The organism is Streptomyces sp. NPDC033178 (assembly GCF_055577685.1).
This window is the reverse complement of record NZ_JBVIPT010000005.1, coordinates 1-55311: the sequence shown is the minus strand read 5'-3', so window position 1 is coordinate 55311 and position 55311 is coordinate 1. Positions and strand designations below refer to the sequence as shown.

Genomic DNA, 55311 nt, shown 5'->3' with positions numbered 1-55311 from the left:
CCCGGCGCGTGGCGGCCGGGTTTGGTGGGGGTCGGCCAGCAGGGGCCGGTGCAGAAGTAGTCCACGCCCTCCTGGACGGCGGCGGCCGCCGCCTCCGAATCGGCGTGCGTGGAGCGGCCGATCAGGACGTCGTCGCCGAGGATCGCCCTGGCCGCCGGTACCGGAAGGTCACCCTGGCCCAGGTGCAGCACGTCGGCGCCGATGGCGTGGGCGACGTCCGCCCGGTCGTTCACCGCGAGCAGTGTGCCGTGCCGACGGCAGGCGTCCGCGAGGACGGCGAGGTGCTCCAGCTCCTCGGCCGCCTCCATGCCCTTGTCCCGCAGCTGCACGATGTCCACGCCGTTCGCCAGGACCGCGTCCAGGAAGTCGGCGAGGTCGCCCTGGCGCTTGCGGGCGTCCGTGCAGAGGTACACCCGGGCGTCGGCGAGCCGGGCGCGTGCGGTGGATTCGGGCATGCGTGGGTCCCCCGTGTCGTGTCGGTGGCGTACGGGCCGTGAGGATCGCGGCCCGTACGCCGGGCGGCCTGATCAGGTCAGACGGCGAGCGCCTGGGCGCGACGCTTCACCTCCGTGCCACGATTCTCGCTCAGAGCCTGCGCGGGCGTACCGGGCAGGCTCTCGTCGGGGGTGAAGAGCCACTCGAGCATCTCTTCGTCGGTGAAGCCGTCGTCCCGCAGGAGCGTCAGGGTGCCGGTCAGGCCCTTGACGACCTTCTGTTCGGCCCCGTCGATGAAAGCGGCGGGGACGTGCAGCGCGCGGTTCTCACCACGGCGTACGGCGATGAGCTGGCCTTCCTTGACCAGCTGCCGGACGCGGGTCACCTCGACGCCGAGCTGTTCGGCGATGTCGGGGAGGGTGAGCCAGGCGGGGACGAGAGCATCGATCTTTGCGTCAATCTCGGTCACGGACACAAGCCTGCCATCTCGGACTGACAGTCGGTACCCAGGCCGGTGCGACCGTGTCACGCCCGCAGCCCCACGGCCCCCCTCACGCCTGGGCCGCGGCCCCGTCAAGGGGGCGGGGAACTGCGCGACCAGCCACGGACGGCCCGCAGCCATCGGACGGCCCTCCAACCGGGCGGCCCGGCGCAGGGCCACGGCGGAGCGCTCACGCGGTCGCACCCTTGAGCGGCAACGCGGAGTCGGACAGGAGCCCGGAGTCCATCGGTGTGCCCGCCTCGATCAGCCGCTTGCCCTGTGCCAGGTCCCGTGGCCGTCCCACCGCCAGGACCGCGACCAGGCGGCCCTCGCGGAGCCAGCACACCGACCAGGACGGTCCGGCCGGGTCACCGCGCCACACCAGGGCGTCGGCGGAAGCGTGATGGCCCGCGTACTGGACGAAGCGGCCGAACTGCTCGGACCAGAAGTACGGCACGGGGTCGTACGCGGCGGGCGTCTCGCCGACGATGTTCGCGGCGACCGTGCGCGGGCCCTGGAGGGCGTTGTCCCAGTGGTGGACCAGCAGGCGCTCGCCGTACCGGCCGGACGGGAACGAGGCGCAGTCGCCGACCGCGTACACGTCCGGGGCGGAGGTGCGCAGGTGGTCGTCCGCGACGATCTCGCGACGGGCGCCGAGCTCGATCCCCGAATCGGCCAGCCAGGCCGTGGCGGGCCGCGCCCCGATGCCCACGACGACGGCGCCCGCGGGCAGCCGCGAGCCGTCGTCGAGCACCACCTCGCCGTGCTCGACGCGCTCCACGCGCGCGTGGGTGCGCAACACCGCCCCGCTGTCCGCGTACCAGGCGGCCATCGGAGCGGCCACCTCCTCGGGCAGCACACCGGCGAGCGGCCGGTCGGCGGCCTCCACGACGGTCACCGCGCAGCCCGCCTCGCGCGCCGCCGTGGCGAACTCCGCGCCGATCCAGCCCGCGCCCACCACCACGATGTCGTGCTGCCGGGCGAGGACGGGCCGCAGCCGCTCGGCGTCGTCGAGCGTGCGCAGCAGATGGACGCCGGGTACGCCCTGGGCGCCCGGCAGTTGGATCGGCTCGGCGCCGGTGGCGATGACGAGGACGTCGTACGGAACCGGGCCGTCGACCGTGTCGAGTTCGTGCCGCGAGGGGTGCACGCCGGTCACTTCGAGCCCCAGCCGGAGTTCGACGTCGAGCGCTTCGAAGTCGACGTCGAAGGCGGAGCCCTCGGCCTTGCCGAGCAGTACGGCCTTGGACAGCGGGGGCCGGTCGTACGGCTGGTGGGGCTCCGCGCCGATCAGGGTCACACTTCCGGTGAAGCCCCGTTCCCGCAGGGCGACGGCGGTCTGTACGCCGGCCATGCCCGCCCCGACGATCACGGCGCTCCGTCGCGCCGCCGGGCTCCGTCCCTGCGTCTGCTCACTCACACGATCACCATAGACACTGGTGAAATCGTCGGTCAGGGGGCGCGATCCGTGACCTGTTGCACAGCGTCAGCCTTCGTTGACCTCTTCGACCACACTCGTCCCGCTGCCCTCCTGGGACTCCCACTCCCAGGTCTCCTCCAGGCGCACCCGCCCGTCGGGCAGTTCGACGACCAGGGAGACGCAGTGCCCGGACGAGGTGCTGGCGTCCACCTTCAGCTGCACGTACCGGAAGTCGAGCCGGTCGCCCTCGCGCGTACCCACGAGATGGCCGCGTACGACGTCGCCGCCCGCGTACTCGGCCCAGATCTCGCCGTCCTTCTCGTGATAGGCGAACCGGGTGCGGGTGCCCACCTGGCCCGGCGCCTGGTCGGCGACCGGAGAGAGGAGGAGACCGTCGAGCGAGCGGGCCATGCGTGAAGGCTCCCTTACAGGCTGTTGGGGCGAAGGGCTAGGGTGGCCAACGTAAAGCACTCGCGGGAGTCCGGGCGCACCGGGCTGAGAGGGAGGCTGGAACGGCCTCCGACCGTACGAACCTGATCCGGGTCATGCCGGCGAAGGGAGGGGCTGGACGCCCATGTCGCGTACACCGGAGACATCCGTCACACCCGACACAACCGATGCAGCCGACACAACCGATGCACGGCGCACGTCAGACGTCCTGGTCGTCGGGGGCGGGATCATCGGCCTGGTCACGGCCTGGCGGGCCGCGCAGCGCGGGTTCACGACCGCGCTCGTGGACCCGGAACCCGGCGGCGGCGCCGCGCAGGTGGCGGCCGGGATGCTGGCCGCCGTCACCGAACTCCACTACGGCGAGCAGACCCTGCTCGGCCTCAACCTGGCCTCGGCGCGCCGCTATCCGGACTTCGCGGCCGAGCTGACCGAGGCCGCCGGCCAGGACATCGGATACCGGCAGTGCGGCGCGCTGGCCGTCGCGCTCGACGCCGACGACCGCGCCCATCTGCGCGAAGTGCACGCCCTGCAACTCCGGTCCGGCCTGGAGTCGGAGTGGCTCAGCGGCCGTGAGTGCCGACGGCTGGAGCCGATGCTCGCGCCGGGCGTGCGCGGCGGACTGCGGGTCGACAGCGACCACCAGGTCGATCCGCGACGACTCTCCGCCGCCCTGGTCACGGCCTGCGAGCGGGCCGGAGTGACCTTCCACCGGACGTGGGCGGACCGCCTGACCGTCGTACGGGACCGGGCCGTCGGAGTCGTGACACCGGACGGCACCGGGCTTTCGGCGGGCCAGGTCGTACTCGCCGGGGGCAGCCTCAGCGGGCGTCTGACGGGCGTCCCCGACGACGTGCTGCCGCCCGTGCGTCCCGTGAAGGGACAGGTGCTGCGGCTGACCGTCCCGAAGCGGCTCGCGCCCTTCCTGAGCCGTAGCGTGCGGGCGGTCGTGCGCGGCAGCCACATCTACCTGGTGCCGCGGGAGAGCGGCGAACTGGTCGTCGGCGCGACCAGCGAGGAGCTGGGCTGGGACACCACGGTGACCGCCGGCGGGGTGTACGAGCTGCTGCGGGACGCCCACGAGCTCGTCCCCGGCATCACCGAGCTGCCGCTCACCGAGACGCGGGCCGGACTGCGCCCGGGCTCCCCCGACAACGCGCCCCTGCTCGGCCCGACCGGACTCCCCGGGCTGCTGCTGGCGACCGGCCACTACCGCAACGGCGTACTCCTCACGCCCGTCACCGGGGACGCCATGGCGCACGCCCTGACCACCGGTGAACTCCCGGACGTGGCCCGCCCGTTCACACCCAGGCGGTTCGGCGCCGCCGCACTCTCGGAGCAGCACGCATGAGCATGAGCATCTTCGTCAACGGGGAGCGGCGGCAGCTGGCCCCGGACACCGCCCTCGACACCCTCGTCGCCGCGCTCACCGCGGCTCCCTCCGGTGTCGCAGCCGCACTCAACGAAACCGTCGTCCCGCGCGCGCAGTGGTCGAAGACCCTCCTCTCCGAGGGAGACCGCGTCGAAGTCCTCACCGCCGTCCAAGGAGGCTGACCCATGGCCGACGATCCCTTCGTCCTCGGCGGTACGTCCTTCACGTCCCGTCTGATCATGGGCACCGGTGGCGCGCCCAGCCTCGACGTCCTGGAGCGCTCGCTCGTCGCGTCCGGCACCGAGCTGACGACGGTCGCGATGCGGCGCGTGAACCCCAAGGCCCACGGCTCGGTCCTGTCCGTGCTCGAACGGCTGGGCATACGCGTGCTGCCCAACACGGCGGGCTGCTTCACCGCCGGGGAGGCCGTGCTGACGGCCCGGCTCGCGCGTGAGGCGCTCGGCACGGACCTCGTGAAGCTGGAGGTCATCGCCGACGAACGCACGCTGCTGCCCGACCCGATCGAACTGCTCGACGCCGCCGAGACCCTGGTCGACGACGGCTTCACAGTCCTCCCGTACACGAACGACGACCCGGTGCTCGCCCGCAAGCTGGAGGACGTGGGGTGCGCCGCGGTCATGCCGCTCGGGTCGCCGATCGGATCCGGGCTCGGCATCCGCAACCCGCACAACTTCCAGCTGATCGTGGAGCACGCGCGCGTGCCGGTGATCCTGGACGCCGGTGCCGGTACGGCGTCGGACGCGGCGCTCGCCATGGAGCTGGGGTGCGCGGGTGTGATGCTCGCCTCGGCGGTGACCCGGGCGCAGGAGCCGGTGCTGATGGCCGAGGGTATGCGGCACGCGGTCGAGGCGGGCCGGCTCGCGTACCGCGCGGGGCGCATCCCCCGCCGTCACTTCGCCGAGGCGTCGTCTCCCGTGGAGGGTGTCGCCCGGTTGGACCCGGAAAGGCCCGCTTTCTGAGCTTTGGCCTGAACACCTGTCTGAATCCAGGCGCCGCAAGGTATCGGTCACCGTGCGACGTCCGTCACAGCTCGGCTGCAGTACCGCCCCGGAATCGCCCGTCCGGGCGGCGTTGACAGTGGCGGCTCGTACACTCACCTGCGTGGATACGACGCTTCAGGACCCGCTCGTCGGGCACGTGCTCGACGGCCGCTACCGCGTCGACGCGCGCATCGCGGTCGGCGGGATGGCCACGGTCTACCGGGCCGTGGACACCCGCCTGGACCGGGTGCTCGCGCTCAAGGTGATGCACCCGACGCTGGCGGCCGACGCCACGTTCGTCGACCGCTTCATCCGCGAGGCCAAGTCCGTGGCCAGGCTCGCCCACCCGAACGTGGTGCAGGTCTTCGACCAGGGGACGGACGGCAGTTTCGTCTACCTGGCGATGGAGTACGTGGCCGGATGCACCCTGCGCGACGTGCTGCGCGAGCGCGGGGCTCTGCAGCCCCGGGCCGCGCTCGACGTCCTGGAGCCGGTCCTCGCCGCGCTCGGCGCCGCGCACCGCGCCGGGTTCGTGCACCGCGACATGAAGCCGGAGAACGTCCTGATAGGGGACGACGGCCGGGTGAAGGTGGCGGACTTCGGTCTCGTACGGGCCGTGGACACGGTCACCAGCACGACGGGGGCCGTACTCGGCACGGTGTCGTATCTCGCGCCGGAGCAGATAGAGAACGGCACGACCGATCCCCGGGTCGACGTGTATGCCTGCGGCATCCTCCTCTTCGAGATGCTGACCGGCGACCGCCCGCACTACGGGGACTCACCCGCCACCGTGCTCTACAAGCACCTCCACGAGGACGTGCCCCAGCCGTCGGCGTCCGTGCCGGGCCTGGCCTACGAGCTCGACGAGCTCGTCACGACGGCCACCGCACGCAACCCCGACCTCCGTCCGTACGACGCCGTGGCGCTGCTCTCGCAGGTCCTGGACGCCCGGAACGCGCTGAGCGCCGACCAGCTGGACGCCGTCCCGCCGCAGGCGGTCGCCACGGACCACCAGAACGCGGACGACCGTACGAGCGTGATCCCGCTGTCGCTGTCGGTGCAGCGGCCGCTCCCGGTGAACGACGACGACGCCGAGCTGCACCGCACGAGCTACCTGCCGTCCCCGCCGCCCGAACCGCCGCGCCGCGGACGTGGCGGCCGGATGGCGGCGCCCCGCCGCGGTCTGATCGCGATCGTCGCCGCGGTGCTGCTGGCCCTCGGCCTGGGCGCGGGCGTCTGGTACATCAACTCCGGCCAGTTCACCAACGTCCCGGCGGTGCTCTCGAAGACCGAGGCGCAGGCCAGGAAGCAGCTCACGGACGCCGGTCTCGACGTGAAGGACGTCAAGCGCAGCTTCAGCGACACCGTCAAGCCCGGCCGGGTCATCAGCAGCGACCCGAAGCCGGGCGCCCGGATCCGGGACAACGACTCCGTGACGCTGACGGTCTCCAAGGGCCCGGAGATCGTGCGCGTGCCGGACCTGGAGGGCTACTCGCTGGACAAGGCCAGGCAGCGCCTGAAGAGCGAGGGCCTGGTGGCGGGCATGGTCACCAAGGGCTTCAGCGACGACGTACCGGTGGGCTTCGTGATCCGTACGGAACCGGGGGCGGGCACCGAGCGCCGCGGCGGTTCGGCGATCGCGCTCACCGTCAGCAAGGGCAGCCCGGTGGACGTGCCCGACGTCGTGGGTGACGACCTGGAGGACGCCAGGCAGGACCTGGAGGACGCGGGCCTGACCGTCGAGGTCGCCTCCGAGCAGGTCACGTCCGAGTACGAGGCCGGCCAGGTCGCCAAGCAGTCACCGGACCCCGGCACCAAGGCGGCCGGCGGCGACACCGTCACGCTTACGGTGTCCAAGGGCCCGGAGATGATCGAGGTCCCGGACGTCGTGGGCGACAGCGTCGACGACGCGAAGCAGGAGCTGGAAGCGGCCGGTTTCAAGGTCGAGGAGGACCGCGGTCTGCTCGGCCTCTTCGGCGACACGGTCAAGAGCCAGTCGGTGGACGGCGGCGACACGGCCCCCGAGGGGTCGACGATCACGATCGAGATCCGCTGACCCGGACGCAGACGCAGACGGGCACAACAGCACACGGGCGCGCAGGTACGCAGGTACGCAGGTACGCAGGTACGCAGGTACGCAGGTACGCAGACAGGCATGCCGGGCACCCGGGCACCCGCAGGGACATGGCCGCCGACGGGTCGACCGGGACCGCGTGACACCCTGAAGGGGTGAGCACTCAGCAGTCCCGCAACCCCGTCGGCGGCCATGTCCCCGTCGCCGGAGGCCTTGCCTCCGTCGGCCTCTCGTACGCGCGCGGGCTGGCCGCCGAGACCGTCCAGGTCTTCGTCGCCAACCCGCGCGGCTGGGCGACTCCGCCCGGAAACCCGCTCCAGGACGACGAGTTCCGCGCGGCCTGCGCCGCCGAGTCGATCCCCGCGTACGTCCACGCGCCCTATCTGATCAACTTCGGCTCGCACACCGAGGCGACCGTGGAGAAGTCGGTGGAGTCGCTGCGGCACTCGCTGCGGCGCGGGCGGGCGATCGGGGCGCTGGGCGTCGTCGTGCACACGGGGTCGGCGACCGGCGGCCGGGAGCGGTCGGTCGCGCTGAGGCAGGTCCGCGAGCACCTGCTGCCGCTGCTCGACGAGCTGACCCACGACGACGACCCGTTCCTGCTGCTGGAGTCGACCGCCGGACAGGGCGCCTCGCTCTGCTCACGGACCTGGGACTTCGGGCCGTACTTCGAGGCGCTCGACGCCCATCCGAAGCTGGGTGTCTGCCTGGACACCTGCCACATCTTCGCGGCGGGCCACGACCTCACCGGGCCCAGCGGGATGCACCAGACGCTCGACCTGCTGGTGGACACGGTCGGCGAGGGCCGGCTGAAGCTGATCCACGCCAACGACTCCAAGGACGTGGCCGGTGCCCACAAGGACCGCCACGAGAACATCGGTGCGGGGCACATCGGCGAGGACCCGTTCCGTGCGCTGATGACCCACCCCGCCACCGAGGGCGTACCGCTGATCATCGAGACGCCCGGCGGCAAGGAGGGGCACGCGGCGGACGTGGAGCGGCTGAAGAAGCTCCGCGACGGCTGAGCGAAGCCTCCAGAAGCTCAGCTCAGGAGGCCTCGACTCAGGAGGCTCGGCTCGGGAAGCTCAGGAAAGCGCGGGGCTCAGAGCTCGGGCCCGTCCCCGGGCTCCTCCTGGTACGAGTAGCGCTGCTCGCGCCAGGGATCGCCGACGTTGTGGTAGCCGCGCTCCTCCCAGAAGCCGCGGCGGTCGGCGGTCATGTACTCGACGCCGCGGACCCACTTGGGGCCCTTCCACGCGTACAGCTGCGGCACCACGAGGCGCAGCGGGAAGCCGTGTTCCGCGGTGAGCAGTTCACCGTCCTTGTGGGTGGCGAAGATCGAGCGGTCGGACGCGAAGTCGTCGAGGCGCAGATTCGAGCTGAAGCCGTACTCCGCCCAGACCATCACATGGGTGACGGTGGACGCGGGCGGGGCGATCTCCAGGATCGTACGGGCCGGGATGCCGCCCCACTCCGCACCGATCATGCTGAACTTGGTGACGCAGTGCAGATCGGCCACGACCGTGGCGTACGGCAGGGCGGTGAACTCCTCGTGGGTCCAGCAGTGCTTCTCGCTGTCCGCGGTGGCGCCGAAGACCCTGAACTCCCAGCGCTCGGGACGGAACTTCGGTACGGGCCCGTAGTGCGTGACCGGCCAGCCCCGCTGAAGTCGCTGCCCCGGCGGAAGCTCCGACTGCGCTGCTTCTCCAGATTCACGACCCACCGGCTGACCCATGACTCCATCCTGACAGACCCCGGACGATGGGCATGACCAGGTACGTACCGACTCTGACAACTCGGTACAACCAGGACTAAGCAAGTACTTACTTACTAAGCATGCACTTACTGGACGATCTTCTACGCCGGTGCAATCATGCGGCGCAACCTGCCAGTTCCCCCCGCTTGGAAGGAGCCTCTGCGATGCAGGGCGATCCCGAGGTCATCGAATTCCTCAACGAGCAGCTGACCGCCGAACTCACCGCGATCAACCAGTACTTCCTGCACGCGAAGATGCAGGAGAACTTCGGTTGGACGAAGCTCGCGAAGTACACGCGGCACGAGTCCATCGACGAGATGAAGCACGCGGAGATCCTGACCGACCGCATCCTCTTCCTGGACGGCCTGCCGAACTACCAGCGGCTGTTCCACGTCCGCGTCGGGCAGACGGTCACGGAGATGTTCCAGGCGGACCGGCAGGTCGAGGTCGAGGCGATCGACCGACTCAAGCGCGGTATCGAGGTGATGCGGACCAAGGGCGACATCACGTCCGCGAACATCTTCGAGTCGATCCTCGAGGACGAGGAGCACCACATCGACTATCTGGACACCCAGCTGGAGCTGGTGGAGAAGCTCGGCGAGGCGCTCTACATCGCGCAGCTCATCGAGCAGCCGGACAGCTGAGCGGCGAGCAGCCGGAACGGCTAGGCCGCCTCTTCCAGCTCCTCCACTTCGGAGAGCACGGGCATGCCCTGGTCGGCCAGCTCACGCCGGGGGCACTCACCCCTGCCCAGCAGTGCCTGAATGCGTCGTACGCACGAGCCGCAGTCGGTGCCCGCCTTGCAGGCCGACGCTATCTGCCGGGGGGTGCAGGCACCCTCGTCCGCGTGCTTCTTCACCTGCGCCTCGGTCACTCCGAAGCAGTTGCAGACGTACACGCGGATCACCTCCCGACGGGATTCGTTGGGTCGTCGTGCCATCCCGATAATCGGTGAGGCTAACCTAACCTTACCCGCCGGGCCTGAGCCGCAAAAGTGCGATGGGGCGCGGATCGTATGTGATCCGCGCCCCAATGCATGCTCCTGTAACAACCGAAACGGCTGCTGACCCACTACTGGTCCCGGTACATCTCCGCCACCAGGAACGCCAGGTCAAGGGACTGGCTGCGGTTCAGGCGCGGGTCGCAGGCCGTCTCGTAGCGCTGGTGCAGGTCGTCGACGAAGATCTCGTCGCCGCCGCCCACGCACTCGGTGACGTCGTCACCGGTGAGCTCGACGTGGATGCCGCCCGGGTGGGTGCCCAGGCCCTTGTGGACCTCGAAGAAGCCCTTGACCTCGTCGAGCACGTCGTCGAAGCGGCGGGTCTTGTGGCCGGAGGCCGCCTCGTACGTGTTGCCGTGCATCGGGTCGGTGATCCAGGCGACGGTCGCGCCCGAGGCGGTGACCTTCTCGACCAGCTCGGGCAGCTTGTCGCGGACCTTGTCGGCGCCCATGCGGACGATGAAGGTCAGCCGGCCCGGCTCACGGTCCGGGTCGAGGCGCTCGATGTACTGCAGCGCGTCCTCGGCCGTCGTCGTCGGGCCCAGCTTGATGCCGATCGGGTTGCGGATCTTCGAGGCGAACTCGATGTGCGCGCCGTCCAGCTGACGGGTGCGCTCACCGATCCACACCATGTGCCCGGAGACGTCGTACAGGTGGCCCGTACGGGAGTCGACCCTGGTCAGCGCCGATTCGTAGTCGAGGAGCAGCGCCTCGTGGGAGGCGTAGAACTCGACGGTCTTGAACTCCTCCGGGTCGGCCCCGCAGGCGTGCATGAAGTTCAGCGCCTGGTCGATCTCGCGCGCCAGCTGCTCGTAGCGCTGGCCCGACGGCGAGGTCTTCACGAAGTCCTGGTTCCAGGCGTGCACCTGGCGCAGGTCGGCGTACCCGCCGGTGGTGAAGGCGCGCACCAGGTTGAGCGTGGAGGCGGAGGCGTTGTACATCCGCTTCAGGCGCTCGGGGTCCGGGATGCGGGCCTTCTCGTTGAACTCGAAGCCGTTGACCGAGTCGCCGCGGTAGGTCGGCAGGGTCACGCCGTCACGGGTCTCGGTGCCCTTGGAACGCGGCTTGGAGTACTGGCCGGCGATGCGGCCGACCTTCACGACCGGCACGGACGCCGCATACGTGAGGACGGCGCCCATCTGGAGCAGGGTCTTGAGCTTGTTGCGGATGTGGTCGGCGGACACGGCGTCGAAGGCCTCGGCGCAGTCGCCGCCCTGAAGCAGGAACGCCTCGCCCTTGGCGACGGCTCCCAGCCGGGCACGCAGCTGGTCGCACTCGCCGGCGAAGACGAGCGGCGGATACGACTCGAGGTCCGCGATCACATCGCGCAGAGCCTCGGCATCGGGGTACTCGGGCTGCTGCGCCGCGGGCAGGTCTCGCCAGGTGTTGCCAGCGCTTGCGCTGGACTTAGCGTTCACGGTCACGACCTCAACATTACGGGGTCGTGTCGGGCGTCCATCCCCGTGCTCATCAATTGAGACGGGGCGCGCTCGATCGAAAGCCCTGATATGTGCGCCGGCACGCGCCCATATATACGTCGTCACACGGGGTGTCGCATGGGCTAGGCTGTGGCGCATGTTCGCGCACTCGATCCAGAACTGGTGGTGGACCGCTCATCCGGCGGCCCACTGACTGCGCGTACGCAAGACTTCGCGAAGGCCGCCCGAGGGGCGGCCTTCGGTGTTTTCGCGACCGGGACCGTCCCTCTCCACTCCTCTCCCACGAGACGCCGAGAAGGAACCCGGACCCATGAATCTGCTCGACCTGCTGGACGATCCCCGCCCGTTCGCCCTGCTGCGCCGCCGCACGCCGGGCCATGCCGTCGAAAAGGGTGACACCGTCGAGCTGCTGCTCGGCCCGGTCACCGAGTACGAGCGGCTGGCCGACATCCCCGAGGGGCTCGCCCTGATCCCGTACCGCCAGATCCGGGAGCGCGGCTTCGACGTCCGCGACGACGGCACCCCGCTCGCCGTGCTCACCCCCGAGGAGTCGTACGAACTCCCCCTGGAGCAGGCCCTGTCGGAGCTGCCCGCGCACGACGTGCGGGTCGAGGGCGGTGGCTTCGACGTCGCGGACGAGGAGTACGCGGAGATCGTCGGGCGGGTGCTGCGTGAGGAGATCGGGCGGGGCGAGGGCGCGAACTTCGTCATCCGGCGGACGTACGAGGGCGGGATCCCGGGGTTCGGACGGGCCGACGCGCTGGCTCTCTTCCGGCGGCTGCTGGTCGGCGAGCGGGGCGCGTACTGGACGTTCGTCGTGCACACGGGAGAGCGGACTCTGGTCGGGGCGAGCCCGGAGGTGCACGTCCGGATGTCCGGCGGGACGGTCGTGATGAACCCGATCAGCGGAACGTACCGCTATCCCGCCGAGGGGCCGACGCCCGAGGACCTGCTGGAGTTCCTGGCCGACGGCAAGGAGATCGAGGAGCTCTCGATGGTCGTCGACGAGGAGCTCAAGATGATGTGCACGGTCGGCGACATGGGCGGTGTCGTGATCGGACCGCGGCTGAAGGAGATGGCCCATCTCGCGCACACCGAGTACGAGTTGCGGGGCAAGTCGTCGCTGGATGTGCGGGAGGTGCTCAAGGAGACCATGTTCGCGGCGACGGTCACCGGGTCGCCGGTGCAGAACGCCTGCCGGGTCATCGAGCGGCACGAGGTGGGTGGGCGTGGGTACTACGCGGGGGCCCTGGCACTGATCGGGCGCGATTCCGGCGGGGCCCAGACCCTCGACTCCCCCATCCTCATCCGGACCGCCGACATCGACGGGGGCGGCCGGCTGCGGGTCCCGGTCGGCGCGACGCTCGTACGGGGGTCGGACCCGGCGAGCGAGGTCGCCGAGACGCATGCGAAGGCTGCCGGGGTGCTGGCTGCGCTGGGGGTACGCCCCGGCCGGCCGCGGGACACGGACGTACGGGCGAGTCTCGCGGACGACCCGCGGGTGCGGGCGGCGCTGGACGGGCGACGGGCGGCGCTTGCGCCGTTCTGGCTGCGGATGCAGGAGCGGTCGGCCGAGCTGGAGGGCCATGCGCTGGTCGTGGACGGGGAGGACACCTTCACGGCGATGCTCGCGCATCTGCTGCGCTCGTCGGGGCTTGAGGTGACCGTCCGGCGGTACGACGAGCCGGGACTGCGGGAGGCGGTGCTCGCGCACGAGGGTCCGCTGGTGCTGGGGCCCGGCCCGGGCGACCCCTCGGACATGACGGACCCGAAGATGGCCTTCCTGCGCGGCCTGACCGCGGAGGTGATCCGGAGCCACCGGCACGGCGTGCTGGGGGTCTGCCTCGGGCATGAGCTGATCGCGGCGGAGCTGGGCCTGGAGACCGTCCGCAAGGAGGTCCCCTACCAGGGCGCCCAGACGGACATCGACCTCTTCGGGCGGGCCGAGACCGTCGGTTTCTACAACAGCTTCGTGGCGCGGTGCGACGACGAGGAGGCGGTGGAGCTGGCGGCCCACGGGGTCGAGGTCAGCCGCAGCGGGGCGGGCGAGGTGCACGCGCTGCGCGGGCCCGGTTTCGCCGGGGTCCAGTTCCACCCTGAGTCGGTGCTGACGCTGCGCGGCACGGACGTCGTACGGGAACTGGTGGCTCAGGTCGGTGCCGGGGCGGGCACCAGCACGTTCTCGGAGCGGCGGCCCGCGATGTAGTCCGGAGGTTTTCGGCTACCGGCGCATATATGAAGGCCGGGGGTGGTCCGCGTGGCGGGGCTTTTTTTCGCCCCCGCCGCCCCTACCCATTCCCGTCACTTCCTCGGGGGCCAGCCCCCGAACCCCCGCTCCTCAAACGCCGGAGGGGCTAAAATCTCAGCCCGTCCGGCGTTTGAGGACGAGGCCGTTCAGGCCGATCAGCGGGGGTCTGGGGGCGGCAGCCCCCAGGGGACGGGACGGGTAGGGGCGGCGGGGGCGAGGAAGCTCCGGGTCAGCCGAAGAAGACTCCTACCTCCTCGTAGAGGCGGGGGTCGACCGTCTTCAGGCGGGCCGTGGCCTCGGCGATGGGGACGCGGACGATGTCGGTGCCCTGGAGGGCGACCATCTTGCCGAAGTCGCCGTCACGGACGGCGTCGATGGCGTGCAGGCCGAAGCGCGTGGCCAGCCAGCGGTCGAAGGCGCTGGGAGTGCCTCCGCGCTGGACGTGGCCGAGGACCGTCGTGCGGGCCTCCTTGCCCGTGCGGCGCTCGATCTCCTTGGACAGCCACTCGCCCACTCCGGAGAGGCGGACGTGACCGAAGGAGTCCAGCGACCCGTCCTTGAGGACCATGTCTCCGTCCTTCGGCATCGCCCCCTCCGCGACGACCACGATCGGCGCGTACGAGGCCTTGAAGCGCGAGGTCACCCACGCACAGACCTGGTCGACGTCGAACCGCTGCTCGGGGATGAGGATGACGTTCGCACCGCCCGCGAGCCCCGAGTGGAGCGCGATCCAGCCCGCGTGCCGCCCCATCACCTCGCAGACGAGCACCCGCATGTGCGACTCGGCGGTGGTGTGCAGCCGGTCGATCGCCTCGGTCGCGATACCGACGGCGGTGTCGAAGCCGAAGGTGTAGTCGGTGGCGGAGAGGTCGTTGTCGATGGTCTTCGGGACGCCGACCACCGGGACGCCGTACTCGTCCGTCAGCCGGGCGGCGACGCCCAGCGTGTCCTCGCCGCCGATCGCGATGAGCGCGTCGACCTCCAGCTTGGCGAGGTTCTCCTTGATCCGGCGGATGCCGTTCTCGACCTTGAGGGGGTTGGTGCGCGAGGAGCCGATGATGGTGCCGCCACGGGGCAGGATGCCGCGCACGGCGGGAATGTCGAGCCGGACGGCGTCGCCCTCCAGGGGCCCCCGCCAGCCGTCCCGGAAGCCGGTGAAGTCGTAGCCGTACTCCTGAACGCCCTTGCGGACGATGCCCCGGATGACGGCGTTGAGCCCGGGGCAGTCGCCGCCTCCGGTCAGTACTCCGACCCGCATGGAAAAGTCCCTTCGCCGCGGTTGGCTGATGGGACTCACGCTAATAGTGATCCAGGTCACTTCAGCAGAGGGCGGAAGGTCAATTCCGGTGAATTGTGCGGGGGTTGATCATGCGTCTTCACTCTTTGGTGGGACGCGGACGGTTTACGCGTCGTCGAGGCCCCGCTCTATGGCATAGCGCACCAGCTCCACACGGTTGTGGAGCTGGAGCTTGCCCAGAGTGTTCTGCACGTGGTTCTGGACCGTGCGGTGGGAGATCACGAGGCGCTCGGCGATCTGCTTGTAGCTCAGGCCCTTGGCGACCAGCCGGAGCACCTCGGTCTCACGGTCGGTGAGCTGCGGCGCCTTGGGCTCGTCGCCGCCCGTGGCGGGCCCGGGGTCGGAGGCGAGCCTGCGGTACTCGCCGAGGACCAGGCCCGCGAGCCCGGGCGTGAAGACGGGGTCGCCGACGGCCGTGCGGCGCACCGCGTCGATCAGCTCGTCCGTGGACGCCGACTTGAGCAGATAGCCGGTGGCCCCCGACTTGACCGCCTCCAGGACGTCCGCGTGCTCGCCGCTCGCGGAGAGGACCAGGACGCGCAGGGCGGGATTGGCCCCGACCAGTTCCTTGCAGACCTGCACCCCGGGCTTGGCCGGCAGGTTCAGGTCGAGGACGAGGACGTCGGGGGCGGCGGCCTGCGCACGGCGCACCGCCTGCTCCCCGTCGCCCGCCGTGGCGACCACGTCGAACCCCGACTCGGCCAGGTCGCGCGCGACCGCGTCGCGCCACATGGGGTGGTCGTCCACCACCATGACCCTGATCGGGCCCTGTCCGTCACTCATCGCCGCCCTGCCTTCGTCGCCATGGCCTCCGTGGTCTTCCTCGTGGTCGTCCTCATCGGCTCCCCCGTCGTCTTCCCCGGCGGCTTCCCCGTCGTCCTTGTCATCGCTGTTCCGCCTTCCCCCGTGGACCCGTCGGGTCCTTCACATCCGTCACGTCCGACTTCGGGACCTTCAGCTCGACCTCCGTGCCCTGGCCCGGCACCGAGATCAGCTCGGCCGTGCCCCCGATCTCGCGCAGCCGTCCGCGGATCGACAGGGCCACGCCGAGGCGGCCCTCCCCCTCGGCCTGGGCGAGCCGCCCCTCGGGGATGCCGGGACCGTCGTCCCGTACGGTCACGATCACCTCGTCCGGCTCGTCCTCGACCAGGATCCACGCGCGGGCGTCCGCGCCCGCGTGCCGGTGGACGTTGTCCAGGGCAGCCCCGACGGCGGCGGCCAGTTCCTTCGCGGCGGCCGGGCCGAGCGGCACCGGGGTGCCCGGCGCGGAGAAGGTCACCTTCGAGGTGGCGTAAGGGGCGAGCAGCGAGCGCAGGTCGCAGGGGCCGCCGTCGTCCGGGTCCGGCTCGTCCACCGCGCGCACCAGGGCGCCCTCGGCCTCGTCCTCGGACACGCGTGAGACCGGTACGAGGCCGCCCGAGACCAGTGTGCGCAGCGCGACCTCCTGTTCGCCCGCGAGGCGGCCCAGTTCCGCGGCCTCTCCGCCGAGCGTGGCACCGCGCCGCTGCACCATGGCCAGCACCTGGAGGACGCCGTCGTGGATGTCGCGGGCGAGCCGCTCCCGCTCGCGTGTCGCGGCCTCGATCTCCAGGGCGCGGGCGAGGGTGCGCTCGGAGGCGCGGGCCACCTCGACGACGTATCCGATGGCGATGGAGGCGACCCAGACGAGCAGCACGTTGTGGAGGGTGTCCTGGCTGAGCGCGCCGCGCTGGACGACGTTGGCGACGCCGACGAGCGCCGACGCGAAGGCCGCCCAGCGCCAGCCGCCCTTGATCGCGAACGCCAGCACAGAACCCGCGGTCCATATCGACGGGAGGGTCGGGCCGCCGGCCACGATCCGGTCGTGGGCGTCCGCGACCGGCGTGAGAAGGATGCCGGTGAGCGCGATGGTCAGGTCGGCGGCGAGGAAGCGCTTGGTGCAGCTGGCCGCGTTGGCCACCCTGGGCAGGGTCGCGAAGGTCCACGCGATGAGCACCAGGTAGTAGCCGATGGCCACTTCGGGACGGACGAAGCTGCCGTAGTGGGTCGCGAAGAGGCCGATCGCGTAGAACATCGTCAGGACCCGGTACCCGGTCAGCGCACGCCACAGGGGCTGCTCGACCGACATCCTCATGACTCTCTCGCGCTTGGCCATGTCCCCCACTACCCCATCCCCCGACGGTCGCGTCTAGGAGTCGGACCGTTCCTTCTCGTCCTTCTCGGTCTGCTTCTCCGCCTGCTTCTCGGGCTGCTTCTCCGCCTGCTCGGCTTCCTTCTGAGCTTCCTTCTCGGCTCTTTCCGCTTCCTTCTGGGCTTGCTCGGCTTCCTTCTGGGCTTCCTTGTGCGCCTGCTTCTGCGCCTTCGCCTCGTCCGCGATCTGCCGTTTGGCGGCCGTCGCGTAGATGTCGACGTACTCCTGCCCGGAGAGCTTCATGATCTCGTACATGACCTCGTCGGTCACGGCGCGCAGGACGAACCGGTCGTGCTCCATGCCGTTGTACCGGCTGAAGTCCAGCGGCCTGCCGATGCGGATGCCCGGGCGCATCAGCTTGGGCATCACCTTCCCCGGCGGCTGGATCTTCTCGGTGTCGATCATGGCGACCGGGATGACGGGAGCGCCGGTGGCGAGTGCCACGCGCGCGAGGCCGCCGGGCTTGCCGCGGTAGAGGCGGCCGTCGGGCGACCGCGTGCCCTCGGGATAGATGCCGAACAGTTCGCCGCGCTCGATGACGTCCACGCCGCTCTTGACGGCCGCCTCACCCGCGCCGCGCCCTCCGGAGCGGTCCACCGGCAGCTGGCCGACGCCCTTGAAGAAGGCGGCCGTCATCCGGCCCTTGACGCCGGGTGTCGTGAAGTACTCGGCCTTCGCGATGAACGTCACCTTGCGGTCCAGGACCGCGGGCAGGAAGAACGAGTCCGAGAACGACAGGTGATTGCTCGCCAGGATGGCCGGGCCCTCGGCGGGAATGTTCTCGAGGCCTTCCACCCAGGGCCTGAAAGCGAGCTTCAGGGGCCCTCCGATGGAAAACTTCATTGCGCCGTAGATCAACCGAGTGCCTCCTGTGTCTGTCGGTCAGACCTTAACCCGGAGCACTGTCAAAGGGCCCGACGGCCCTGGTCGGTGTCAGTGCGGTCGCGTACGGTGAAGTACGCCTCGAAGCTTCGGGGTGGTCGTCGCGTCGCCCCGGAATGAACAGGGAACCGTTCTCCCGAATGAACAGTTCTCGATGAACAGCCGTCCCTCTTCATGAGTCGTCCTTCTTCCCAGAGCGTCCTTCCGCCCTCGTCCAAGAGCCTCCTTCTTCCATGAGTCGTCCCATGAGTCGTCCCTCCTCAATGAACAGGAGACCGAAGGTGCCGGTCCTTCCTGGAGCCGAGCCGTTCCGCCACGAGGGCGGAGAGGTCGGGGTCCTCCTCTGCCACGGGTTCACCGGTTCTCCGCAGTCGCTGCGCCCCTGGGCGGAGTATCTCGCCGAGCGCGGTCTGACCGTCGCGCTGCCGCTGCTGCCCGGGCACGGCACGCGCTGGGAGGACATGCAGCTCACCGGCTGGCAGGACTGGTACGCGGAGGTGGACCGCGAGCTGCGCGCCCTGCGCGAGCGCTGCTCCACGGTCTTCGTCTTCGGCCTCTCCATGGGCGGCGCCCTCACCCTGCGGCTCGCCGCCAGGCACGGCGACGAGATCAGCGGCATCGTGGTCGTCAACCCGGCGAACAAGGTGCACGGCCTGTCGGCGTACGCCCTTCCGGTACTGCGTCATCTCGTCCTTACGACGAAGGGCCTGACCAGCGACATCGCGAAGGAGGGCAGCTTCGAGGTGGGCTACGACAAGGTGCCCCTGCACGCGGCGCACTCGTTGCGGATCTTCTTCCGGCTGGTCGACGGCGAGCTCCCGCAGGTGACGCAGCCGATGCTGCTCCTGCACAGCCCGCAGGACCATGTGGTGCCGCCCGCCGACTCGGCCCGCATCCTCAGCCGGGTGTCGTCCACCGACGTCGCGGAGATACTCCTGGAACAGAGCTACCACGTCGCGACGTTGGACCACGACGCGGACCGGATCTTCGAGGAAAGCTTCGCCTTCGTCTCCCGGCTCGCACCCGGCGCCGGCAAGGAGACCGGCGCGGGCCAGGCGGGTCAGCAGGAAGGGACGGCCACTGGTGGCTGAGCACGACGCGGACCGCGAACCCGAGGAGAAGGACGCGCCGTCCGGCGAGGAACAGGGCCCGTCGTTCGACGAGGCCGCGGCGTGGGAGGCGATCGTCGCGGGGTACGGCGACGAACCGCCCGACCCGCCCGGCGCCAAGCCCTTCAAGTCGATCGAGGACTTGGCGCTCCTGGAGCCCGAGACGAACGACTCGGGCGACACCGACACGAAGAGCGCCAGAAACCCCAAGACCTCCAAGGACACGAAGGGCGCAACGGACACCACCGAGGCCACGGAGCCGGCGGCGGAGGACGAGCCCTCCGCCGAGAAGCCGCTCGGCAGCTCCGTCGCCTTCGCGCCCGGTGTCTCCGGCCCGCGCGACTACTCGATGCCCGAACCGGCCGAGGAGGACTTCGACGAGGACGACGAGGGCCACTTCGTGCCGCCCGAGCCGCCCCCGCTGCCCGCCGCGGACGCGACGGCCAAGTTCGCCTGGCTGGCCGTGATCGGCGGCCCGCTCCTGCTCCTCCTCGCCGTCCTGCTCGGCTGGAACATGACCTGGTGGCTCGCCACCATCGGCATCGGCGGTTTCCTCGGCGGCTTCGCCACGCTGGTGGGCCGCATGCGCGGCGACGACGAGGACGAGGACGACCCGGGGCGCGGCGCGGTGGTCTGACGCCGTATCGGCCCGTATCGGTACATGTACGGGGCCCGCCCGGAGACTCTCCGGGCGGGCCCTCGCCTATGGCCGGGGCGAGGCGGGCACCCTGAGGGCCGCCAGGACCGGCAGATGGTCCGTGGCGGCCCTCAGATCGGCCTCCGTCACGCCGGGGTGGCCGAGCGGTACCCCGCAGCCCAGGACCTCCACGCCCTCCGTGGCGAAGAGCGCGTCGATGCGCTGGTGGGGGTCGGCGGGCGTCGAGGTGTACTCCGCGCCCCAGGGGGCCACCGCCCAGCCGTCCTGGAGCTCCGTGGCGAGGCGTTTGAAGGTGCGGCCGTTCGGCCGTTCGTTGAGGTCGCCGCCCACGACGGCGTGCGGGGTGCCCAGGGCGGCGAGGCGGTCGAGGAGCATGCCGCCCTGTTCGTGACGCTCGTCCTTCTGGAGGGAGAGATGGCAGCTCAGTACGCCGAGACGGGCGCCGCCGAAGCGGACGACCGCGGTGGCCAAGCCGCGTCTGTGCAGTCCCGGGGTGAGCGGGAGCAGTACGTCCTCCGTGTGCTCGACCGTCGCCCGCAGGGAGCAGAGGAGGGCGGGGCCCGATGCCGTGCCACCACCGGAGAGGATCACCTGGCCGGACGCGGCGGCCAGGCGGGCCAGTTTCTTGCGCCACCGGAAGAAGCGGGGGGCTTCCTGGACCAGGACGAGGTCCGGTTCGCAGGCGGCGATCACCCGGGCGAGTGCGGCGGTGTCGTCTCGCATGGAACGGATGTTGTAGCTGAGGACCCGGATGACGGCCGAGCCGTCGGATTCCGTACGGGACGCCGGTAGCGGACTGGCGGAAGGGCTGGTCGGCATGCCGATCAAGATATAGGGCGGGGGCTGTCCGGTCGTTGCATTACCGCGGGCCCGGTGGGGGCTGGTCGCGCAGTTCCCGCGCCCCTTAAAAGCAGGTGGCTACCGCCCCTGAAGGCGAAGGGCAAGGGCTGCGCAGCCCTTGCCCTTCGCCTTCAGGGGCGCGGGGAACTGCGCGACCAGCCCCCACGCACCCGCAGACAACCCACAACCTCACAAACAGAACCGTCCGCCCCCGGAGGGAAACGGCGGGCGGTCGAAGCGCGACTACATGATCGGATCGGGCTCCCGAGCCAGATCGGCCGCACCCACCAGCCCCGCCTCGTTGCCCAGTCGGGCGGCGATGACGTCGGCGACCGGGCGCCAGTTGCCACCCACGAGCCAGCGCTTGTACGACTTGCGGATGGGGTCGAGGACCAGCTCGCCCTCGTCCGAGAGACCGCCGCCGACGATGAACGCGGAGGGGTCGAAGAGCGAGGCCAGATCGGCCAGACCGGCGCCGGCCCAGCGGGCCAGCTCACGATAGGAGTCGACGGCCACCGGGTCGCCCTGGCGCGCGGCCATCGAGATGTGCTTGCCCTCGATGCCGTCGGGGGAGCCGTCGCCGAGCGACAGCAGGATCTCCGCGTTCTCGGGGGTCGCGTTGGCGCGCTGCTTCGCGTATCTGACGAGGGCGCGCCCGGACGCGTACTGCTCCCAGCAGCCCTGGGAGCCGCAGCCGCACAGCAGGCCGTCGGGGACCATCCGGATGTGGCCGAACTCGGCGGCCACGCCGAAGTGCCCGCGGCGCAGCTTGTTGCCGATGATGATGCCGCCGCCGAGGCCGGTGCCCAGCGTGATGCAGATGACGTTGCGGTGGCCTTTGCCCGCGCCGAACTTGTACTCGCCCCACGCCGCCGCGTTCGCGTCGTTCTCGACGACGACCGGCAGGCCCACGCGGGCCTCCACCTCGTCCTTCAGGGGCTCCTGCCGCCAGTCGATGTTCGGCGCGAAGTAGACCGTCGAGCGCTGGCGGTTGACGTATCCGGCGGCACCGATGCCCACGCCGACGATCTCGTGCCCCGCCCGGGCGCCCTCTACGGCCGCGGCGATCGCGTCCACGATGGCCTGCGGCGTCGTCGGAGTCGGCACCTTGAAGGTCGAGAGGATGTTGCCTTCCTCATCGACCACGCCGGCCGCGATCTTCGTGCCGCCGATATCGACGCCGATGGTGAGTCCCATGAATCCCTCAGTTTCGGTCGAGCCCCGCTACGGCCAACCGTACCCGAGCAGCTTCAGTCGAGGTCGATGTGTTCACCGGGACCGGTGCCCTCGTCACGGGGGCCCTGGGCGGTGTCACGGGTGGTCCAGCGCCGCTCCTGCGCCTCGACCGCGGAGCGGTAGGCGGCGAGCAGTTCGGAGCCGGCGGTGGCCAGGTGGTCGAAGACGTCGGGGTTGCGCTCGATGACGGGCTCGACGGCGGCCTTGGCCTGCTGCACGACCTGGTTGACCATCTGCTGGGCGGCGCCGCCCGCGACCGCGCCGAGCAGCGGCGACTGCAGCCCGGAGAGCTTGTCGGCGACGGCGTCGACGAGCTTGCGCAGTTCCTCGGCGGCCGAGCCGGGCGGCTGGCCGTACTGGGTGCGGCGGCGGGCCTTCTCCGCCGCGAGGTCCTCGGCGCACGCCTTCGCCCAGGCATCGGCGTCGGTCGCGCGCACCTCGTCGAGCGCGTCCTTGGCGGCGTCGGCGTCGGACGTGGGGCGCTCATCGCTCATGGCGGACTCCAAGCGTGGGATCTGTATCTCTCGACGTTACCCGAACGGGGGTACGCCGTTCATCGTGCGCGCGGCCACAGAACGGGACTCGGTCACCTTCCCCGGGGCCACAGGTCCGGGTCCGGTGCGAAGCGGACGGCCAGTTCGCCGTCGCGCAGGGAGGCACCGTCGACCGTGCAGCGGCGCAGGGCGGACGGGAGCGGAACGATCCGGCGGAACTGCCCGGCGGTGACGACGAGTTCGTCGCCACGGCGTACGAGGTCGAGCTCCTCCCGTATCGCGCCGGGGAGCGGGATGTGCCAGACGAGCACGCCGTCGTCGGCGAGCCGGTCGGCGACGGGCCACTCGACCGGTCCCGGGGCGTCGCCGGGCGCGGGCACGGGCAGCGCGGCGAGGTCCTCGGTGCCGCGCGGGTCCCGGCCGAGGTGGGGGAGCTCGTGTACGTCGAACGTCCGCCCCCACTCGTCACGCCACTCGTCGAGCGCCTTGCGCTGCTGTACGGCGAGGGCGGCGAGCCAGGTGTCGGGGGACGCGTCGGGCAGCACGCGGTTCGCGACCAGGGCGTCGGTGCGCAGGCCGCGCAGGGCGAGGCCGGTGGCGGCGGTGCGTACGGCGTCGGTGCCTGCCGGGCCGGGCTCCGCGACCAGCCGTACGGTCGTGGCCGCGTCCTCGACGGCCAGCTGGACGGCGGCCAGCTCGACGTCCCACCGGGCCGCCGTCTCGTACAGCCACTCCGAGGGCATCGGGACGCCGGCGAGACGGCCGAGTACGGGGCGCAGCGCGCGGGCGGCCTGGCGCTCCGCGGGGAGCAGGCGGCGGAGGTAGCGGCGCAGCTGTTCGGGCAGGGCGAGGAGGGCGAGTGCCTGGGGGGTGGGCGGCAGGTCGACGACGAGGAGGTCGTACGTGTCCGCCGTGGCCGCGTCGCGCAGGGCGCGGAGCAGGGCGAGTTCCTCGGCGCCGGGGAGGGGGGTGAGTTCCTCGCCGTCCAGACGGGCTGCGCCCAGCAGGTCGAGGGCGGTGGCGGCGCGGTCCTGGAACGCGAGGAGGTCCGTGCGGAAGGCCTCGGTGGCGTCCGGTCGCCAGGTGGTGAGGTGGGGGGCGACCTCGGTGGGGGTGGCGCCGGTGGGGGTGCCGAGGATGGCGCCGAGGGTGTCGGTGCGGTCGGCTGTGAGCACCAGGGTGCGGGTGCCCTGGCGGGCGGCCTCCAGGGCGGTGGCCGCGGCGACGGTGGTGCGGCCGGAGCCGCCGGGGCCGGTGATCAGGATGGTGCGCATGTAGGTCAACGGTACCTGTGCCTGGCCGGCGGGCTGAGCAGAGAGGGTTTCGCCCCCGCCGCCCCTACCCGTTCCCGTCCCTGGGGGCTGCCGCCCCCAGACCCCCGCATCGCGCTGACGCGCTCGTCCTCAAACGCCGGACGGGCTGAGTGTGGGAGATCGGCCTGAACGGCCTCGTCCTCAAACGCCGGACGGGCTGAAAATCAGCCCCTGCCCACCCGCACCGCCTACTTCTCTCCCGATTCCACCCGCTTCTTCAGGCCCGCCAGCGCGCGGTCGATGATGACCTTTTCCGCCTTGCGCTTGATCATGCCGAGCATGGGGATCTTGACGTCGACGGTGAGCTGGTAGGTGACCTGGGTGGCGCCGGTGCCCGCGGGCTTGAGGATGTAGGAGCCGTCGAGGGAGCGGAGCATCTGGGACTTGACCAGGGTCCAGGAGACCTCGTGGTCGCCGGTCCAGGTGTAGCCGAGGGTCTGGTCGTCCTTGATCGCGCCGGCGTCCATGACGAGGCGTACCTGCTCGGCGCGGCCCTTCTCGTCGGTGGCGAGCACCTCCGCCTCCTTCACCTCGCCGGTCCAGTCCGGATAGCGGGCGAAGTCGGCGATCACCGCCATGACATCGGCCGGTGCCGCCTCGATCGTGATGCTCGAGCTGGTGTGTTCCGCCATCGCTGTGGCTCCTCCAGATGCGGTCCGGACAAAGGGGTGTTCTTCGGGGTACGAACGCTTCCTGCCTGTGTATGCAGCGTGAAGGCTACCGCGCGGCGGGCGGCCGGCCGCCCCCGGCCCTGCGACCGCCGGTGGCCCTCACCACTCCAGCACCCACGGCTTCCCCGTTCCGGCGAAGTGACCCACGTTGACGCACTCCGTGGCACCGACGCGCATCCGCCGGGCGAGTGGCTGGTGGACGTGGCCGAAGAGCGAATAGCGCGGCCTGGTGCGCCGGATCGCGTCGAGCAGTGCCCGGCTCCCCCGCTCGAAGCGCCGCGCCACCGTGTCGTAGACGAGCTCGGGCACCTCCGGCGGAATGTGCGTACACAGCACGTCGACCTCCCCGACGGCCTCGATCTTCGCCGCGTACTCCTCGTCGCTGATCTCGTACGGCGTCCGCATGGGCGTACGCAGGCCCCCGCCGACGAAGCCGAAGACGCGGCCGCCGATCTCGACCCGCTCGCCGTCGAGCACGGTGGTGCCGGGCCCGGCGTACTCCGACCACAGGGGCGGCACGTCGACGTTGCCGTAGGTGGCGTACGTCGGGGTGGGGAAGGCCGCGAACAGTTCGGCGTACTGCTTGCGTACGGCCTTCTCGATGGCGGGTCCGCGGTCGACGCCCGCCCACAGCCGCGCGCCGAAGGCCCGGGCCTCCTCGTAGTGGCGGGCGGTGCGGAGCTCGACGATGCGGTCCGTGTTCTCGGTGCCGAACAGGTCCGGGAAGATGCCGCGGGAGTGGTCGGCGTAATCGATGAAGAGCACGAGGTCGCCGAGACAGATCAGGGCGTCCGCGCCGTCACCGGCCCTGGCCAGGTCACGGACGTTGCCGTGCACGTCGCTCACCACGTGGACGCGTGTCTTTCGGGCCTCGCCGCCCGGGCCGCCGATGTCGTCGGCGTCGCCGCCTTGTGTGCCTGCCATGGCGATCAAGGGTAAGCCTGTGGAGCAAACGTGTGTAGATGCGGGCGGACCTGCGGTTACCTCCCGGTCAGTAACGTGGTGGACTACCCTGCGCGAAGAAACACTCAAGAGGAACACCAACGCGTGTGACGCGGGGAACATCTCACCCGACCCCCCTGTCCTAGAGGCAGTACCGGCGGGTAACGTCCGGGCAGTCCAGTCGTGCTCAGGGTTTCAACCACCTTGGGTCCCAGAGCACACGCCCGAGTCTTGGACCGCTCCGTCGCATCACACGAAGTCGTGGCGTCGGCGCCCTATGAGGAGCAGCAGTCTTGCGCGAGTTCAGCCTTCCGGCTTTGTACGAGGTCCCTGCGGACGGCAATCTGACCGACATCGTCCGCAGAAACGCCGCGCAGCATCCGGACGTGGCGGTCATCGCCCGTAAGGTCGGCGGCACTTGGACGGATGTCTCGGCCACGACCTTCCTCGCCGAGGTACAGGCCGCCGCCAAGGGCCTGATCGCCTCGGGCGTGGCGCCGGGCGACCGGGTCGGCCTGATGTCCCGTACGCGCTACGAGTGGACGCTCCTCGACTTCGCGATCTGGAGCGCGGGCGCGGTCACCGTGCCGGTGTACGAGACCAGTTCGGCGGAGCAGGTGCAGTGGATCCTCGGCGACTCGGGCGCAACCGCCGTCGTCGTGGAGCTGGACGCGCACGCGGCCGCCGTGGAGTCGGTCCGCGACGGGCTGCCCCATCTCAAGCACGTCTGGCAGATCGAGGGCGGCGGCGTCGAGGAACTCGGCCGGGCCGGCAAGGACGTCACGGACGCCGCGGTGGAGGAGCGCAGCTCGCTCGCCAAGGCCGACGACCCGGCGACCATCGTCTACACGAGCGGCACGACCGGGCGCCCCAAGGGCTGTGTGCTGACCCACCGCAGCTTCTTCGCCGAGTGCGGCAACATCGTGGAGCGGCTGCGCCCCCTGTTCCGTACGGGTGAGTGTTCGGTGCTGCTCTTCCTGCCGCTCGCGCACGTCTTCGGGCGGCTCGTGCAGGTCGCGCCGATGATGGCGCCGATCAAGCTGGGCACCGTCCCGGACATCAAGAACCTCACCGACGAACTGGCCTCGTTCCGGCCGACGTTGATCCTCGGTGTGCCGCGCGTCTTCGAAAAGGTCTACAACTCGGCGCGGGCCAAGGCCCAGGCGGACGGCAAGGGCAAGATCTTCGACAAGGCGGCGGACACGGCGATCGCGTACAGCCGCGCGCTGGACACCCCGTCGGGCCCGTCGATCGGCCTGCGGATCAAACACAAGACGTTCGACGCACTCGTCTACAGCAAGCTGCGCGCGGTGCTCGGCGGCAAGGGCGAGTACGCGATCTCGGGCGGCGCCCCGCTGGGTGAGCGTCTGGGCCACTTCTTCCGCGGTATCGGCTTCACGGTCCTGGAGGGCTACGGCCTCACCGAGTCCTGTGCGGCCACCGCCTTCAACCCGTGGGACCGGCAGAAGATCGGCACGGTCGGTCAGCCGCTGCCGGGTTCCGTGATCCGCATCGCGGACGACGGCGAGGTGCTGCTGCACGGCGAGCACCTGTTCAAGGGGTACTGGAACAACGAGGCCGCGACCGCCGAGGCGCTCGCCGACGGCTGGTTCCACACCGGTGACATCGGCACGCTCGACGAGGACGGCTATCTGCGGATCACCGGCCGCAAGAAGGAGATCATCGTCACCGCGGGCGGCAAGAACGTCGCCCCGGCCGTGATCGAGGACCGCATCCGCGCGCACGCGCTGGTCGCCGAATGCATGGTCGTCGGCGACGGGCGGCCGTTCGTGGGCGCGCTGATCACCATCGACGACGAGTTCCTGGGCCGCTGGGCCGAGGAGCACGGCAAGCCGGCGGGTTCCACCGCGGCGTCGCTCGGACAGGATCCGGATCTGCTCGCGGCGATCCAGAGCGCGGTCGACGACGGCAACGCCGCGGTGTCGAAGGCTGAGTCGGTGCGGAAGTTCCGCATTCTCGCCTCCCAGTTCACCGAGGACTCCGGCCACCTCACGCCGTCCCTGAAGCTCAAGCGCAATGTGGTGGCGAAGGACTACGCGGACGAGATCGAGGCCATCTATCGAGGCTGAGCCTCGCTGGAACATTCTTGTGGCGCGGGCCCGGTGATCGTGATGGCTGCGGCCCGGCGGGGCTGATCGCGCAGTTCCCCGCGCCCCTAAAAAGACGGCAGGTGCAGCCCAAGCCCCTTTGGGGGCGCGGGGAACTGCGCGACGAGCCACAACGCACCCGCACCCACCCGACAACCATCCCCGCCGAGCTCCAAGAAGCAGCCGTACCGAACCCCTACAACAACTCCTTCAGCCTCTCCGCCAGCAGATCCCAGCGCCACTTCTCCTCGACCCACTCCCGCCCCCGCTCTCCCATCCGGCACCGCAGCTCCGGATCGCCCAGCAAGGCGACGATGCGATCGGCCGCGTCCTCCGGGGAGCCACCTCGGACGACCCAGCCGGTCTCGCCGTCGAGGACGGCATCAGGCGCGCCGCCGGAGTCGCCGGCGACCACGGGGAGCCCGGTCGCGGAGGCCTCCAGGTAGACGATGCCGAGGCCCTCGACGTCGAGGCCCCCGCGGCGGGTGCGGCACGGCATGGCGAAGACGTCGCCGGCGCCGTAGTGGGCGGGGAGTTCGGACCAGGGGACGGCCCCGGTGAAGCGGACGGAGTCGGCGACACCGGTCTCGTGCGCGAGCCTGCGCAAGTCCTTCTCGTACGGCCCGCCGCCCACGATCAGCAGCACCGCCTCGGGCTCTCTCGCCAGGATGCGCGGCATCGCGAGGATGAGCGTGTCCTGACCCTTGCGCGGGACCAGCCGGGAGACGCAGACCACGACCGGGCGGTCGGTCAGGCCGAGCCTGGCCCGGACGACGTCACCGCCCGAACCGGGGTGGAAGGTCTTCTCGTCGACGCCCGGCGGCAGTTGGGCCATCCGTGCGGCCGCCTCGGGGGTGAGCGCGGCGGCGATCCGCGAGCGCGTGTACTCGCCGAGATACGTGATCGTGTCCGTCGACTCGCCGATCCTGCGCAGCAGCCCGCGCGAGCCGGGCAGTTGCGCCCACCCCGCCTCATGACCGTGCGTCGTGGCCACGAGGCGCTCGGCGCCGGCCTTTCTCAGCGCGGGCGCCAGCAGCCCGAGCGGCGCCGCGGCACCGAACCACACCGACGTACAGCCGTGCCGGCGGAGCAGCCCCACGGCCCGCTGGGAGACCCTCGGAGTGGGCAGCAGCATGGTTGTTCGGTCGCGTACGATGACGAAGGGCTGTTCGGCGTCGAAGGCGGCCGTCGCCTCGGCTCCCTCCCGGCCCCGCTTCCACGTGGAGGCGTAGACGACGAGCCGCTCGGGGTCCAGGCGCAACGCCATGTTGTGCAGGAAGGCCTGGATGCCGCCCGGCCTCGGCGGGAAGTCGTTGGTCACGATCAGGGTCTTGTGCATCGCCGTCGACAGTACCGAAAGCACGGACGTACCGAACCCGCACCCAGCAGCTCCGCACGGCCGCGCTTCATGGCTCTCGCACAGGCGCGCGGGAAATCATGGCCGCACACAGGATCCGTACGGAAGAGGACAGGTGGGCATGACGGGAGCAAGGGGGGCGAGGTTCCCGTATCCGCTGGTGGGGGCCTGGGGCCTGACCAGGCTGATGCTGCTGCTCTTCGTCTTCAAGGTGTGGATCTTCCCCGGCCCCGATGTCACCAGCGACGTCTCGGTGATCTACCAGGGCTGGTACGAGGTCCTGCGCACCGGCACCTTCCCGCTGGACGACGTGACCTGGCAGTACCCGCCGGCCGCGGCCCTCGCGATCCTCTCTCCCGCGCTGCTGCCCTTCCTGGAGTACACCTCGGCGTTCTTCGTCCTCGCCTTCCTCGCCGACCTGGTCGCCTTCGCCCTGCTCCTGTACGCGGGCCGGCGCCCGGGCAAGTCGCTGCGCGGCGCCTGGGTGTGGGTGGTGGGCGTGCCGCTGCTCGGACCGACGGTGTACTCGCGGTACGACGTGATGGTGACGGCCGTCGTCGTGGCCGCGATCCTCGCGGGCGCCCGGCATCCGCGCGTGATGGGTGTGCTCGTCGCGTTCGGCGCGATGCTGAAGGTGTGGCCGGCGCTGCTGCTCGTGGGCACGGCGAAGCGGAAGGCATGGGGCTCGGCGGCGGCGACGGCCGCGGGGCTGGCACTGCTCTTCGCGGTGTCGATGCCCGGCGCGTTCGCGTTCATGACCTTCCAGCGCGACCGCGGGACCGAGGTCGAGTCCCTCGGCTCCCTGGTCTTCCACATCGCCCGGCACCACGGCTGGGAGGGCCAGGTCCTGCTCAACTACGGCTCGGTGGAGTTCCTCGGCCCTCATGTGGCCCTGGTGAGCACGGCGGCCCTGCTGCTGACGGCACTCGCGTTCGGCTGGCTGCTGATGTGGCGGCTGCTGGCGACACGCTTCCTGGCGCACACGGTCGCGGACGCCGCCTTCGTGGCGGTGCTCCTGTTCACGACGACCAGCCGGGTGATCAGCCCGCAGTACATGGTGTGGCTGGTCGGTCTGGCCGCCGTGTGCATGGTCTTCCGCGGCAGCCGGATGGGGCTGCCGGCCGGGATGGTCCTGACGGCGTGCTTCTTCACGGTCCTGGAGTTCCCCGTCTATTTCGCGAACGTCGTCGGCAGTGACGGCCTCGGCATCACGCTGCTGGTGATCCGCAACGGCCTGCTGGTCGCCGCGTCCGTCACCGCCGGCACCCTCCTCTGGCGCGACACGGTGTCGTACGCGACCCGGACCGAGCTGCCCGCTCAGACGGCCCGCACCCAGGAGCCGCTGAACTCCTGACGGCGCAGGCACGGCAGGAGCACCGCGCACTGCACGGCCATGGCGAGCGCCATCGCGAGACAGATCCCGGGCAGCCCGAACCCCGACAGGGCGTACGCGAGCGCCAGTTGGACAGCCGTGCCGAGCATCGTCACCCTCAGCAGCACGGGCGCGCCCCCGCTGCCCTCGAACACCCCGCCCAGCGCGATGCAGCAGGCCATCAGCAGCAGGTACGGCCCAACGCAGCGCAGGAACAACGCCCCTTGGCGCGCCACCTCGGGCCCGGCACCGAAGGCCTCCATGATCCAGGGCGCGAGGGCGAGCAGCAGAAGCGCGGCCGCCAGACCCAGCGCCCCGGACACCAGCACGGCCTGCCGCCCGATGGCCCACCGCTCTTCCCGACCCTCCCCCCGCGTGTGCGCGGTGTGGATGGCGGCGGCCTGCCGCACGGCGTAGAAGGCCATCGTGGCGACGTACATGACCTTGTACGCGATCGCGTACGCGGCCACGGCGCTCACGCCGAGCCGGGCCACCACCGCGACGAGGACGAGTGCGCCGGTCTGGCGCACGGTGAAGTCGGCGGACATGGGCAGGCCGGTCCTGAGCGTCCGGCGCAGCGCGGGCCCGGTGGCCTCGGCGGGGCGGGCGGACGCGGCCGCCCGGAGCACGCCGTTCCGGCGCAGCGCGCGCAGACCCACCGCGAGGGCCGCACCGCGGCACAGGACCGTGGAGGCGGCGGCGCCGCGGACGCCGTACGAGTGGATGAGCAGCGGGTCGAGGACCAGGATCAGCCCGTTGGCGAGCAGGGCGAGCCGCATCGGGGTCCTGGTGTCGCCCGTGCCCTTGAGGATGCCGTCGACGAGGTTCTGCGCGAAGAAGACGGCGATGCCCGGCAGGGAGATCGCGAAGTAGCCGACGGCGAGGGCGAGCGCGGCCCCGTCGTCGCCACCGCCACCGAGCACGAGCCGCGCGAGCGGTTCCCGCAGGAGCCAGCCGGCGACGGCAACCACGGGTGTGACCAGGGCGAACAGGGCCCAGCCGCCTCGCACGGCGGCTCGTAGCGCGCCCGGGTCCCGGGCACCCCTGGCGTGCGCGACCAGGACCGTCGTACCGGAGGCGAAGACCAGGGCGACGCCGAGCAGCACGTTCTCGGCGTTGGTGGCGACGGCGACGGCCGCGACCGCATCGGGGCCGAGCCGGGAGACCCAGACGGTGTTGATGATTCCGGCGGTGACGCTCGCCAGCAGCGAGAAGTACACGGGATGCGCGAGCGATATCAGCTGCCTGCGATGGTCGTTCACCGAACCCCCCGATCAGAACCCTGTCGATCTGGATCCCCTCGATCCGAGCTACCTCGTTTAGAGGTAGCTCGATAAGAGGTAGCATGCCGGTACGAGGCGCGCAAGCACACACGAGCGAAGGAGCAGCCGCCGGTGCTGGAGCTGTCGATCCTGGGCTTTCTCTCCGAAGAGCCACTGCACGGATACGAGTTGAAGGAGCGCATCAAGGCGCTCAGCGGCCATGTCCGGCCGGTCAGCGACGGCGCGCTCTACCCCGCGATCACCCGCCTGGTCACGGCGGGCCTGCTGGACCAGCACACCGAGCCGGGGTCGAGCGCGGCCCCGCGCCGCATCCTGTCCCTCACCGAGCAGGGCCGCGAGACCCTCCTGGAACGCCTGCGCCACCCCAAGGACGTCGAGATCACCGACCAGGTCCGCTTCAACACGCTGCTCGCGTTCCTACGGCACCTCCCCGACCGCCACGAGCAGGCGGCGGTACTCCGAAGGCGCCTGGACTTCCTCGACACTCCGACGAGCTTCTTCTACCGGGACGACCGGCCGGTACGGGCGGAGGAGACGGCCGACCTCTTCCGCCAGGGCATGCTCCGGGTGGCCCGGGCAACGGGCGAGGCGGAACGGGCATGGCTCACAGAGGCGATCACCCAACTGGAGAAATGATCGGCAGGCGGGGCGCGACGAGGGCCCTCAGCCGAGCCGATCCCGCACATACGCCCGCCACAACCCCGTGAACTCCTCCAGCGACGTACCCAGAACCTCCTTCATCCCCGCCTCCACCGCCCCCGCCCTCTTCTCGTGCTCCCCCACGGCCCGGTAGAACTCCCCCAGCCGCACCTCGCCCCACCGCTCGGCGATCAGCCGGCAGGCCAGCCACCCACCCTCGTAGGCGCGCGCCAGCGAACCCGCGTCGCCGCCGAAGCCGAAGTCCCCGTCGCCCGGCAGCGCGGCGGGCACCCGCCCCTCGACCACCGCCCGCGCCAGCTCCGGCGCGGCCTGTGGCGCCGTGCGCCCGGTGCCGCGGTAGCCGACCCAGTCCGCGTACCCCTCGGAGAGCCACAGCGGGGTGGCCGCCGAGGTCGCCGCGCGGGTCGCGACATGGGTCGTCTCGTGCGTGAGGACGACCTGCCGCCCGAAGGCGCCGAGCACCCCGTACGCGTCGGGGTTGACGATGATCCGGTCGGCGGGCGCCTTCGCGGACCCGCCCGCCTCGCCCGTGGTGACCGCGGCGATCCCCCGGTACCCGGACGCGGGCGCCCCGAGCAGCCCCGCCATCCCGTCCAGCGACTTCGGTACGAGGACGACGACCCGCCGCGACCAGTCCTCGCCCCACGCCTCCCGCACCGCGGGCACCGCCCGGTCGGCCAGTTCCGCGTAGTGGCGCAGCGCGTCGCGCGGGCGCCCGACGCCCAGGACGAGGCTGTGCTCGCCGCGTACGGCCTGGACGGCCCCCTGCTCCCACAGCTGCTCGCTGGAGTCCTTGGCGGGCCGGTCGTCGGTCACGTACCAGCGCCCGTCGGCCCGTGCGAGGCTCAGGGTGCGGGCGGTGACGATGGGGGCCTTGTCGTAGCCCGCTATGCGGTAGCGGAGTTCCGCGTCGGCCGTGGCGCGGTCGCCGGAGCGGTGGAGGCCGGTCACGCGGTAGGCCCAGTCGGCCAGCGGGACCGCCCGCAGGTTCCTGAACTCGGTGCGTGCGGCGGCCCGTTCTCCGGCGGCGAGGGCGGCCGGTGCCTGCGTCGCCACGAACTCCCGCTCGCTGCCGTCACGTACCGCCGCCGCCCGTGTGTCGAGCACGCCCTGGACGTCGCCGGACGCGCTGTCGGTCCCGGAGCCGCCGCCGCAGCCGGCCGACGCGGTCAGAGCGGCCAGCAGCAGCCCCACGACCCACCTCGGCGCACGCCCACGACCAGCCACGGCCCTGATCGTACGGCGCCCGGCCCGTGTGGTCAGGGGCGCGTCACGGTGTTGACGGGCATCATGCCCACCGGGTCGTAGCGCACCGGGGCGCCCGGGTACGGCGCGTGGATCACCTGGCCGTTGCCCACGTACATGCCGACATGGCTGGCGTCGCCCCGGTAGGTGACGATGTCACCGGGCTGCGCCTGGGAGAGCGGCACCGGCCGTCCGGTGTGCGCCTGGGCCTGCGAGGTGCGCGGCAGACCGACACCGGCCTGCGCGTACGACCACTGGGTGAGGCCCGAGCAGTCGAACCCGGTGGGTCCGTTGGCGCCCCAGACGTACGGGCGGCCGACGGCCGAGCGGGCCGCGGCGACGGCGGCGGCCGCGCGGCCGGAGGACGGGACCGCGCCGGTGAGGTCGGGGACACGGCCGCCCGAGCGGGAGGCCCGGTCGTAGGCGGCGCGGTCGGCGTCCGGCATGGCGTTGAGCAACTGCCGTGCCTTGGACAGCTTCTGCTCGACGGTGCGTTTGTGCCGGGCGACGGCCTTGCGGCTCTTGTCCAGTTCGGTGAGCTTGCGGGTCGCCTCCTCGCGCTCCTGGGAGAGATCGCGCATGGCGCCCTGCAGTTCCTTGAGTTCCCCGGCCTGGCGGGAGCTGATCCGGTCGAGCACGGCCGCCTTGTCGAGGTACTCGTCGGGGTCTTCGGAGAACATCAGCGCCAGTGAGGGATCGAGGCCGCCGGAGCGGTACTGGGCCCCGGCGAGCGAACCGAGCGCGTCCCGCATGGTGTTGATGCGGTCCTGCTGTCTGGCGATCCGGTCCTGCGCCTTCTCCACCTGGTCGCGCAGTGTGTCCGTGCGCTCGTCGGCCTTGTTGTACGACTCGGTGGCGTGCTCGGCCTCCTCGTACAGCCGGTCCACCTCTGCACGGGTGTCGTCCTGCGGCGCGGCGCCGGCCGGCAGGACGCCGAGGGCCGCGGCCGCGGCGGTCAGTACGCACAGGGTGGCGCCTCGGGCGCCCCGGTCGAAGCCGGACGGTACAAGGCGGCGATGGGACCCCACAGGAAGCCGCACTCCCTTCCGCTGACGTGCCCCCGGAGTTGGGGGAAACGCGGCAGACAGTAGCCGTGCGACTACGCGGTGGCCAAAGACCCATACGGGTACACAACGTGACGCCCCGCCTCAGACGCAGGTCATCAGCGGGGCGTGGGGTCAGCGCGAGGTACGGGAATTCGCCCGTTCGGGCGGCGTGGCGATCAACCTCCCGGCGGGCCCGGAGAGACTCCGGACCCAAGGACGGATCGGATCACGGACGACCGGGCGAGGGAGCCCGGGATCAGACCCGGACGCCGAACTGGAAGGTACCGATCGTGCTCATCGACTCGAGGCGGACGACGGCGCCCGGCTTCGGTGCGTGCACGATGACGCCGTTGCCCGCGTACAGACCGACGTGGCCGAGGCTGTTGAAGAAGACCAGGTCGCCGGGCTTGAGCTGATCGCGGCCGATCTTCACGCCGTCGTTCTGCTGCGTGTAGGTGGTCCGGGATATCGACACACCGGCCTGGCCGTACGCCCACTGCGTCAGACCGGAGCAGTCGTACGAGTTGGGGCCGCTGCCGCCGGAGACGTACGGCTTGCCCATCTGGGTCTTGGCGGCGGCGAGGGCGGCGGCGCCGCGCTCGGAGGCGGGCACCTCGTTGCCGAGCTCGATGCGGTCCCCGGCGTCCCGGCTGGCGCGCGTGTCCGCGGCGTTCAGGGCCGCCTGCTCCTTGGCGGTCAGGGTGTTGAGGAGCTTGCGCGCGTCGGCGAGCTTGGTCTGGACTTCCTTCTTCTTCTGACCCAGGGTCTTACGGGTCTCGGAGAGGTCCTTGAGCTTGCCGGCGGCTTCCTGACGCTGCTGGGCGAGGGTCCGCTGCTTCTCCTGGACCTTCTTCAGCGCCTCGACCTGCTGAGCGCTCAACTGGTCGATCGTGGACGCCTTGTCGAGGTAGTCGTCCGGGTCGGAGGAGAGGAAGAGCTGGACGGAGGGGTCGATCGCGCCCGTGCGGTACTGGGAGCTGGCCATCAGACCGAGGCTGTCGCGCATGGTGTTGAGCTCGTCCTGGCCTCGCGCGACCTGGTCCTGGATGGTGTCGATCTCTTTTTCGAGCTTTTCCTGCTTCTCCTCGGCCCCGTTGGCCTTGTCGGTGGCGCGCTCCACCTCTTCGTAGAGCTTGTCGACCTTGGCCTTGACCTCGTCCTTGCCCGGCTTCTCGCTGGGCGCGGCGTTGGCCGCCTGCGAACTGAGGGCCACGGCTGCAGCGGCGGCGGTGGTGAGCACGGTCACACGGGTGCGGCTCGGCTGCTTCGGTCGACGGTGGGACGCCACGGAGGCGAGCTCCTTCATTACCTCAGCCGCCCACCGAGAACACCGGTTGGCGGTGCCCCTCCACCGTCACTCCCAATGAGTGATCACCCGAGTAGAGGTTCGACGGCTGACCCTAGTGATGTTCCTGTGATCAGTTCAAATCCTCCTCGGAAAAATCTCGGTCGCCGACCGTATTCTTTGCACTCAACTCACATGCAGTAATGCTCGTTTGACGCTACGTTGCGTGAAGGTTTCTCCAATTCGGGCAAGATGCACATGTGTTGCACTTGGGGTGCCTGTTACGTAGGTGACGTACACCATCAGAAGGTCGGCCGCGCGAAATTCCCTTGCGGGGCAGCTTGAAACCCGCTCGGCCGGACGCGTGGAACCGACTGCCCAGACCCTCGGGACCGGCTCGCTCAGCCGCGCGAGAAGCGCTTCAGGAGCACCGCGGAGGCCACCGGGCGCGCCCCCGCCTTCGCCACGCCGTCGGCCACCTCGCGGTCGGTCGAGACGACGATGACGGGCCGCCCGGGCGGCTCGGCGCGCACCAGCTGACGGATCACCTCGTCGGCGGTGACGCCCGGTTTGGAGAAGAGCACCCGCACCCCGCGCGGCGGAGCGAGCAGCACCGGGGCGGCCAGCTCGGCCCCGTCGAAGACACAGGTGACCTCGGCGCCGGTCTGCGCGGCGAGCTGCGAGAGCTGCCCGAGGAGCCGCAGCCGCTGCTTCTCCAGCGGCATCTGCGGATAGCCGGTCTTGGTGACGTTGTAGCCGTCGACGACCAGATGGGCCTGCGGCAGCGCGAGCAACTGGTCGAGGATCGCGGGATCGTTTTCGGACAGCGCCCGGGCCGCGATGTCTTTTGGTGTCATCCGTCCCGGTTCGACCGCGTCCACGGTCTCCGCGGGCCGTACCGACACGGGCGGCAGGGCGAGTTCACGCCGCAGCCCCTGCGCCGCGTCGAGCACGGTGTCAAGGAGCAGCCGTACGCGCATGTCCTCGACGCTGCGTCCCTCGCGGGCCGCGCGGCGGGTGGCCTCCAGGGTGGCCTCGACCTCGCTCAGCCGCGCCTTGAGCCGCCGGGTCTCGCTCTCGGCGGCGGACACATGGGCCTGTCCCTCGCCGCGGACGACCTCCATCTCGCCCCGCAGCTTGCGCAGGGCCGCCTCGCCGCGTTTGACGTCACTCAGGGCCCCACGCAGCTTGCGGTGAAGCGATTCGGCTTCCTTCTTCGCCGACTCCAGCTCCGTCCGCAGCCGCTCCGTCTCGGTACGGGTCTGGCCGCGCGCCTCGGCGAGTTCCTCGCGCAGCCGGTCGAGCTCGGCGCGGGTCTCCTCGTCGGCACGCTCGGCGTCCGCCCGAAGGGCCTCCTCGCCCGCGGCGGTCACCAGTTTCACCCAGCCCGGGGGACGCAGCACATAGGCCGCGGCCGCCACGTCCAGCGGGTCCGCGGCCGGGGGCGGCGAGCCGGAGTCGAGGGCACCGGTCAGCTCCGACTGGGCCTCTCTGAGCTTCTCGGCGATGCGCTGTCTGAAAAGTGGGTCCGTCTCCAGGGCCGCCGCCATCGCGTTGCCCGCGAACTTGGCACGACGATTGGGGGCGAACCGGGCGTACTGCCGCAGTTGTACGGGCAGTTCGGCCACGGTCAGCCCGCCGAAACCGTCAGAGACGATCTGTACGACCCTGCGACGCACGCCGTCGGGCAGCGGACGGTCGAGCACCTCGGCGGCGCCGTCGTCCGGCTCCCCGCCCGTGGTGGTCTCCACCATCCTTCACCCCATTGTCCGTGCGGGGCCCGCTCCTGTCAGGAGCCGGCGCCCGGCCTGTCCACCAGTTCCACCTGATCCACCGCGTTGCACCAGCGACAGCGCACCGACTCGATGGTCTCACTGACCACCTCGCGCTCCTCGATCTTCGGTTCCCCGGCCAGGTCCAGATGCACGTACTCGACGACCTTCGACGACCGTGTCACGTCGAAGCGCGTGAGGTTGCCGCAGAGCGTGCAGCGCCACCGGGTCTCGGCGGTCGGCAGGGGTACCGTCATCGTTGCAGTCGCTCACTTTCCTGAGTCCTCATGCCGCACCAGGTTCCCTGGAGCGTATGGCTCGTAACCCTAAGGCCTGGCGGGTACTCGACGCCCGTCCACCGGGAGCGGCGAGGCGCTCTGTGCGGTTCGGTCCCGTTACGTCATGCTCTGCTCATGATCGGCAACTGGGGCAGGCCCGTCGAGAAGGCAGCCAGGGCGGTCCGGGGTCAGTCCGCTCCGGTGACCTACGGACTGATCGCCCTGTGCTGCCTGGTCTTCGTGATCGGTCCGCTCTCGGGCCTCAGTCCCGCGTACGGCACCGGTGACGAGCTCCTTTCCGCGCAGCGGGCCTATTTCGAGCGCTGGGGCGTGGTGCCCGTCGAACTGTTCGAGGGGACACCGAGGGCCGCCCTCACTCCGGCCACCGCCCTCTTCGTGCACGGCAGTTGGCTGCATCTGCTGGGGAACATGCTCTTCCTCTATGTCTTCGGGGCGATGGCCGAGGAGAGGATGGGTCACTTCGCGTTCGCCCTCTTCTATCTGGGCTGTGGCTACCTCGCCCTGTTCGGCTACGCGGCCGCCCACTCCGACTCCGCGCAGACGCTGGTCGGCGCGTCCGGGGCGATCTCCGCGGTCCTCGGTGCGTTCCTCTACCTGTTCCCCAAAGCCCGGGTGACCAGTCTCTTTCCGTTCCTCTTCTTCCTGCCGCTGCGGTTTCCGGCCTGGGTGGTCCTGCCCTTCTGGGTGTCCCTCCAGTGGATGGCGGCGAGCCGCGCGACCCAGGGGCCGGCGGTGGCGTATCTGGCGCATCTGCTGGGGTTCTCGGCGGGGTTCCTCTACGCGTGGGTGCGCTATGGACGTACAGCTAGAGTGAAATCCCCAGCGACGGCCACCGAGGGAGAAAACCAGCCGTGATCACCGCGATCGTGCTCATCAAGACCAGCGTGGACCGGATCCCCGAGATCGCGGAGTCGATCGCCGCCCTGGACTCCGTCAGTGAGGTGTTCTCCGTGACCGGCACCTACGACTTGATCGCCATGGTCCGGGTGAAGGCGCATGACGATCTGGCGGATGTGATTCCCGGGATGATCAGCAAGATCCCGGGGGTGGAGGGGACGGATACGCATGTGGCGTTCCGTACGTACTCTCAGCATGATCTTGAGGCTGCGTTCGCCATTGGGCTCGACAACTAGTTCGCCCCTGACGGGGCCGGCCCGGATGAAGAGTTCTTCATCCGGCGCTCATCCGGGGGCATCGGTGAGGGCCGCAGCATCGGGGCCATGGTTTTCTCTCATCGGATGGCGGCTCTCGCCGCTGTTGTGGTGATTCCCCTGGGGATCGCCGCCACGAGTTACGCCCTGACCGACAGTCCGGAGTCTCCGAAGGTGCCGCCCAAGGTGGAGCTGGAGAGTGGGTCGCCGTCCGCGACGCCCACGTCGACCGCCTCTCCCACGCCGACTCCGACGCCGAGCGACGAGGTCGTGTCGCGGCCTCCGGTGAGTGACGACGATGACGATGACGACGGACCCGGGGACGACGGCTGAGCCCGTACCCGCACCCATGTCCGATTCCGGTCTCGATCCCGTTCCCGCGCGTCGGCGGATCTCGGCCCGGGTCCGCATCCTGCTCTGGCTGCTGCTCGTGATGGCCGTCGCGCTCGCCGCCGTGGCCACGACCACCCGTTCGATCCTCCTGCGGGACGTCGACTCCCGCGTCAGCGGTCTGCTCGCCCAGGAGGCGGGCGAGTTCGCGAACTTCGAGGAGCGGGGGGTGGACCCCGCCACCGGGGAGCGGTTCACCGAGCCGGGGCGGCTGCTCAAGGTCTTCCTGGAGCGGCAGTACGCCGATCCGGACGAGGAGCTGATGGGGCTGCTCGCGGGAGCTCCGGGCGCGGCGCCGGCGAAGCTCGTCCAGGACCGTGAGATCCCCGCGGGACTGCCCCTGCACCGGGACGAGGCCGGCCGCCGGCAGATCTTCGAGTCCGCCGAGTCCACCGGCACACTGCACCGCGCGGCCGGCGACGTCCGGTGGGCCAAGGTCGACATCGCCCGCTCCGGCGGTGAACCGGAGGCCGCCTTCGTGGTCGCCTTCCATCCGGGGCACGAGCACGACCGCGTGGACGAGGTGTTCCGCATCCTGCTCGCCATCTCCGGGGTCGCGCTGCTGATGACGACGGGGATCGGCTGGGTGGTGGCCGGGCGGATCCTCAAGCCGGTACGTCTGGTGCGTACCGCCGCCGCCCAGCTCACCGAGCAGGACCTCACCCGGCGCATCCCGGTCCGCGGCCACGACGACATCGCCGCGCTCGCCGAGACCTTCAACGCGATGCTCGACCGCCTGGAGCGTGCCTTCGCGGCCCAGCGCGAGTTCGTCGACGACGCGGGCCACGAGCTGCGCACCCCGATCACCATCGTGCGCGGCCATCTGGAGCTGATGGGCGACGATCCGGCCGAGCGCGAGGAGACCGTCCGGCTGGTCACCGACGAACTGGACCGGATGAGCCGCATCGTCGAGGACCTGCTGCTGCTCGCCAAGGCCGAGCGCCCGGACTTCGTCACGCCCGAGGCGGTACAGCTCGCCGAACTCACCGCCGATGTCTTCGTCAAGGCCCGCACCCTCGGCGACCGCCACTGGGAACTGGCCGAAGTCGCCGACGGCGAGGCCCAGTTGGACCCGCAGCGCATCACCCAGGCGATGGTCCAGCTGGCCCAGAACGCCGTGCAGCACACCGTCCCCGGCCAGTCGATCCGGATCGGCTCGCGCGTCATCGGCTCGCGTGTCACCGGCGGCCCCATCGAGTTGTACGTCGCCGACGCGGGCCCCGGTGTGCAGCCGCAGGACGCCGAGGTGATCTTCGAGCGGTTCCGGCGCGGCACCTCCAGGCGCGGCACCCGGGGCAGCGGCGCGGGCCTCGGCCTGTCGATCGTGCGGGCCATCGCGGAGGGGCACCGGGGCGGGAAGGTCCGGCTGCGGCAGACACCGGGCGGCGGGGCCACCTTCGTCGTCGTGCTCGACTCGGTGCCGGACCCGCTCCTTGAGGCGGACCGCGCATGAACACGTGTACTGCTCGTACCACCGGTACCACCCTTTCCGGAAAGGCCTGTTGGACATGAAGCGCATCCTGATCGTCGAGGACGAGGAGCGCATCGCCTCCTTCGTCGAGAAGGGCCTGCGCGCAGGCGGCTTCACCACGACCGTCGTCACGGACGGGGACTCGGCCTACGAATACGCGCTGACCGGCGGCTTCGACCTGGTGATCCTGGACATCGGGCTGCCCGGCCGGGACGGGTTCACCGTGCTGCGCGAACTGCGCGAGGCCCGGGTGACGGTCCCGGTGATCGTGCTGACCGCCCGGGACTCCGTACGCGACACGGTCGCGGGCCTGGAGGGCGGCGCCGACGACTGGATGACCAAGCCGTTCCGTTTCGAGGAACTCCTCGCGCGGGTGCGGCTGCGGTTGCGTACGGCGGCGGGGGTGCCCGAGGTCACCATGCTGCGCGGTGGTGACCTCACGTTGGATCTGCGTACGCGGCGGGCTCGCGCGGGCGAGCGGGTCGTCGACCTGACGGCCCGTGAGTTCGTGCTGCTGGAGCTGTTCCTGCGGCACCCCGGGCAGGTGTTGTCGCGTGAGCAGATCCTGTCGCATGTGTGGGGGTACGACTTCGATCCCGGGTCCAACATCGTTGATGTGTATGTGCGTTCGTTGCGGAAGAAGTTGGGTGCGGAGCGGGTGGAGACTGTGCGGGGGATGGGATATCGGCTCCCCGTGTGAGTGTTCCGTTGGGTGGGTCGGATTTCGGCTGCGGGTTCGCTGTGGCTGATCGCGCAGTTCCCCGCGCCCCTGAAAGGGGCGCCCCCGCCTGGTCCGTGAAGCTTCCTTCATGTGCTGCTCATTGGAGACTCACCGCCCCGCTGAACTCTGAATGTCGTGAGTCTGAATCTTCGGCAAGCCTCCGCCCTCTGTGTGGCCCTGAGCCTCTGCGCCCTGCTGATCGTGCCCGGCAACCTTCCCGGGCTTGGTGGTGATGCGCGGCTGACGCTCGCCGTGTTCGCGCTGGCGACCTGTGCGTGGATCGGTACGCCCATCGACGACACGTACATCGCCCTGGGTGCGGGACTCGCGCTCACGGTGACCGGGGTGATCAGCAGCGAGACGCTCTTCGGCACGCTCGGGGACGCGACGGTCTGGCTGCTGATCTGCGCCTTCGTGCTGGCGGCAGCCGTGGCCCGGACGGGGCTCGCGGGGCGGGCGGCGGCCTTCCTGGTGGGCGGGGCGGGCAGCGTCAGGCAGTTGGTGCATCTGACGACGGCCGCACTGGTGGTGACGGCCTTCGCGGTGCCCGCCACCTCCGGCCGGGCCGCGCTCGCGCTGCCGGTGTTCCTCGCGCTCGCCAAGGTGCTGGCCGACCGGAAGCGACTGGTCGTGATGCTGGCGCTGCTCTTTCCGACCGTGATCCTCCTGTCGGCGGTGGCGACCCTGATCGGTGCCGGTGCGCATCTGATCACGGTGTCGGTGCTGTGGGAGACGACCGGGGACCGTATCGACTTCACACAGTGGCTGCTGCTCGGGCTGCCGTTGGCCGTGGCGTCCTCCCATCTGGCCGCGGAAACCGTGCTGTTGACGACGACGCGGCGCGCGGACCGCCGAACTCCCGTACGGATCACGGCCGATGACATCCAGCAGCACAGCGAGCAGCCCGTCACCGGCCCCTGGTCGCCCGCCGAGTCGCGCTGCGCGCTGCTGCTCGCCACGGTGGTCGCGCTGTGGTGCAGCGAGCCCCTCCACCAGGTGTCCCCCGCGGTCGTCGCCCTGATCGGCGCGGTCGTCGCGGCCTCGCCCGCTCTCGGAACCGTGGGCCTGAAGGACGCTCTGAAGACGGTCCCCTGGTCGCTGCTCCTCTTCATGGCCGCGACGATGGCGATGGGTGTCGCGCTCGCGGATTCGGGGGCGGCGGGATGGCTGGTGTCCGGGCTGCCGGGGGACGTGGCCCCGTGGCTGTTCCTCGCGCTCGTCGTCGCGGTGAGCACGGCCGCGCATCTGGTCCTGCAGTCCCGTTCGGCCCGGTCCTCCGTCCTCGTACCGCTGGTGGTCGCGGCCGCCGTGGGCGCGGGAGTCAACCCGGTCGCGGCCGCGCTGGCGTCCACCGCCGCGGCGGGCTTCTGCCACACGCTCCCGGCGTCGGCCAAGCCGGTCACGCTCTTCGCCGAGATACCCGGCACACCGACGTACACCCCGCGCGATCTGCTGCGCCTGTCCGCGGTCCTGGCCCCGCTGACGGCCGCGCTCGTCCTGCTCTTCGCCCACACCGTGTGGCCGCTGCTCGGCATACCGGTCCTCAAGCCCTGAAGCCCGCAAGCCCGCAAGCCCGCAAGCCGTGAAGTCCTCAAGGAGCCCTCTCATGCTGACCCGTTTCGCCGTCGCCCCCAGTGGCTTCAAGGAGTCCCTGTCCGCACAGGCCGCCGCCGACGCCATCGCGGCGGGCGTACGCCGTGTCGTACCGGACGCCGAGGTCGACCTGATCCCGCTGGTGGACGGCGGCGAGGGGACTGCCCGGGCCCTCGCCTCGGCGACCGGGGGCCGACTGGTCGCCCTGCCCGCCACCGGCCCGCTCGGCGAGCCCGTGGGCACCCACTTCGCGCTGCTCGGCGCTGGATCCGGTGTCGGATCCGGCTCCGGCTCCGACCTCGGCTCCGCCGACACGGCCGTCGTGGAGATGGCGGCGGTGGCCGGCCTCTCCCTCGTCCCGCACAGCCTGCGCGACCCGGGCGCCACCACCACGTACGGCGTCGGCGAGCTGATCCGCGCCGCCCTCGACACGGGCGTACGCCGCATCCTCGTCGGCTGCGGCGACTCGGGTACGTCGGACGGGGGCGCCGGAGCCCTGCAGGCGCTCGGCGCCCGCCTGCTCGACGAGGACGGCTTCGAACTCCCCCACGGGGGCCGTGAGTTGACCCGCCTGCACCACATCGACCCGAAGGGTCTCGACCCCCGTCTGGCCCACACGGAACTGCTGGTCGCCTGCAACCCGTACAACGTGCTCTGCGGTGAGCGCGGCGTCGCCCGGGTCTTCGGTCCGCAGAAGGGCGCGACCCCCGCGCAGGTCGAGGAGCTGTCCGCGGGCCTGGAGAACTGGGCGTACGTCCTCACCCGGGACCTCCCGGTCACCTGTGACCTGTACGGCGGCCCCGGTACGGGTGCCTCCGGCGGCCTGGGCGCGGGCCTCGCCGCTCTCGGCGCCCGTCTCCTCCCCCGCTTCGAGGTGCTCCTCGACCACCTCGACCTGGACGCCCGCCTCGCCCGCGCCGACCTGGTCCTCACCGCGGAGGGTGCCCTGGACCACCAGACACCGCGTGGCAAGGTCCCGGCCGAGGTGGCCCGCCGCGCCAAACTGAACGGACGCCCGGTCCTCGCCCTGGCGGGCACCCTCGGCGAGGGCGCCCACACGGTCCCGGGCGTGGACGCCTTCACCGGCATCCTGCCCGCCCCGATGGCCCTGGCCGAGGCCCTCGTACGAGCCTCCGAACTCCTCACCGACGCGACCGAGCGAGCGCTGCGGATGATCCTGCTGGGGGCGGGGCTGCCACGAGGGGCGGGCGTGTGAGCGCAGCCCCGGCGGGGGGCGGCGGACACTCGGGGAGCCACCAGCCGGTCAGACCGGGGTCAGACCGGGGTCACACCGCCGGGACGCAACGCCCTTCCACCGTGCGGTAGTTCCACTTCGCGCCGTCGCTCACGAGTTCCTTGACGGCACGGACGAACCGCTTGACGTGCTCGTCGGGCGTGCCCGCCCCGAAGCTCACGCGGATCGCGTTGAGCGACTTCTCGCCGGGCGCCGCCTCGGGGGCACCGCACTCGCCCTGGGTCTGCGGGTCGCTGCCGAGGAGGGTGCGTACGAGCGGGTGCGCGCAGAACAGACCGTCCCGCACTCCGATGCCGTACTCGGCGGAGAGCGCGGCGGCGAAGTGCGAGCTGTTCCAGCCCTCGACGACGAAGGAGATGACACCGACGCGGGGCGCGTCGTCGCCGAAGAGCGAGAGGACACGCACCTCGGGCACCTCGGCGAGACCGGTCCTGACGGTGTCGATCAGGTGCTGCTCCCGGGCGACCAGCGTGTCGAAGCCGGCCTCGGTGAGGGCCTTGCAGGCGGAGGCGATGGAGTAGGCACCGATGACGTTGGGCGACCCGGCCTCGTGCCGTGCGGCGCTCTCGTGCCACTCGACGTCGACGCCGCCGTCCACCCGCCGTGAGACCTTCCGCGAGGCACCCCCGCCCGCGAGGTACGGCTCGGCCTCGGTCAGCCAGTCGGCGCGTCCGGCGAGGACACCCGACCCGAAGGGCGCGTACAGCTTGTGACCGGAGAAGGCGACCCAGTCGACGTCCAACTCCCGTACGGACACGGGGTGGTGGGGCGCGAGCTGGGCGGCGTCGAGCACGATCCGGGCGCCGTTCGTGTGGGCGGCGGCGGCCAGTTCCCGTACGGGCCACAGCTCGCCGGTGACGTTCGAGGCGCCCGTGACGCACACGAGCGCCGGACCGTGGGGGTCCCGCTCGGCGAGCGCCCGCTCCAGCGTGGCGACGGCCTCGCCCGGGGTGCGCGGGGCGTTGAGGTAGGTGACGCGGGCGTTCCGCCACGGGAGCAGGGACGCGTGGTGCTCGGTCTCGAAGACGAAGACCTGGCAGTCGGCGGGCAGGGCGGCGGCGAGGAGGTTGAGCGAGTCGGTGGTGGACCGGGTGAAGACGACCTGGTCGCCGTCGCGGCAGTCGAGGAACTCCTCGACGGTCCTGCGGGCGTTCTCGAACAGGTCGGTGGACAGCTGGGAGAGGTACCCGGCCCCGCGGTGCACGCTCCCGTAGTACGGGGCGTACGCGGCCACGTCGTCCCACACCCGCTGGAGGGCCGGGGCGCTGGCGGCGTAGTCGAGCGCGGCGTAGGTGACCTCGCCGCCGGTGACCAGCGGGACGGTGACGTCTCGCCCCAGCACGGGCAGCGACGCGGAGGTGTCACGGCACACGGGCTCGTCGGCGGCAGCGACAGCGGCAGTGGAGACAGCGGTGGAAACAGACATGGCGAACTCCTGTGAGGCAGGCGGGAACACCACGCGAGCGGGTAGGGCTCAAGCGCGGGTGAGGTGAAAAGGGGGGTGCGGAGGCGGGGCTCTACGCCCTATCGCATTCGCTTGCTCACAGAAGGCTCCCTCGGACGACCAGGACCCCTGGTGATGCGAGGGGTCCGCGCTTGCCGTAGACCTCACTGCCTACGGCCTGGTCTTCACCCGGGGCACCCCGCCACGGACGGAGGGTTGCCGGACAGCCGGCCGGGGCCTGATGGCTGTCGCTCATGACCTGCCTGCATCTTGCCACACGATCTTCCCGACGCAACCCCGCCGTCCGGATGCCGGAACGGCCGGGGAGCGACGGGGCCTTTTCGCCCCCGCCGCCCCTACCCATTCCCGTCCCTTTTCGGGGGCCAGCCCCCGAACCCCCGCTCCTCAAACGCCGGAGGGGCTGAATACTTCGCAGCCCGGGCCGACACCATCAGCCCGTCCGGCGTTTGAGGACGAGCGCGTTCAGCGCGATACGGGGGTCTGGGGGCGGAGCCCCCAGGGGACGGGACGGGAAGGGGCGGCGGGGGCGAAGAAAAAGGCCGGCCCAGCGGCTACGCGTTGGTCGCCGCCACCCACCGCTCCAGCGTCGCCTTCGCCGCCCCGGAGTCGATCGCGGCCGCCGCCTTCACCATCCCCGCCCGGAGCTGGTCCGCGAGCGGCCCGTCCCCCGGCGACAGAGCCACCAGCGCCGCCGCGGAGTTCAGCAGCACGGCGTCACGAACGGGCCCGGTCTCCCCGTTGAGCAGCCGCCGGGCCACATCCGCGTTGTACGAGGCGTCGGCCCCGCGCAGCGCCTCCACGGGCACCAGCTCGATCCCCACGTCACGCGGATCGAACGACTCCTCGCGCACCTTCCCGTCCCGTACGATCCACACCCGCGACGTAGCGGTCGTCGTCAGCTCGTCCAGCCCGTCGTCACCGCGGAAGACGAGCGAGGAGTTGCCGCGCTCGGCGAAGACACCGGCCATGATCGGCGCCATCCGGGGATCGGCGCACCCGACGGCCTGCGCCCTCACCTTCGCCGGATTGGTCAGCGGACCCAGCGCGTTGAAGACCGTACGGATCCCCAGCTGCCCGCGCGCGGCGCCCGCGTAGCGCATCGCGGGGTGGAACTTCGCCGCGAAGCAGAAGGTGATCCCGGCCGTCTCGGCGACCTGGGCCACCCGATGTGTCGGCAGCTCCAGATTGACCCCGAGCTTCTCCAGCACGTCGGACGCCCCGGAGGCCGAGGAGGCCGCCCGGTTGCCGTGCTTGACGACCTTGGCACCCGTACCGGCGATGACGATCGCCGACATGGTGGAGATGTTGACGGTCTTCGCCCCGTCGCCGCCCGTACCGACGATGTCGACGGTCTCCCCCGGCACCTCGATCACGTTCGCGTGCTCGTACATCGCCCGGACGAACCCGACGATCTCCTCGACGGTCTCGCCCTTGGCCCGCAGCGCCACCACGAACCCGGCGATCTGCGCGTCGGTCGCCTCGCCCCGCATGATCAGGTCCATCGCCCAGGCGGTGTCGGCGGCGCTCAGGTCGCGTCCGTCCAGCAGGCCGTTCAGCAGGGCGGGCCAGGAACGGACCGCCGCGGTGTCGCCTCCTGCGGGGGTCACAGCGCTCATATGCCGCTCCTGGGTCGTCCGTCCCGCGATGGGGACGCCTGTGGGATGTGGAGTGTGGGGCTTGCCCGTAGCTCATCGCTCGTACGGGACCAGGTCCACCCTATCCAGCCCCGGGGACGGCAAAGAGCCCCGTCCGGGCAATGGACGGGGCTCCTGCCGTGGCGAACAGGTAGAAGATCAGTGGTGGCCGTGGCCGCTCGTGATCTCCTTGTACTCCTCGGCGGTGGGCTTCGGGATCTGGTTGTCCTCGCCGAAGTACGCGTTGCTGAGCTTGGCGCGCAGCTTCTGCGGGCCCTTCACCTTGCGCTCGACACCGTTCTCGTCGACCGCCGGGCCGATCACGGCCGGCTCGTACTGCTCGTGCGCCGTGAGGGTGTGCAGAGCCTCCTGGCTGAGGGGCTCGTGGACCTCGATGAACTCACCGTGCGGCAGACGCTTGATGATGCCCGACTCGCGGCCGTGCAGCACCTTGTCCTTGTCGCGGCGCTGGAGGCCGAGACAGATCCGCTTGGTGACGACGAACGCGAGGACCGGTCCGACGAAGAACCCGACCCGGACGAACCAGGTCACCGAGTTGATCGACAGATGGAAGTGGGTCGCGACGATGTCGTTGCCACCGCCGATCAGCATGATCATGTACGCGGTCACCCAGGCGACACCGAAGGCCGTACGGGTCGGCGCGTTGCGCGGCCGGTCCAGGATGTGGTGCTCGCTCTTGTCTCCGGTGATCCAGGACTCGATGAACGGATAGAGCGCGAGGATGCCGAGGAAGAGACCGAAGAGCACCAGCGGGATGAACACACCCAGGACGAGTGTGTGACCCCAGAGGTTGATCTCCCAGCCGGGCATCGCACGGATCAGACCCTCGGCGAAGCCCATGTACCAGTCCGGCTGGGCGCCCGTGGACACCTGGTCCGGCCGGTACGGTCCCAGCACCCAGATCGGGTTGATCGACGCGACCGCGGACACCATCGCGATGAAACCGAAGACCAGGAAGAAGAAGCCTCCGGCCTTGGCCATGTAGACCGGCAGCAGCGGCATGCCGACGACGTTCTTGTTCGTCTTTCCGGGACCCGCGAACTGCGTGTGCTTGTGGTAGAAGACCAGGATCAGGTGGCCGACCACGAGCCCCAGCATGATGCCGGGCAGCAGCAGGATGTGGATCGAGTAGAACCGCGAGACGAAGTCGCCGCCCGGGAACTCCCCGCCGAACAGGAACATCGAGATGTACGTTCCGACGATCGGCGTGGCCAGGATCGCGCCCTGGGTGAAGCGGACGCCGGTACCGGAGAGCAGGTCGTCCGGGAGCGAGTAGCCGGTGAACCCGGTGAACATGCCGAGGACGAACAGCAGGAAGCCGAACATCCAGTTGATCTCACGCGGCTTGCGGAACGCACCCGTGAAGAACACGCGCATCATGTGCACGAACATGCCGGCCAGGAAGACGATGGCCGCCCAGTGGTGGATCTGCCGGATGAGCAGACCGCCGCGGACGTCGAAGCTGATGTCCAGCGTGGAGGCGAAGGCCTCCGACATCAGCTGCCCCTGCAGCGGGACATAGCTTCCGTGGTACTCGATCTCGTTCATCGAGGGGTGGAAGAACAGCGTCAGATACACACCCGTGAGGATGATGATGATGAAGCTGTAGAGGCAGATCTCACCCAGCATGAAGGACCAGTGGTCCGGGAAGATCTTGCGCATGTTGGCCTTGGCCAGGGAGTAGATCCCCAGCCGGCCGTCGGCCCAGTCGGCGATCTTCTCGCCGGCCGGCGCCTTCTCGCGCGAGCGCCCCGGCCCGCCAGGGCCTGAGGGATTCGTGGAGGTGGTCGTAGTGCTCATCCGCGCTCCCAGAATGCAGGACCGACGGGCTCATCGAAGTCGCCGAGCGCCTCGAGGTAACCCTCGTCGTTCACGCCGATGCGCAGCTGCGGCAGGGCGTGACCGGCCGGGCCGAAGATAACTCGGGCACCGTCGGCGAGGTCGAAGGTGGACTGGTGGCACGGGCACAGAACGTGGTGCGTCTGCTGCTCGTACAGGGAGATCGGGCAACCGACATGGGTGCAGATCTTCGAGTACGCCACGATGCCCTCGTGGGACCACTCGAGCTCACGCTTGTCCTTGATGTTCTCCGGCTGCAGCCGGACGATCATCAGGGCCGCCTTGGCGATCTCGGTCTGGAAGTCGTGGTCGTGCTCCTCCAGGCCCTCAGGCTTGGCGAAGGTGAGCGAGCCCACGGCGACGTCGGAGGGACGCAGCGGCTCGTTCGTGTTCATGTTGACGAGCTGCAGTCCCTTGCGCCACAACGTGTGCCGCAGCTTGTCCTCCGGCAGCGGACCGAGGTCGCGCAGCAGGACGATGCCGGACAGCGGGAACAGGGTCAGCGCGCCGAACATCGTGTTGCGGATCAGCTTGCGGCGGCCGAGCGCGGACTCCTTGGCGCCCTGCTTGAAGTCGGCCAGCACCTTGGCCTTGACCTCGGGCTCCGCCGCGATGGCGTGACGCTCGTCGGTCATCTCCTCGTCGGACATCAGGGTGCGGGCCCAGTGGACCGCGCCCGCGCCGATGCAGAACAGCGCCAGACCGAGCGTCATGCCCAGGGCGAAGTTCAGTCCGCTGATGTGACCGAGCGGGAAGATGTAGACGATCTTGTCGGCGGGAATCGTCACGAACGACGCGATGAAGCCGACCGTGGCCAGCATCGACAGCGTGAACAGCAGGGCGACCGTGCGCTCGGAGCGCTTGGCGGCCCGCTCGTCGATGTCCTGGATCCGGTGCTCGTGCGGCGGCAGACCGGGGTCCGCGAACGGATGCTTCTCGTCCGCGACACTCACGGCGCCGTGCGCGTGCTCGTCGTCGGCCCGCTCGGCGGGCAGGTTCTCTTCTGGGGTCTCTTGGCTACTCATGACTTCTTGGCCTTTGCGGTCCGGGCGGCGACCCACACGGCGACGGCGATCAGACCGCCGAGACCGAAGATCCAGCCGAAGAGGCCTTCACTGACCGGCCCCAGGCCGCCCAGCTCCAGACCACCGGGGCTCTCCGAGTCGTTGCTGTTGACCGCGTCGAGGTACGCGATGATGTCCTGCTTGTTCTTCTCCGTCAGCGTGGTGTCGGGGAAGGACGGCATGTTCTGCGGGCCTGTCTGCATGGCCTCGTAGATGTGCTTCGGGTCGACATCCTCCAGCGTCGGGGCGTACTTGCCGTTCGTCAGCGCGCCGCCCTTGCCGGTGAAGTTGTGGCACTGGGCGCAGTTCGTACGGAAGAGCTCACCGCCCTTGGCGATGTCCGCGCCCTCGGGGTTGTACTGGGCCTCGGTAGGCACCGTCGGACCGGCACCCAGCGAGGCGACGAACGCCGCGAGCTGGTCGATCTCGGCCTGCGAGTAGATGACCTTCTTCTTCGGAACCTGCGCGCCAGGCTGCTGGGCCGGCATGCGGCCGGTGCCGACCTGGAAGTCGACGGCCGCGGCGCCCACACCGACGAGACTCGGACCGTCAGTGGTGCCCTGACCGCCGGTGCCGTGGCAGCTGGCGCAGCCGACGGCATAGAGCTTCTTGCCCTCGTCGATTGCTAGGGACTGGGCGGTTGTACCGGCCTGCGCCTCGTCCGCGGGCGCGAACGCGGTATACAGCCCCCCGGTGCATGCCAGCGCGAGGAGTAGGACGACGAGCGCCGCCAGCGGATGGCGTCGTCGTGCGGAGAGCTTTTTCACGGATTACCCCGGTGTCAGGATCTTCTGCGTCGATGCTTCTGGAATGTGCTCGGGAACGGGCCCGGCTACTTGATCATGTAGATCGTGGCGAAGAGGCCGATCCAGACGACATCGACGAAGTGCCAGTAGTAGGACACGACGATGGCGGCGGTCGCCTGCTCATGCGTGAACCTGCGGGCGGCGTAGGTGCGCCCGAGGACCAGCAGGAAGGCGATGAGACCACCCGTCACGTGCAGGCCGTGGAAGCCGGTGGTCAGGTAGAACACCGAGCCGTACGGGTCGGAGGAGAGCGAGAGGCCCGCGTCCTTGACCAGTTCGGTGTACTCGAGGACCTGACCGCCGATGAAGATCGCACCCATGATGAAGGTGACGATGAACCACATCCGGAGCTTCTTCACGTCCCCGCGCTCGGCGGCGAAGACGCCGAGCTGGCAGGTGAGGGAGGAGAGCACCAGGATCGTGGTGTTCGTCGCCGAGAACGGGAAGTTGAGATGTTCCGCCATCTCCTTCCAGTGAGTCGGCCCGGTCACCGATCGCAGGGTGAAGTACATCGCGAAGAGGGCCGCGAAGAACATCAGCTCGGAACTCAGCCAGATGATCGTTCCGACGCTGGTGAGGTTCGGCCGATTGACCGACGGGTGCGCGTGCCCGGTTTCTACTGTCGTTGCTGTCGCCACGACCGACATTATGTCGGTCGCTTATCTCGCCCTCACTCCCGGGGGTGCCGTTCGGAGTGTCTGTGGGTCGTGTCCAGCCCATATGGCCCATCGAAGCCCTGTCCGAACCGCTGTTGACCATGTGTTCAAGGGAGTAGCATCCGCGCATCGGACCCTGTCCGTATCTGTCTCTACGACGCTGACGTCCCGGAGGAAGAATGCAGCCGACCGCAACGGTGCTGGTCTACAGCGACGACTCCAACACCCGTGAGCAGGTGCGGCTCGCCACCGGCCGGCGGCCGGCCGCGGACGTTCCTCAGGTGGAGTTCATCGAGTGCGCGACGCCTGCCGCCGTCATCAAGGAGCTGGACCGCGGTGGCATCGATGTGTGCGTGCTCGACGGCGAGGCCGTTCCCGCGGGCGGAATGGGGATCTGCCGCCAGATCAAGGACGAGATCTTCAACTGTCCGCCGGTGCTGTTGCTGATCGGGCGGCCTCAGGACGCGTGGCTGGCCACGTGGAGCCGGGCCGACGCCGCGGTGACCTTGCCGGTGGAGCCTGTGGAGTTCGCCGCGGCCCTGGCGGGGCTGCTCCGCAGCAAGCGTGCTCTGAGCGCCTGAGCGCCCCGCGGGTGATGTGGGCCTAGACAGACTCCGGGCGTAGCCTCAGGCGGGCCTCCGGGCCGGGACCCTCCGGGGTGTCGGCCACGAGGGCGCTGCCTGTGCGCCATTTCTTCCAGGTGAGGTTCCAGTCGCCGAAGCCGTTGCCGAACGGGGCCATCGTGTCGCCGGACGAGTTGACGACCTGGACGATGTCGCCGGCGCGGATGTTCTCGTAGAACCACTGGGCGTTGGCGGTACTCATGCCGGTGCAGCCGTGGCTGACGTTCGCGTAGCCCTGGGAGCCCGTGGACCAGGGGGCGGCGTGGACGTACTCGCCGCTGTTGGTGAGCCTGACCGAGTTGTGGACGATCAGGTCGTAGAAGTCCGAAGCGCCGATGCTGGCGCTGGTCATGCGAACGGTACCTTCCTTGCCCAGTACGACCTTGACGCCGTTGCGGGTGTCGTAGCCCGGTTTGCCGGTGGTGACGGGGATCGTCTTGATCGCCTCGCCGTTCCGGTAGACCGTCATGGAGTGCGCCGAGGCGTCCGTGACGGCCTCCACGCGGTCGCCCGTGGTCAGGGTCAGAGGCTTGGCCTTGCCGCCCCAGAGGCGCTCGGCGACCTTTATCCCGGCCAGGTTGCTGCGGGCGCTGATGGTGGCCTGGGCGGGCCAGTACTCCTTGGGGCGGTAGTGCAGCTTCTTGTCGTCCACCCAGTGCCAGGCGCCCTCCACGCGGGGCCGGGAGTCGACCTTCAGTGAGCGCTCCACGACGGCGCGGGCGGCCTTGTCCTTGACCGGGAGGCTGAGCTCGGCGGTGACGGGCTGACCGACGCCGTACGTGCCCTTGTCGGGCCCGAACTTCACGTCCAGCCGCTTCGTGGTGGGGGTTCCGGTGTCGAAGTCGACAACCTTGCGGCCGGGAGCGCCGTCCTCGTCCTCGGTGCTCACGCGGACCCTGTAGTGGACGCCGGCGGCCAGCGGGGAGGTGCTGTGCCAGCGGCTCCCGTCGGCCGAGAGTTCGCCCGCCACATACCGTCCTGAGGCGTCCGTGGCGGTCACGTCGGTGATCCGGCCGTCGGAGTCCTCGGCGGTGATCTCCAGGGGCTTGTCCGGGTCGGCCTTCTTGCCGTCGTCCACGGGGGTGTTGAAGGAGATGTCCTCCGCGGCGTCGTACGGCTTGGCCGACAGCGGGTGGCCGTCGGAGCCGCAGGCCGTGACCCCGGCGCCGAGGGCGACTATGAGTGCCGTACTGACGGCTGTGCGGTTTCGCGGTGTGTGGCTCATGACCTCACGCTAGGAAGCGGGGCCGGACCCGGCGCGTCGGGTGGGCCGTGCGAGGGATGAGCGGTGTGGCAAAAGAGGGAAGCCCGGACCTCCTGACGGAGTGTCCGGGCTTCCCGTGCTCTGCGCGTGTTACTGGTTCTGGCTTTCGCCGCGGTAGTACTCGAAGACCCAGCCCCACAGGCCGATCATGATGATCGGGGCCGAGAAGTAGAGCAGCCACCAGCCGAAGATCACGCCCATGAAGGCGAGCGCGCCACCGATGCCGAGGGAGAGCGGCTGCCAGCTGTGCGGGCTGAAGAAACCGACCTCACCGGCGTCGTCGGCGACGTCGGCCTCCTTGTTGTCCTGGGCGCCCACGTCGACACGCCGGGCCGTGAAGGCCAGGTAGTAACCGATCATGATGCACAGGCCGAAGCCCAGGAAGAGCGCCGTGGTGCCGGCGGGCTCCTTGGACCACACGCCGTAGACGATGGCCATGGCCAGCACGAAGACTGCCAGCCAGATGAACATCTTGCCTTGGACCTTCACTTGCCGGCCTCCTTGCCACCAGCGAGGGCCTTCTCACCGTGACCGGCGTTCTCGAGCTGGTCGAGAGCGGCGATCTCCGGGTGGTGCAGGTCGAAGGCGGGGGATTCGGAACGGATCCGCGGCAGGGTGAGGAAGTTGTGCCGCGGCGGCGGGCAGGACGTGGCCCACTCCAGCGAACGGCCGTAACCCCACGGGTCGTCGACCTCGACCTTCTTGCCGTACTTGGCGGTCTTCCACACGTTGTAGAAGAACGGCAGGATCGACAGACCGAGCACGAACGAGCTGATCGTCGAGATCGTGTTCAGGGCGGTGAAGCCGTCGGCCGCGAGATAGTCCGCGTAACGACGGGGCATGCCCTCGGCACCCAGCCAGTGCTGGACGAGGAAGGTGCCGTGGAAGCCGATGAACAGCGTCCAGAAGGTGATCTTGCCGAGGCGTTCGTCGAGCATCTTGCCGGTGAACTTCGGCCACCAGAAGTGGAAGCCGGAGAACATCGCGAACACCACCGTGCCGAACACCACGTAGTGGAAGTGCGCCACCACGAAGTAGGAGTCCGAGACGTGGAAGTCCATCGGCGGCGAGGCCAGGATGACACCGGTCAGACCACCGAAGGTGAAGGTGATCAGGAACCCGGTGGCCCACAGCATCGGGGTCTCGAACGACAACGACCCCTTCCACATGGTGCCGATCCAGTTGAAGAACTTCACACCCGTCGGCACGGCGATCAGGAACGTCATGAAGGAGAAGAACGGCAGCAGCACACCGCCGGTGACGTACATGTGGTGCGCCCACACCGTCACCGACAGGCCGGCGATCGCGATGGTCGCGCCGATCAGGCCCATGTAGCCGAACATCGGCTTGCGGGAGAAGACCGGGATGACCTCGCTGATGATGCCGAAGAACGGCAGCGCGATGATGTACACCTCTGGATGCCCGAAGAACCAGAACAGGTGCTGCCACAACAGGGCCCCGCCATTGGCGGCATCGAAGATGTGTGCGCCGAATTTCCGATCCGCCTCCAGCGCGAACAGCGCGGCCGCGAGAACGGGGAAGGCGAGCAGCACGAGGACCGCGGTGAGCAGCACGTTCCACACGAAGATCGGCATGCGGAACATGGTCATGCCCGGCGCGCGCATGCAGATGATGGTGGTGATGAA

At 70.2% G+C, this 55311-nt stretch carries 54 protein-coding genes and 2 riboswitches (1 of these 56 only partly in view); of the genes, 21 read left to right on the top strand and 33 right to left on the bottom strand.

Going from position 1 to position 55311, the window contains the following annotated elements; translation table 11 throughout:
* From thiE to ACZ5VQ_RS13830, 4 genes are all read right to left on the bottom strand, one after another.
* A protein-coding gene (gene thiE, locus ACZ5VQ_RS13845) for a thiamine phosphate synthase (RefSeq protein WP_469105065.1) crosses the window boundary here: on the bottom strand, window positions 1-455 show its 5' portion. The gene continues 196 nt to the left of window position 1, outside the view; the window shows 455 of its 651 coding nt (coding positions 1-455); the start codon lies at window positions 453-455; its stop codon lies off the left edge, out of view.
* A gap of 77 nt (window positions 456-532) precedes the next feature.
* Window positions 533-904 carry a helix-turn-helix domain-containing protein gene (locus ACZ5VQ_RS13840; RefSeq protein ID WP_143637890.1) on the bottom strand — a complete coding sequence of 124 codons (372 nt, stop codon included), beginning with the start codon at window positions 902-904 and terminating at the stop codon, window positions 533-535.
* Window positions 905-1106: 202 nt separating this feature from the next.
* Window positions 1107-2336, bottom strand: coding sequence for an NAD(P)/FAD-dependent oxidoreductase (locus ACZ5VQ_RS13835; RefSeq protein ID WP_469105064.1), 1230 nt, complete (start codon window positions 2334-2336; stop codon window positions 1107-1109).
* Between the two features lie 66 nt (window positions 2337-2402).
* Window positions 2403-2747 (bottom strand): avidin-fold protein, encoded by a 345-nt coding sequence (locus ACZ5VQ_RS13830; protein ID WP_362087589.1) that lies wholly within the window; start codon window positions 2745-2747, stop codon window positions 2403-2405.
* A 52-nt stretch (window positions 2748-2799) separates the two neighbouring features.
* Window positions 2800-2913: riboswitch (TPP riboswitch) on the top strand.
* On the opposite strand from ACZ5VQ_RS13830, the gene thiO reads away from it, so the two are divergent.
* The 5 genes from thiO (at window position 2911) to ACZ5VQ_RS13805 (ending at window position 8255) form a co-directional block, all read left to right on the top strand.
* The gene (thiO, locus tag ACZ5VQ_RS13825; RefSeq protein WP_469105063.1) at window positions 2911-4134 is read left to right on the top strand and encodes a glycine oxidase ThiO; all 1224 of its coding nucleotides are present in this window, start codon (window positions 2911-2913) and stop codon (window positions 4132-4134) included. Its footprint overlaps the riboswitch before it by 3 nt.
* 2 nt (window positions 4135-4136) lie before the next feature.
* Window positions 4137-4337, top strand: a complete 201-nt coding sequence (thiS, locus tag ACZ5VQ_RS13820; protein ID WP_055612073.1) for a sulfur carrier protein ThiS — start codon at window positions 4137-4139, stop codon at window positions 4335-4337.
* Window positions 4338-4340: 3 nt separating this feature from the next.
* Complete coding sequence (locus ACZ5VQ_RS13815) at window positions 4341-5135, top strand: thiazole synthase (RefSeq protein ID WP_189840284.1); 795 nt, start codon at window positions 4341-4343, stop codon at window positions 5133-5135.
* Window positions 5136-5277: 142 nt separating this feature from the next.
* A complete protein-coding gene (gene pknB / locus ACZ5VQ_RS13810; protein WP_469105062.1) occupies window positions 5278-7212 on the top strand; it encodes a Stk1 family PASTA domain-containing Ser/Thr kinase in 1935 nt (644 codons plus the stop codon).
* Between the two features lie 173 nt (window positions 7213-7385).
* A complete protein-coding gene (locus tag ACZ5VQ_RS13805; RefSeq protein ID WP_362087601.1) occupies window positions 7386-8255 on the top strand; it encodes a deoxyribonuclease IV in 870 nt (289 codons plus the stop codon).
* A 77-nt stretch (window positions 8256-8332) separates the two neighbouring features.
* On the opposite strand, the gene ACZ5VQ_RS13800 is transcribed toward ACZ5VQ_RS13805, so the two are convergent.
* A complete protein-coding gene (locus ACZ5VQ_RS13800) occupies window positions 8333-8965 on the bottom strand; it encodes a sulfite oxidase-like oxidoreductase (RefSeq protein WP_469105061.1) in 633 nt (210 codons plus the stop codon).
* A gap of 185 nt (window positions 8966-9150) precedes the next feature.
* On the opposite strand from ACZ5VQ_RS13800, the gene bfr reads away from it, so the two are divergent.
* Complete coding sequence (gene bfr, locus ACZ5VQ_RS13795) at window positions 9151-9630, top strand: bacterioferritin (RefSeq protein ID WP_143637901.1); 480 nt, start codon at window positions 9151-9153, stop codon at window positions 9628-9630.
* Between the two features lie 20 nt (window positions 9631-9650).
* Here the strand turns inward: bfr and ACZ5VQ_RS13790 are convergent, their stop codons facing one another.
* Both ACZ5VQ_RS13790 and ACZ5VQ_RS13785 read right to left on the bottom strand, forming a co-directional pair.
* Window positions 9651-9926, bottom strand: coding sequence for a (2Fe-2S)-binding protein (locus tag ACZ5VQ_RS13790; RefSeq protein WP_469105060.1), 276 nt, complete (start codon window positions 9924-9926; stop codon window positions 9651-9653).
* A gap of 131 nt (window positions 9927-10057) precedes the next feature.
* The gene (locus ACZ5VQ_RS13785) at window positions 10058-11410 is read right to left on the bottom strand and encodes a class II 3-deoxy-7-phosphoheptulonate synthase (protein ID WP_200398802.1); all 1353 of its coding nucleotides are present in this window, start codon (window positions 11408-11410) and stop codon (window positions 10058-10060) included.
* Window positions 11411-11561: 151 nt separating this feature from the next.
* Here ACZ5VQ_RS13785 and ACZ5VQ_RS13780 point away from each other — a divergent pair, with 151 nt between their 5' ends.
* Both ACZ5VQ_RS13780 and ACZ5VQ_RS13775 read left to right on the top strand, forming a co-directional pair.
* Entirely contained in the window at window positions 11562-11618 is a 57-nt protein-coding gene (locus ACZ5VQ_RS13780) for a trp operon leader peptide (protein WP_076973970.1), read from the top strand.
* Window positions 11619-11735: 117 nt separating this feature from the next.
* Window positions 11736-13631, top strand: coding sequence for an anthranilate synthase family protein (locus ACZ5VQ_RS13775; RefSeq protein WP_469105059.1), 1896 nt, complete (start codon window positions 11736-11738; stop codon window positions 13629-13631).
* 271 nt (window positions 13632-13902) lie between these two features.
* On the opposite strand, the gene ACZ5VQ_RS13770 is transcribed toward ACZ5VQ_RS13775, so the two are convergent.
* From ACZ5VQ_RS13770 to ACZ5VQ_RS13755, 4 genes are all read right to left on the bottom strand, one after another.
* Complete coding sequence (locus tag ACZ5VQ_RS13770; protein WP_200398799.1) at window positions 13903-14931, bottom strand: 6-phosphofructokinase; 1029 nt, start codon at window positions 14929-14931, stop codon at window positions 13903-13905.
* 144 nt (window positions 14932-15075) lie between these two features.
* Window positions 15076-15753 carry a response regulator transcription factor gene (locus tag ACZ5VQ_RS13765; RefSeq protein ID WP_362087614.1) on the bottom strand — a complete coding sequence of 226 codons (678 nt, stop codon included), beginning with the start codon at window positions 15751-15753 and terminating at the stop codon, window positions 15076-15078.
* 100 nt (window positions 15754-15853) lie between these two features.
* On the bottom strand, window positions 15854-17104 hold the full coding sequence (gene macS, locus ACZ5VQ_RS13760) for a MacS family sensor histidine kinase (protein WP_469105058.1): 1251 nt from the start codon (window positions 17102-17104) through the stop codon (window positions 15854-15856).
* A 33-nt stretch (window positions 17105-17137) separates the two neighbouring features.
* Complete coding sequence (locus ACZ5VQ_RS13755) at window positions 17138-17983, bottom strand: lysophospholipid acyltransferase family protein (RefSeq protein WP_469105057.1); 846 nt, start codon at window positions 17981-17983, stop codon at window positions 17138-17140.
* A 320-nt stretch (window positions 17984-18303) separates the two neighbouring features.
* Here ACZ5VQ_RS13755 and ACZ5VQ_RS13750 point away from each other — a divergent pair, with 320 nt between their 5' ends.
* Window positions 18304-19113 carry an alpha/beta hydrolase gene (locus ACZ5VQ_RS13750; protein WP_362087622.1) on the top strand — a complete coding sequence of 270 codons (810 nt, stop codon included), beginning with the start codon at window positions 18304-18306 and terminating at the stop codon, window positions 19111-19113.
* Complete coding sequence (locus tag ACZ5VQ_RS13745; protein ID WP_469105056.1) at window positions 19106-19768, top strand: hypothetical protein; 663 nt, start codon at window positions 19106-19108, stop codon at window positions 19766-19768. Before ACZ5VQ_RS13750 ends, ACZ5VQ_RS13745 begins: the two co-directional genes overlap by 8 nt.
* Window positions 19769-19834: 66 nt before the next feature.
* Here ACZ5VQ_RS13745 and ACZ5VQ_RS13740 read toward each other — a convergent pair whose 3' ends face one another.
* From ACZ5VQ_RS13740 to ACZ5VQ_RS13715, 6 genes are all read right to left on the bottom strand, one after another.
* Window positions 19835-20608 carry an endonuclease/exonuclease/phosphatase family protein gene (locus ACZ5VQ_RS13740; protein ID WP_469105055.1) on the bottom strand — a complete coding sequence of 258 codons (774 nt, stop codon included), beginning with the start codon at window positions 20606-20608 and terminating at the stop codon, window positions 19835-19837.
* Window positions 20609-20872: 264 nt separating this feature from the next.
* The gene (locus ACZ5VQ_RS13735) at window positions 20873-21826 is read right to left on the bottom strand and encodes an ROK family glucokinase (protein WP_143637921.1); all 954 of its coding nucleotides are present in this window, start codon (window positions 21824-21826) and stop codon (window positions 20873-20875) included.
* 53 nt (window positions 21827-21879) lie between these two features.
* Window positions 21880-22359: a DUF5304 domain-containing protein gene (locus ACZ5VQ_RS13730; protein ID WP_200398791.1), complete on the bottom strand. Its 480-nt coding sequence runs from the start codon at window positions 22357-22359 to the stop codon at window positions 21880-21882.
* Between the two features lie 92 nt (window positions 22360-22451).
* Window positions 22452-23633 (bottom strand): ArsA family ATPase, encoded by a 1182-nt coding sequence (locus tag ACZ5VQ_RS13725; RefSeq protein ID WP_469105054.1) that lies wholly within the window; start codon window positions 23631-23633, stop codon window positions 22452-22454.
* A 227-nt stretch (window positions 23634-23860) separates the two neighbouring features.
* Window positions 23861-24304 carry an SRPBCC family protein gene (locus ACZ5VQ_RS13720; protein ID WP_055618724.1) on the bottom strand — a complete coding sequence of 148 codons (444 nt, stop codon included), beginning with the start codon at window positions 24302-24304 and terminating at the stop codon, window positions 23861-23863.
* Window positions 24305-24442: 138 nt separating this feature from the next.
* Window positions 24443-25267, bottom strand: coding sequence for a metallophosphoesterase family protein (locus ACZ5VQ_RS13715; protein WP_362086717.1), 825 nt, complete (start codon window positions 25265-25267; stop codon window positions 24443-24445).
* Between the two features lie 311 nt (window positions 25268-25578).
* On the opposite strand from ACZ5VQ_RS13715, the gene ACZ5VQ_RS13710 reads away from it, so the two are divergent.
* Window positions 25579-27375 (top strand): AMP-dependent synthetase/ligase, encoded by a 1797-nt coding sequence (locus ACZ5VQ_RS13710; protein WP_469105053.1) that lies wholly within the window; start codon window positions 25579-25581, stop codon window positions 27373-27375.
* A 214-nt stretch (window positions 27376-27589) separates the two neighbouring features.
* Here ACZ5VQ_RS13710 and ACZ5VQ_RS13705 read toward each other — a convergent pair whose 3' ends face one another.
* Window positions 27590-28732: a glycosyltransferase family 4 protein gene (locus tag ACZ5VQ_RS13705; protein WP_469105052.1), complete on the bottom strand. Its 1143-nt coding sequence runs from the start codon at window positions 28730-28732 to the stop codon at window positions 27590-27592.
* A gap of 139 nt (window positions 28733-28871) precedes the next feature.
* On the opposite strand from ACZ5VQ_RS13705, the gene ACZ5VQ_RS13700 reads away from it, so the two are divergent.
* Window positions 28872-30104 carry a glycosyltransferase 87 family protein gene (locus ACZ5VQ_RS13700; protein WP_469105051.1) on the top strand — a complete coding sequence of 411 codons (1233 nt, stop codon included), beginning with the start codon at window positions 28872-28874 and terminating at the stop codon, window positions 30102-30104.
* On the opposite strand, the gene ACZ5VQ_RS13695 is transcribed toward ACZ5VQ_RS13700, so the two are convergent.
* Window positions 30068-31384 carry an MATE family efflux transporter gene (locus ACZ5VQ_RS13695; protein ID WP_469105050.1) on the bottom strand — a complete coding sequence of 439 codons (1317 nt, stop codon included), beginning with the start codon at window positions 31382-31384 and terminating at the stop codon, window positions 30068-30070. The genes ACZ5VQ_RS13700 and ACZ5VQ_RS13695 overlap by 37 nt on opposite strands.
* Window positions 31385-31516: 132 nt before the next feature.
* On the opposite strand from ACZ5VQ_RS13695, the gene ACZ5VQ_RS13690 reads away from it, so the two are divergent.
* The gene (locus ACZ5VQ_RS13690) at window positions 31517-32041 is read left to right on the top strand and encodes a PadR family transcriptional regulator (RefSeq protein WP_469105049.1); all 525 of its coding nucleotides are present in this window, start codon (window positions 31517-31519) and stop codon (window positions 32039-32041) included.
* Window positions 32042-32068: 27 nt separating this feature from the next.
* Here ACZ5VQ_RS13690 and ACZ5VQ_RS13685 read toward each other — a convergent pair whose 3' ends face one another.
* From ACZ5VQ_RS13685 to ACZ5VQ_RS13665, 5 genes are all read right to left on the bottom strand, one after another.
* Complete coding sequence (locus ACZ5VQ_RS13685; RefSeq protein WP_469105048.1) at window positions 32069-33292, bottom strand: hypothetical protein; 1224 nt, start codon at window positions 33290-33292, stop codon at window positions 32069-32071.
* A gap of 32 nt (window positions 33293-33324) precedes the next feature.
* Complete coding sequence (locus ACZ5VQ_RS13680; RefSeq protein ID WP_469105047.1) at window positions 33325-34338, bottom strand: C40 family peptidase; 1014 nt, start codon at window positions 34336-34338, stop codon at window positions 33325-33327.
* A 274-nt stretch (window positions 34339-34612) separates the two neighbouring features.
* Entirely contained in the window at window positions 34613-35644 is a 1032-nt protein-coding gene (locus ACZ5VQ_RS13675; RefSeq protein WP_362086735.1) for a C40 family peptidase, read from the bottom strand.
* Between the two features lie 398 nt (window positions 35645-36042).
* Window positions 36043-37395 (bottom strand): NYN domain-containing protein, encoded by a 1353-nt coding sequence (locus tag ACZ5VQ_RS13670; protein ID WP_469105046.1) that lies wholly within the window; start codon window positions 37393-37395, stop codon window positions 36043-36045.
* A gap of 35 nt (window positions 37396-37430) precedes the next feature.
* Window positions 37431-37670, bottom strand: coding sequence for a hypothetical protein (locus tag ACZ5VQ_RS13665; RefSeq protein WP_055615920.1), 240 nt, complete (start codon window positions 37668-37670; stop codon window positions 37431-37433).
* 156 nt (window positions 37671-37826) lie between these two features.
* Here ACZ5VQ_RS13665 and ACZ5VQ_RS13660 point away from each other — a divergent pair, with 156 nt between their 5' ends.
* The 7 genes from ACZ5VQ_RS13660 to ACZ5VQ_RS13630 all read left to right on the top strand — a co-directional run bounded on the left by ACZ5VQ_RS13660 (window position 37827) and on the right by ACZ5VQ_RS13630 (window position 44254).
* A complete protein-coding gene (locus ACZ5VQ_RS13660) occupies window positions 37827-38567 on the top strand; it encodes a rhomboid family intramembrane serine protease (RefSeq protein ID WP_469105045.1) in 741 nt (246 codons plus the stop codon).
* The gene (locus ACZ5VQ_RS13655; protein ID WP_055615922.1) at window positions 38564-38845 is read left to right on the top strand and encodes an Lrp/AsnC family transcriptional regulator; all 282 of its coding nucleotides are present in this window, start codon (window positions 38564-38566) and stop codon (window positions 38843-38845) included. The genes ACZ5VQ_RS13660 and ACZ5VQ_RS13655 overlap by 4 nt, the downstream gene beginning before the upstream one ends.
* A gap of 87 nt (window positions 38846-38932) precedes the next feature.
* The gene (locus ACZ5VQ_RS13650) at window positions 38933-39196 is read left to right on the top strand and encodes a small secreted hydrophilic protein (protein ID WP_326761023.1); all 264 of its coding nucleotides are present in this window, start codon (window positions 38933-38935) and stop codon (window positions 39194-39196) included.
* A 100-nt stretch (window positions 39197-39296) separates the two neighbouring features.
* Entirely contained in the window at window positions 39297-40706 is a 1410-nt protein-coding gene (locus ACZ5VQ_RS13645; protein WP_469105372.1) for a sensor histidine kinase, read from the top strand.
* 55 nt (window positions 40707-40761) lie between these two features.
* Window positions 40762-41424, top strand: coding sequence for a response regulator transcription factor (locus tag ACZ5VQ_RS13640; protein WP_469105044.1), 663 nt, complete (start codon window positions 40762-40764; stop codon window positions 41422-41424).
* 156 nt (window positions 41425-41580) lie between these two features.
* The gene (locus ACZ5VQ_RS13635; protein WP_469105043.1) at window positions 41581-42999 is read left to right on the top strand and encodes an SLC13 family permease; all 1419 of its coding nucleotides are present in this window, start codon (window positions 41581-41583) and stop codon (window positions 42997-42999) included.
* Between the two features lie 52 nt (window positions 43000-43051).
* Window positions 43052-44254 carry a glycerate kinase family protein gene (locus ACZ5VQ_RS13630; protein WP_469105042.1) on the top strand — a complete coding sequence of 401 codons (1203 nt, stop codon included), beginning with the start codon at window positions 43052-43054 and terminating at the stop codon, window positions 44252-44254.
* Window positions 44255-44324: 70 nt separating this feature from the next.
* Here the strand turns inward: ACZ5VQ_RS13630 and ACZ5VQ_RS13625 are convergent, their stop codons facing one another.
* From ACZ5VQ_RS13625 to ctaE, 6 genes are all read right to left on the bottom strand, one after another.
* Window positions 44325-45719 carry an aminotransferase class V-fold PLP-dependent enzyme gene (locus ACZ5VQ_RS13625; RefSeq protein WP_469105041.1) on the bottom strand — a complete coding sequence of 465 codons (1395 nt, stop codon included), beginning with the start codon at window positions 45717-45719 and terminating at the stop codon, window positions 44325-44327.
* 161 nt (window positions 45720-45880) lie between these two features.
* Window positions 45881-45997: riboswitch (SAM riboswitch) on the bottom strand.
* 312 nt (window positions 45998-46309) lie between these two features.
* Window positions 46310-47374: an anthranilate phosphoribosyltransferase gene (gene trpD / locus ACZ5VQ_RS13620; RefSeq protein WP_469105040.1), complete on the bottom strand. Its 1065-nt coding sequence runs from the start codon at window positions 47372-47374 to the stop codon at window positions 46310-46312.
* Between the two features lie 177 nt (window positions 47375-47551).
* The gene (qcrB, locus tag ACZ5VQ_RS13615) at window positions 47552-49213 is read right to left on the bottom strand and encodes a cytochrome bc1 complex cytochrome b subunit (RefSeq protein ID WP_469105039.1); all 1662 of its coding nucleotides are present in this window, start codon (window positions 49211-49213) and stop codon (window positions 47552-47554) included.
* Window positions 49210-50277, bottom strand: coding sequence for a cytochrome bc1 complex Rieske iron-sulfur subunit (qcrA, locus tag ACZ5VQ_RS13610; RefSeq protein WP_469105038.1), 1068 nt, complete (start codon window positions 50275-50277; stop codon window positions 49210-49212). The genes qcrB and qcrA overlap by 4 nt, the downstream gene beginning before the upstream one ends.
* The gene (gene qcrC / locus ACZ5VQ_RS13605; RefSeq protein WP_307525342.1) at window positions 50274-51083 is read right to left on the bottom strand and encodes a cytochrome bc1 complex diheme cytochrome c subunit; all 810 of its coding nucleotides are present in this window, start codon (window positions 51081-51083) and stop codon (window positions 50274-50276) included. Before qcrC ends, qcrA begins: the two co-directional genes overlap by 4 nt.
* A 65-nt stretch (window positions 51084-51148) precedes the next feature.
* Window positions 51149-51769, bottom strand: coding sequence for an aa3-type cytochrome oxidase subunit III (gene ctaE, locus ACZ5VQ_RS13600; protein WP_055615511.1), 621 nt, complete (start codon window positions 51767-51769; stop codon window positions 51149-51151).
* A gap of 188 nt (window positions 51770-51957) precedes the next feature.
* On the opposite strand from ctaE, the gene ACZ5VQ_RS13595 reads away from it, so the two are divergent.
* Window positions 51958-52359, top strand: coding sequence for a hypothetical protein (locus tag ACZ5VQ_RS13595; protein ID WP_469105037.1), 402 nt, complete (start codon window positions 51958-51960; stop codon window positions 52357-52359).
* Between the two features lie 22 nt (window positions 52360-52381).
* Here the strand turns inward: ACZ5VQ_RS13595 and ACZ5VQ_RS13590 are convergent, their stop codons facing one another.
* From ACZ5VQ_RS13590 to ACZ5VQ_RS13580, 3 genes are all read right to left on the bottom strand, one after another.
* Window positions 52382-53626, bottom strand: a complete 1245-nt coding sequence (locus ACZ5VQ_RS13590; protein WP_469105036.1) for a L,D-transpeptidase — start codon at window positions 53624-53626, stop codon at window positions 52382-52384.
* 129 nt (window positions 53627-53755) lie between these two features.
* Window positions 53756-54154, bottom strand: coding sequence for a cytochrome c oxidase subunit 4 (locus ACZ5VQ_RS13585; RefSeq protein ID WP_307525337.1), 399 nt, complete (start codon window positions 54152-54154; stop codon window positions 53756-53758).
* Window positions 54151-55311 (bottom strand): cytochrome c oxidase subunit I (locus ACZ5VQ_RS13580; RefSeq protein WP_469105035.1); only part of this gene is annotated, 1161 nt, incomplete at its 5' end. The genes ACZ5VQ_RS13580 and ACZ5VQ_RS13585, both read right to left, overlap by 4 nt.

Bases quoted from the DNA above. Each gene is read 5' to 3' on its own strand.
- ACZ5VQ_RS13830 (WP_362087589.1), bottom strand. From the start codon at position 2,747: ATGGCCCGCTCGCTCGACGGTCTCCTCCTCTCTCCGGTCGCCGACCAG.
- thiO (WP_469105063.1), top strand. From the start codon at position 2,911: ATGTCGCGTACACCGGAGACATCCGTCACACCCGACACAACCGATGCA.
- thiS (WP_055612073.1), top strand. From the start codon at position 4,137: ATGAGCATCTTCGTCAACGGGGAGCGGCGGCAGCTGGCCCCGGACACC.
- ACZ5VQ_RS13815 (WP_189840284.1), top strand. From the start codon at position 4,341: ATGGCCGACGATCCCTTCGTCCTCGGCGGTACGTCCTTCACGTCCCGT.
- ACZ5VQ_RS13800 (WP_469105061.1), bottom strand. From the start codon at position 8,965: ATGGGTCAGCCGGTGGGTCGTGAATCTGGAGAAGCAGCGCAGTCGGAG.
- bfr (WP_143637901.1), top strand. From the start codon at position 9,151: ATGCAGGGCGATCCCGAGGTCATCGAATTCCTCAACGAGCAGCTGACC.
- ACZ5VQ_RS13790 (WP_469105060.1), bottom strand. From the start codon at position 9,926: ATGGCACGACGACCCAACGAATCCCGTCGGGAGGTGATCCGCGTGTAC.
- ACZ5VQ_RS13775 (WP_469105059.1), top strand. From the start codon at position 11,736: ATGAATCTGCTCGACCTGCTGGACGATCCCCGCCCGTTCGCCCTGCTG.
- ACZ5VQ_RS13770 (WP_200398799.1), bottom strand. From the start codon at position 14,931: ATGCGGGTCGGAGTACTGACCGGAGGCGGCGACTGCCCCGGGCTCAAC.
- ACZ5VQ_RS13765 (WP_362087614.1), bottom strand. From the start codon at position 15,753: ATGAGTGACGGACAGGGCCCGATCAGGGTCATGGTGGTGGACGACCAC.
- macS (WP_469105058.1), bottom strand. From the start codon at position 17,104: ATGGCCAAGCGCGAGAGAGTCATGAGGATGTCGGTCGAGCAGCCCCTG.
- ACZ5VQ_RS13755 (WP_469105057.1), bottom strand. From the start codon at position 17,983: ATGAAGTTTTCCATCGGAGGGCCCCTGAAGCTCGCTTTCAGGCCCTGG.
- ACZ5VQ_RS13740 (WP_469105055.1), bottom strand. From the start codon at position 20,608: ATGCCGACCAGCCCTTCCGCCAGTCCGCTACCGGCGTCCCGTACGGAA.
- ACZ5VQ_RS13735 (WP_143637921.1), bottom strand. From the start codon at position 21,826: ATGGGACTCACCATCGGCGTCGATATCGGCGGCACGAAGATCGCGGCC.
- ACZ5VQ_RS13730 (WP_200398791.1), bottom strand. From the start codon at position 22,359: ATGAGCGATGAGCGCCCCACGTCCGACGCCGACGCCGCCAAGGACGCG.
- ACZ5VQ_RS13725 (WP_469105054.1), bottom strand. From the start codon at position 23,633: ATGCGCACCATCCTGATCACCGGCCCCGGCGGCTCCGGCCGCACCACC.
- ACZ5VQ_RS13720 (WP_055618724.1), bottom strand. From the start codon at position 24,304: ATGGCGGAACACACCAGCTCGAGCATCACGATCGAGGCGGCACCGGCC.
- ACZ5VQ_RS13715 (WP_362086717.1), bottom strand. From the start codon at position 25,267: ATGGCAGGCACACAAGGCGGCGACGCCGACGACATCGGCGGCCCGGGC.
- ACZ5VQ_RS13705 (WP_469105052.1), bottom strand. From the start codon at position 28,732: ATGCACAAGACCCTGATCGTGACCAACGACTTCCCGCCGAGGCCGGGC.
- ACZ5VQ_RS13700 (WP_469105051.1), top strand. From the start codon at position 28,872: ATGACGGGAGCAAGGGGGGCGAGGTTCCCGTATCCGCTGGTGGGGGCC.
- ACZ5VQ_RS13670 (WP_469105046.1), bottom strand. From the start codon at position 37,395: ATGGTGGAGACCACCACGGGCGGGGAGCCGGACGACGGCGCCGCCGAG.
- ACZ5VQ_RS13665 (WP_055615920.1), bottom strand. From the start codon at position 37,670: ATGACGGTACCCCTGCCGACCGCCGAGACCCGGTGGCGCTGCACGCTC.
- ACZ5VQ_RS13660 (WP_469105045.1), top strand. From the start codon at position 37,827: ATGATCGGCAACTGGGGCAGGCCCGTCGAGAAGGCAGCCAGGGCGGTC.
- ACZ5VQ_RS13650 (WP_326761023.1), top strand. From the start codon at position 38,933: ATGGTTTTCTCTCATCGGATGGCGGCTCTCGCCGCTGTTGTGGTGATT.
- ACZ5VQ_RS13645 (WP_469105372.1), top strand. From the start codon at position 39,297: ATGGCCGTCGCGCTCGCCGCCGTGGCCACGACCACCCGTTCGATCCTC.
- ACZ5VQ_RS13640 (WP_469105044.1), top strand. From the start codon at position 40,762: ATGAAGCGCATCCTGATCGTCGAGGACGAGGAGCGCATCGCCTCCTTC.
- ACZ5VQ_RS13630 (WP_469105042.1), top strand. From the start codon at position 43,052: ATGCTGACCCGTTTCGCCGTCGCCCCCAGTGGCTTCAAGGAGTCCCTG.
- ACZ5VQ_RS13625 (WP_469105041.1), bottom strand. From the start codon at position 45,719: ATGTCTGTTTCCACCGCTGTCTCCACTGCCGCTGTCGCTGCCGCCGAC.
- trpD (WP_469105040.1), bottom strand. From the start codon at position 47,374: ATGAGCGCTGTGACCCCCGCAGGAGGCGACACCGCGGCGGTCCGTTCC.
- qcrB (WP_469105039.1), bottom strand. From the start codon at position 49,213: ATGAGCACTACGACCACCTCCACGAATCCCTCAGGCCCTGGCGGGCCG.
- qcrA (WP_469105038.1), bottom strand. From the start codon at position 50,277: ATGAGTAGCCAAGAGACCCCAGAAGAGAACCTGCCCGCCGAGCGGGCC.
- ctaE (WP_055615511.1), bottom strand. From the start codon at position 51,769: ATGTCGGTCGTGGCGACAGCAACGACAGTAGAAACCGGGCACGCGCAC.
- ACZ5VQ_RS13595 (WP_469105037.1), top strand. From the start codon at position 51,958: ATGCAGCCGACCGCAACGGTGCTGGTCTACAGCGACGACTCCAACACC.
- ACZ5VQ_RS13590 (WP_469105036.1), bottom strand. From the start codon at position 53,626: ATGAGCCACACACCGCGAAACCGCACAGCCGTCAGTACGGCACTCATA.